Annotated in this window: 47 protein-coding genes and 1 riboswitch (2 of these 48 cut by a window edge); of the genes, 28 read left to right on the top strand and 19 right to left on the bottom strand. The window is 68.9% G+C overall.

Translation table 11 applies throughout. From position 1 onward, the window contains the following. From UAJ10_RS23580 to UAJ10_RS23550, 7 genes are all read left to right on the top strand, one after another. Positions 1–845, top strand: the 3' portion of a protein-coding gene (locus UAJ10_RS23580) for a Xaa-Pro dipeptidase (RefSeq protein ID WP_322917694.1). 478 nt of this gene lie to the left of the window's left edge; the window shows 845 of its 1,323 coding nt (coding positions 479–1,323); the start codon falls outside the window, past its left edge; the stop codon is at positions 843–845. Between the two features lie 203 nt (positions 846–1,048). After that, positions 1,049–1,480: a protein tyrosine phosphatase family protein gene (locus tag UAJ10_RS23575; RefSeq protein ID WP_322917693.1), complete on the top strand. Its 432-nt coding sequence runs from the start codon at positions 1,049–1,051 to the stop codon at positions 1,478–1,480. A gap of 49 nt (positions 1,481–1,529) precedes the next feature. Next, positions 1,530–1,835, top strand: a complete 306-nt coding sequence (locus tag UAJ10_RS23570) for a hypothetical protein (RefSeq protein WP_322917692.1) — start codon at positions 1,530–1,532, stop codon at positions 1,833–1,835. Between the two features lie 6 nt (positions 1,836–1,841). Next, a complete protein-coding gene (locus UAJ10_RS23565; protein WP_322917691.1) occupies positions 1,842–3,200 on the top strand; it encodes a lysozyme inhibitor LprI family protein in 1,359 nt (452 codons plus the stop codon). A gap of 70 nt (positions 3,201–3,270) precedes the next feature. Beyond that, complete coding sequence (locus tag UAJ10_RS23560; RefSeq protein ID WP_322917690.1) at positions 3,271–3,678, top strand: hypothetical protein; 408 nt, start codon at positions 3,271–3,273, stop codon at positions 3,676–3,678. Between the two features lie 76 nt (positions 3,679–3,754). Then, positions 3,755–3,865, top strand: a riboswitch (TPP riboswitch). Positions 3,866–4,033: 168 nt separating this feature from the next. After that, the gene (thiC, locus tag UAJ10_RS23555) at positions 4,034–5,887 is read left to right on the top strand and encodes a phosphomethylpyrimidine synthase ThiC (protein ID WP_322917689.1); all 1,854 of its coding nucleotides are present in this window, start codon (positions 4,034–4,036) and stop codon (positions 5,885–5,887) included. 203 nt (positions 5,888–6,090) lie between these two features. Beyond that, the gene (locus tag UAJ10_RS23550) at positions 6,091–6,735 is read left to right on the top strand and encodes a glutathione S-transferase family protein (RefSeq protein ID WP_322917688.1); all 645 of its coding nucleotides are present in this window, start codon (positions 6,091–6,093) and stop codon (positions 6,733–6,735) included. 19 nt (positions 6,736–6,754) lie between these two features. On the opposite strand, the gene UAJ10_RS23545 is transcribed toward UAJ10_RS23550, so the two are convergent. Beyond that, entirely contained in the window at positions 6,755–7,417 is a 663-nt protein-coding gene (locus UAJ10_RS23545) for a TetR/AcrR family transcriptional regulator (protein WP_322917687.1), read from the bottom strand. A 77-nt stretch (positions 7,418–7,494) separates the two neighbouring features. Between UAJ10_RS23545 and UAJ10_RS23540 the strand changes: the two genes are divergently transcribed. Continuing rightward, complete coding sequence (locus UAJ10_RS23540) at positions 7,495–8,655, top strand: FAD-dependent oxidoreductase (protein WP_322917686.1); 1,161 nt, start codon at positions 7,495–7,497, stop codon at positions 8,653–8,655. 132 nt (positions 8,656–8,787) lie between these two features. Here the strand turns inward: UAJ10_RS23540 and UAJ10_RS23535 are convergent, their stop codons facing one another. The 3 genes from UAJ10_RS23535 to UAJ10_RS23525 are packed head-to-tail and all read right to left on the bottom strand — an operon-like array spanning position 8,788 to position 12,986. Continuing rightward, complete coding sequence (locus tag UAJ10_RS23535; protein WP_322917685.1) at positions 8,788–9,957, bottom strand: glycoside hydrolase family 99-like domain-containing protein; 1,170 nt, start codon at positions 9,955–9,957, stop codon at positions 8,788–8,790. Continuing rightward, positions 9,954–11,450 (bottom strand): glycosyltransferase family 9 protein, encoded by a 1,497-nt coding sequence (locus UAJ10_RS23530; protein ID WP_322917684.1) that lies wholly within the window; start codon positions 11,448–11,450, stop codon positions 9,954–9,956. Before UAJ10_RS23530 ends, UAJ10_RS23535 begins: the two co-directional genes overlap by 4 nt. A gap of 12 nt (positions 11,451–11,462) precedes the next feature. Next, positions 11,463–12,986: a glycosyltransferase family 9 protein gene (locus UAJ10_RS23525; protein ID WP_322917683.1), complete on the bottom strand. Its 1,524-nt coding sequence runs from the start codon at positions 12,984–12,986 to the stop codon at positions 11,463–11,465. Positions 12,987–13,225: 239 nt separating this feature from the next. Between UAJ10_RS23525 and UAJ10_RS23520 the strand changes: the two genes are divergently transcribed. Beyond that, on the top strand, positions 13,226–15,187 hold the full coding sequence (locus UAJ10_RS23520; protein WP_322917682.1) for a tetratricopeptide repeat protein: 1,962 nt from the start codon (positions 13,226–13,228) through the stop codon (positions 15,185–15,187). A 105-nt stretch (positions 15,188–15,292) separates the two neighbouring features. On the opposite strand, the gene UAJ10_RS23515 is transcribed toward UAJ10_RS23520, so the two are convergent. After that, positions 15,293–15,799 carry a TIGR00645 family protein gene (locus UAJ10_RS23515; protein ID WP_322917681.1) on the bottom strand — a complete coding sequence of 169 codons (507 nt, stop codon included), beginning with the start codon at positions 15,797–15,799 and terminating at the stop codon, positions 15,293–15,295. A 115-nt stretch (positions 15,800–15,914) separates the two neighbouring features. Further along, positions 15,915–16,697 carry an EF-hand domain-containing protein gene (locus UAJ10_RS23510; RefSeq protein ID WP_322917680.1) on the bottom strand — a complete coding sequence of 261 codons (783 nt, stop codon included), beginning with the start codon at positions 16,695–16,697 and terminating at the stop codon, positions 15,915–15,917. A 438-nt stretch (positions 16,698–17,135) separates the two neighbouring features. On the opposite strand from UAJ10_RS23510, the gene UAJ10_RS23505 reads away from it, so the two are divergent. After that, positions 17,136–18,068 (top strand): MlaA family lipoprotein, encoded by a 933-nt coding sequence (locus UAJ10_RS23505; protein WP_322917679.1) that lies wholly within the window; start codon positions 17,136–17,138, stop codon positions 18,066–18,068. Positions 18,069–18,276: 208 nt separating this feature from the next. Next, the gene (locus tag UAJ10_RS23500) at positions 18,277–18,837 is read left to right on the top strand and encodes a MarR family winged helix-turn-helix transcriptional regulator (RefSeq protein WP_322917678.1); all 561 of its coding nucleotides are present in this window, start codon (positions 18,277–18,279) and stop codon (positions 18,835–18,837) included. 7 nt (positions 18,838–18,844) lie between these two features. On the opposite strand, the gene UAJ10_RS23495 is transcribed toward UAJ10_RS23500, so the two are convergent. After that, on the bottom strand, positions 18,845–20,164 hold the full coding sequence (locus UAJ10_RS23495) for an acetyl-CoA hydrolase/transferase family protein (protein ID WP_322917677.1): 1,320 nt from the start codon (positions 20,162–20,164) through the stop codon (positions 18,845–18,847). A 360-nt stretch (positions 20,165–20,524) separates the two neighbouring features. Between UAJ10_RS23495 and UAJ10_RS23490 the strand changes: the two genes are divergently transcribed. Then, a complete protein-coding gene (locus tag UAJ10_RS23490) occupies positions 20,525–21,106 on the top strand; it encodes a hypothetical protein (RefSeq protein WP_322917676.1) in 582 nt (193 codons plus the stop codon). Between the two features lie 58 nt (positions 21,107–21,164). Here the strand turns inward: UAJ10_RS23490 and dnaE are convergent, their stop codons facing one another. Continuing rightward, positions 21,165–24,659 (bottom strand): DNA polymerase III subunit alpha, encoded by a 3,495-nt coding sequence (dnaE, locus tag UAJ10_RS23485; RefSeq protein WP_322917675.1) that lies wholly within the window; start codon positions 24,657–24,659, stop codon positions 21,165–21,167. Positions 24,660–24,876: 217 nt separating this feature from the next. Here dnaE and UAJ10_RS23480 point away from each other — a divergent pair, with 217 nt between their 5' ends. Beyond that, positions 24,877–26,076: an AAA family ATPase gene (locus tag UAJ10_RS23480; protein WP_322917674.1), complete on the top strand. Its 1,200-nt coding sequence runs from the start codon at positions 24,877–24,879 to the stop codon at positions 26,074–26,076. Positions 26,077–26,162: 86 nt separating this feature from the next. Here UAJ10_RS23480 and ahpF read toward each other — a convergent pair whose 3' ends face one another. From ahpF to UAJ10_RS23460, 4 genes are all read right to left on the bottom strand, one after another. Then, positions 26,163–27,725 carry an alkyl hydroperoxide reductase subunit F gene (gene ahpF, locus UAJ10_RS23475; protein WP_322917673.1) on the bottom strand — a complete coding sequence of 521 codons (1,563 nt, stop codon included), beginning with the start codon at positions 27,723–27,725 and terminating at the stop codon, positions 26,163–26,165. Positions 27,726–28,029: 304 nt separating this feature from the next. Continuing rightward, positions 28,030–28,593, bottom strand: coding sequence for an alkyl hydroperoxide reductase subunit C (ahpC, locus tag UAJ10_RS23470; protein WP_145608432.1), 564 nt, complete (start codon positions 28,591–28,593; stop codon positions 28,030–28,032). A gap of 392 nt (positions 28,594–28,985) precedes the next feature. After that, positions 28,986–29,543, bottom strand: a complete 558-nt coding sequence (locus tag UAJ10_RS23465) for a DUF2059 domain-containing protein (RefSeq protein WP_322917672.1) — start codon at positions 29,541–29,543, stop codon at positions 28,986–28,988. Positions 29,544–29,710: 167 nt separating this feature from the next. Then, positions 29,711–30,718, bottom strand: a complete 1,008-nt coding sequence (locus UAJ10_RS23460; protein ID WP_322917671.1) for a sulfate ABC transporter substrate-binding protein — start codon at positions 30,716–30,718, stop codon at positions 29,711–29,713. Positions 30,719–31,308: 590 nt separating this feature from the next. Here UAJ10_RS23460 and cysG point away from each other — a divergent pair. Genes cysG through UAJ10_RS23435 form a run of 5 tightly spaced genes read left to right on the top strand, consistent with a single transcriptional unit; the run spans position 31,309 to position 36,031 of the window. Then, complete coding sequence (gene cysG / locus UAJ10_RS23455; RefSeq protein ID WP_322917670.1) at positions 31,309–32,727, top strand: siroheme synthase CysG; 1,419 nt, start codon at positions 31,309–31,311, stop codon at positions 32,725–32,727. 13 nt (positions 32,728–32,740) lie between these two features. After that, positions 32,741–33,043 (top strand): DUF2849 domain-containing protein, encoded by a 303-nt coding sequence (locus UAJ10_RS23450; RefSeq protein WP_322917669.1) that lies wholly within the window; start codon positions 32,741–32,743, stop codon positions 33,041–33,043. Positions 33,044–33,097: 54 nt separating this feature from the next. Further along, entirely contained in the window at positions 33,098–34,819 is a 1,722-nt protein-coding gene (locus UAJ10_RS23445) for a nitrite/sulfite reductase (RefSeq protein WP_322917668.1), read from the top strand. Beyond that, on the top strand, positions 34,806–35,318 hold the full coding sequence (locus UAJ10_RS23440) for a DUF934 domain-containing protein (RefSeq protein WP_322917667.1): 513 nt from the start codon (positions 34,806–34,808) through the stop codon (positions 35,316–35,318). The genes UAJ10_RS23445 and UAJ10_RS23440 overlap by 14 nt, the downstream gene beginning before the upstream one ends. Further along, positions 35,315–36,031: a phosphoadenylyl-sulfate reductase gene (locus UAJ10_RS23435; protein ID WP_322917666.1), complete on the top strand. Its 717-nt coding sequence runs from the start codon at positions 35,315–35,317 to the stop codon at positions 36,029–36,031. The genes UAJ10_RS23440 and UAJ10_RS23435 overlap by 4 nt, the downstream gene beginning before the upstream one ends. Before the next feature lie 7 nt (positions 36,032–36,038). On the opposite strand, the gene UAJ10_RS23430 is transcribed toward UAJ10_RS23435, so the two are convergent. Beyond that, the gene (locus tag UAJ10_RS23430) at positions 36,039–37,238 is read right to left on the bottom strand and encodes a hypothetical protein (RefSeq protein ID WP_322917665.1); all 1,200 of its coding nucleotides are present in this window, start codon (positions 37,236–37,238) and stop codon (positions 36,039–36,041) included. Positions 37,239–37,464: 226 nt separating this feature from the next. On the opposite strand from UAJ10_RS23430, the gene sugE reads away from it, so the two are divergent. After that, positions 37,465–37,782 carry a quaternary ammonium compound efflux SMR transporter SugE gene (sugE, locus tag UAJ10_RS23425; protein WP_322917664.1) on the top strand — a complete coding sequence of 106 codons (318 nt, stop codon included), beginning with the start codon at positions 37,465–37,467 and terminating at the stop codon, positions 37,780–37,782. Positions 37,783–37,786: 4 nt separating this feature from the next. On the opposite strand, the gene UAJ10_RS23420 is transcribed toward sugE, so the two are convergent. The 4 genes from UAJ10_RS23420 to UAJ10_RS23405 form a co-directional block, all read right to left on the bottom strand. Then, on the bottom strand, positions 37,787–39,142 hold the full coding sequence (locus tag UAJ10_RS23420) for an NRAMP family divalent metal transporter (protein ID WP_322917663.1): 1,356 nt from the start codon (positions 39,140–39,142) through the stop codon (positions 37,787–37,789). Positions 39,143–39,264: 122 nt separating this feature from the next. Next, positions 39,265–42,240 (bottom strand): hypothetical protein, encoded by a 2,976-nt coding sequence (locus tag UAJ10_RS23415; protein WP_322917662.1) that lies wholly within the window; start codon positions 42,238–42,240, stop codon positions 39,265–39,267. A 19-nt stretch (positions 42,241–42,259) separates the two neighbouring features. Beyond that, positions 42,260–44,230, bottom strand: a complete 1,971-nt coding sequence (locus UAJ10_RS23410) for a GMC family oxidoreductase (protein WP_322917661.1) — start codon at positions 44,228–44,230, stop codon at positions 42,260–42,262. A gap of 91 nt (positions 44,231–44,321) precedes the next feature. After that, a complete protein-coding gene (locus tag UAJ10_RS23405; protein WP_322917660.1) occupies positions 44,322–46,838 on the bottom strand; it encodes a hypothetical protein in 2,517 nt (838 codons plus the stop codon). A gap of 283 nt (positions 46,839–47,121) precedes the next feature. On the opposite strand from UAJ10_RS23405, the gene UAJ10_RS23400 reads away from it, so the two are divergent. From UAJ10_RS23400 to UAJ10_RS23360, 9 genes are all read left to right on the top strand, one after another. Next, positions 47,122–48,312: a hypothetical protein gene (locus tag UAJ10_RS23400; protein ID WP_322917659.1), complete on the top strand. Its 1,191-nt coding sequence runs from the start codon at positions 47,122–47,124 to the stop codon at positions 48,310–48,312. After that, positions 48,312–49,169: a DUF4198 domain-containing protein gene (locus UAJ10_RS23395; RefSeq protein WP_322917658.1), complete on the top strand. Its 858-nt coding sequence runs from the start codon at positions 48,312–48,314 to the stop codon at positions 49,167–49,169. Before UAJ10_RS23400 ends, UAJ10_RS23395 begins: the two co-directional genes overlap by 1 nt. After that, positions 49,166–50,284: a HupE/UreJ family protein gene (locus tag UAJ10_RS23390; protein WP_322917657.1), complete on the top strand. Its 1,119-nt coding sequence runs from the start codon at positions 49,166–49,168 to the stop codon at positions 50,282–50,284. Before UAJ10_RS23395 ends, UAJ10_RS23390 begins: the two co-directional genes overlap by 4 nt. A 154-nt stretch (positions 50,285–50,438) precedes the next feature. Next, positions 50,439–51,281 carry a transcriptional regulator HexR gene (hexR, locus tag UAJ10_RS23385; protein ID WP_322917656.1) on the top strand — a complete coding sequence of 281 codons (843 nt, stop codon included), beginning with the start codon at positions 50,439–50,441 and terminating at the stop codon, positions 51,279–51,281. 2 nt (positions 51,282–51,283) lie between these two features. Beyond that, positions 51,284–51,982, top strand: a complete 699-nt coding sequence (locus UAJ10_RS23380) for a YbhB/YbcL family Raf kinase inhibitor-like protein (RefSeq protein WP_322917655.1) — start codon at positions 51,284–51,286, stop codon at positions 51,980–51,982. Between the two features lie 67 nt (positions 51,983–52,049). Beyond that, positions 52,050–52,742 (top strand): molybdenum cofactor guanylyltransferase MobA, encoded by a 693-nt coding sequence (gene mobA, locus UAJ10_RS23375; protein ID WP_322917654.1) that lies wholly within the window; start codon positions 52,050–52,052, stop codon positions 52,740–52,742. 98 nt (positions 52,743–52,840) lie between these two features. Then, positions 52,841–53,884, top strand: coding sequence for a M4 family metallopeptidase (locus tag UAJ10_RS23370; RefSeq protein ID WP_322917653.1), 1,044 nt, complete (start codon positions 52,841–52,843; stop codon positions 53,882–53,884). Positions 53,885–53,898: 14 nt separating this feature from the next. Further along, the gene (locus UAJ10_RS23365; protein ID WP_322917652.1) at positions 53,899–54,246 is read left to right on the top strand and encodes a protealysin inhibitor emfourin; all 348 of its coding nucleotides are present in this window, start codon (positions 53,899–53,901) and stop codon (positions 54,244–54,246) included. Positions 54,247–54,535: 289 nt separating this feature from the next. Next, positions 54,536–55,645 (top strand): hypothetical protein, encoded by a 1,110-nt coding sequence (locus tag UAJ10_RS23360; protein ID WP_322917651.1) that lies wholly within the window; start codon positions 54,536–54,538, stop codon positions 55,643–55,645. 192 nt (positions 55,646–55,837) lie between these two features. Here the strand turns inward: UAJ10_RS23360 and UAJ10_RS23355 are convergent, their stop codons facing one another. Together UAJ10_RS23355 and UAJ10_RS23350 are read right to left on the bottom strand one after the other, a co-directional pair. Continuing rightward, the gene (locus UAJ10_RS23355; RefSeq protein WP_322917650.1) at positions 55,838–56,929 is read right to left on the bottom strand and encodes an alpha/beta hydrolase; all 1,092 of its coding nucleotides are present in this window, start codon (positions 56,927–56,929) and stop codon (positions 55,838–55,840) included. A 76-nt stretch (positions 56,930–57,005) separates the two neighbouring features. Further along, on the bottom strand, positions 57,006–57,108 hold the final stretch of the coding sequence (locus UAJ10_RS23350) for a molybdopterin molybdotransferase MoeA (protein WP_322917649.1). 1,133 nt of this gene lie beyond the right edge of the window; the window shows 103 of its 1,236 coding nt (coding positions 1,134–1,236); its start codon lies off the right edge, out of view; it ends in the stop codon at positions 57,006–57,008.

The following is a 57,108-nucleotide window of genomic DNA, read 5'->3' as shown; positions in this document are numbered from 1 at the left end:
GCGGCCTGGTGCCCGGCCCCCGCATGAAGGTCTCCGGTCCCCTGCTGGGCGCCACCGGCGGCCATTGCGACGAGAACCTGCTGCCCGCCGACTATGGCCGCGTGGGCGAGGGCGTGGCCGACAGCCCCTGGGGCATGGTGCAGAAGGTGCGCTGGGTGAAGAAGTTCGGCGCCGACCTGGTGAAGGTCTGCGCCACCGGCGGCGTGCTGTCCAAGGGCGACAGCCCCGGCGCGCAGCAGCTGTCGCAGGAGGAGCTGGACGCCATCGCCAAGGAGGCCCACGCCCTGGGCATGAAGGTGGCCGCCCACGCCCATGGCACCGACGGCATCAAGGCCGCCATCCGCGCCGGCATCGACACCATCGAGCATGCCAGCCTGATCGATGACGAGGGCATCGAGATGGCCAAGAAGCGCGGCACCTGGCTGGGCATGGACATCTACAACGACGACTACATCCTGGCGGAGGGCGCCAAGGTCGGCATGCTGCCGGAAAGCCTGGAGAAGGAGCGCAAGATCGGCCGGGTGCAGCGCGAAAACTTCGCCAAGGCGGTGAAGGCCGGCGCCAAGATGATCTACAGCACCGACGCCGGCGTCTACCCGCACGGCGACAACGGCAAGCAGTTCGCCAAGATGGTGCAGTGGGGCATGACCCCGCTGGAGGCAATCCGCGCCGCCACCCGCAACGCCGCCGAAGCCATGGGCACCGACAAGGACATCGGCGCCGTGGCCGTGGGCCGCTATGGCGACCTGGTGGCGGTGAAGGGCGACCCGCTGGCCGACGTCACCCTGCTGGAACACATCCCCGTGGTGATCAAGGGCGGCGAGGTGGTGAAGGATCAGCGCTAACGCGCTGAATCTTCCAGTTCCCTCAGGCGGCGGGCGCGGGCATCCGCCCGCTGGCCTCACGGGCCTGGCCGGCCCGAGCCGGCGGTCGCCGGCCTGTGAAACCCGCGCCGGCCTGTGAAAGATGTAACGCATGCTGGAACCGGGCGGGGGAATGGGGGTAGTTTCTTCACCCGTTCCCGTCCGCTTTCCGGAGCCACGAGCCCATGCTGACCCCCCGCCCCCTGACCGACAGCCTCAGCGTCGCCCCGCAGATCGAGGAGGCGGATTTCGCCCAGGCCAAGGCGCTGGGCTTCCGCACCATCATCAACAACCGCCCCGACGGGGAAGAGCCGGGGCAGCTGACCTCCGCCCGGGGTGCCGAGCTGGCCAAGGAGGCCGGCCTGGACTACGTCTACCTGCCGGTGAACCAGTCCAACCTGGGGCCGCAGACGGCCGCCGCCTTCGCCGAGGCCCTGGCCAAGCTGCCGGGCCCCGTGCTGGCGCACTGCCGGTCCGGCACGCGCAGCACCATCCTGTGGTCGCTGGGCGCCGCCGCCAACGGCACGCCGGTGACCGAGATCATCGAGGCCGCCGGCCGCCAGGGCTATGATCTGAGCCCCTACGCCGGCGCCCTGGAAAGCCTGGCGCGCGGCTGAGCGTGATTCCATCCGCCGACTAATCGTCAACATTGATCAATATATCGACATGACCCGCCGCATCACCCTGGCGCTGGCGGCCCTAATGGCCGCCGCCCCCGTCGTCGCCACCGCCCTGCCGGCGGCGGCGGACTCCGCCTGCACCCGGCCCGACCGCCCCAAGCTGCCCCCCGGCAAGAAGTCCAAGGGCCCGGAGATGGAGGCGGCGGAGAAGAAGGTGGCCGACTACACCACCAAGATGACCGCCTACCTGAAGTGCCTGGACAAGGCCAAGACCGACGCCATGACCGAGCACAAGGGCGTGATCGAGGAATGGAACGGCGTCATCGACGCCTACAAGAAGAACCCCGGCTGACCGTCCTTGCGGTTACGCCCCCATGGCATCGTCGCCGCCCTTCTGTTGATCCCCGTCTTAGGCTCCGCCGCCGCCACGCGGGCGGCGGCGTCCCAGGCCGACTGTGCCGCCCTGCCCCGGCGGACGGACCGCATGATCTGCGCCAACCCGGCCTTGCGGGCCGAGGATGCCGAGATCGCGCGCCTGTACCGGCAGGCCGTGGCCAAGGCGGGCGCGCATGCCGCCCTGGTGATCGCCGAACAGGCGCGCTGGCTGGCGACGCGCGACCGGCTGTGCGGCGACCTGGCCCCGGCGGATGACGAGCGGGCGCGCACCTGCCTGGTCCGCGCCCTGCCCTTGCGGCGCGCCGCCCTGGCCGTGCAGGCGGCCAAGCCGGACCAGCCCTTCTGCGCGCGCGCCGCCACCACCCTGGCCGCCGCGCGGGGCCTGGATGGCGGCCCGCCCGTGGGCGACCTGGACGAGCAGCTCATCGGCGCCGGCCTGCTGACCCCGGCGCCGGAACAGGAACTGACCCAGGCATGGCGCGACCGCCTGCCGCCGGAGGCGACGCAGGACGCCGGCGACCAGATGGCCGTGGTGCCCTTCGGCCGCGCCCATGTGGCGGTGACGACGCTGGACGACGCCGCCGCCTGCACCAGCTTCAGCGTCCATTGGCTGGACACGGCTGGCAACGGCGGCCCCGCCCTGCCGCCGCCCGAGGCCCGGCCGGTGGGCAAGCCCGCCTATTGCTGGTCGGAAAGCGCCGGCTTTGGCCTGGATGCCACCGGCGTCCCGGTCTTCTTCGCCCAGGATTCCGGTCCCAGCCGGCCCATGGCGCTTCCCACCCGGGCCGAGATCCGCATCCACCAAGTGCACCGCGACCGCTGGGTCGCGGCCTGCCGCGTCGAGGCGACCTACCAGACCGAGTTCCGCCTGGGCGACGGTCGCTGCGCCGCCGACGCCGCCACCTGCAAGGCGCTGACCGAGGCGGCCCCGCGCTGGGCCACCGCCCTGGCCGCCAGCCCGTGGTCCATCAGCGCCGACCATCCGCCGGGCCGCCCCGACTATCCCGCCCTGGAGGGCCTGGCCCCTTACACCGGCCCGTTCACGCCCGCCTTCCTGGCCATCCCCAGCGTCAAGGGCTGGACCTACACCGGCCTGCCCAACTTCGAGGAGGAGGCGCCCCTGCTGGAGTGGCACAGCCCCGGCGGCCCCCTGATCCTGCGCCTGTCGCCCGGCATGCTGAACTGGCGCCCCGGCCCCATCATCCTGGGCGCCTGGCGGCGCGAAGGCGGCACCCTGGTCCCGGTGGCGGCCTACACCATCAACCAGGTGCGGGTGGGGGTGCCGGCGGTGACGGTGGGGCCACCCCCGGCCAAGTCCTGAGGAGCGACCGTCAATCGACTTTGCCTTCACCGGCTTGCGCGCTATGGTTCTTTCAACCAGAAGAAATCGGGTGAGGCGCGCGGTGGATCGACCCAAATACATCAATCTTCCCGTCATTGCCGAGCAAGCGGCAGTGACGGAGCGTGTCATCCGGCCGGTGAAAACCGGGGAAACGGTTGAGAAGGTCCGAAAGCACCTCCTCAGCAGCGAATTCGAAGATGTCGTCAAACCGATCTTCGAGGATCGCGTCATCGATGTCCCAACGGGCGAGATATCGTCCTACGTCGCCGACTATGTCGGCCTGTGCGGGTCCATGAACAAAATCATGAATGACCTGGACGCCGACGGGTATGAGGTTGTCCAAGTCACGCCCATCACCATCGCCGGCCATGGTCATGACGTTCATTCAACCGGCCACACCGACTGGGGATACAGCTTTACCAAAGGCGCCATCATCACCGCCAAGCGGCGGGGTTGACCGACGCCCAACCATTCCCCCACCTCCCCATTTTCCCGCCCATTGACACCCGTGCCCTCGGGCGCGCACAGTGCGGCCTTCGTTCCAGGGGTGCGCCGGAGGGCGCTGAGATCCGCGGAGAGACGCGGGGACCCTTTGAACCTGATCCGGATCGTACCGGCGTAGGGATGGGAACAGGGGCCTTCGCGTATTACCCGTCATTGGGGGCACACGCGCATCCGCCCTGTAGGCCGCGACCGCAGCGGCCGCCTTCCCCCTCCCCATCGCCGTTGCCCCGGGTTGGCGACATGTGACGTGCCGGACGCATCAGCGGCCAGAGAGCCAAGGGCGCCGGACTACGGAGGAGCACGACCCTATGCCCGATACCCTGACCCCGGCCGCGATTCCGGGAAGCGACGGTTTCGCCGTCACCACCGGGCCCCTGCCCGCCTCTCGCAAGGTCCACATCCCCGGCACCCTGCACCCCGACCTGCGCGTGGCCATGCGCGAGATCGACCTGTCGCCCAGCGCCAATGAGCCGCCGGTGCGCGTCTACGACCCGTCCGGCCCCTACACCGACCCGGCCGTGACCACCGACATCCGCCAGGGCCTGGCCGAGCTGCGCAGCACCTGGGTCGAGGCCCGGGGCGATGTGGAACGCTATGACGGCCGCGCCATCAAGGCGGTGGACAACGGGTTGAAGGAGGGTGAGAGCAGCCCCGTGCCGGTGTTCGACCGCGCCGGCCGCCTGCCCCTGCGCGCCAAAGGGGGGAAGGCCGTCACCCAGCTGGCCTACGCCCGCGCCGGCATCGTGACGCCGGAGATGGAATACGTCGCCATCCGCGAGAACCTGGGCCGCCAGGCGCTGAAGGAACAGCTGGAGCGCGACGGTGAGAGCTTCGGCGCCGCCATCCCGGACTTCGTGACCCCGGAGTTCGTGCGGGATGAGATCGCGCGCGGCCGCGCCATCATCCCCAACAACATCAACCACCCGGAATCGGAGCCGATGGCCATCGGCCGCAACTTCCTGGTCAAGATCAACGCCAACATCGGCAATTCCGCCGTCACCTCATCGGTGGCGGAAGAGGTGGACAAGCTGGTGTGGGCCATCCGCTGGGGTGCCGACACGGTCATGGACCTGTCCACCGGCCGCAACATCCACACCATCCGCGAATGGATCATCCGCAACAGCCCCGTGCCCATCGGCACCGTGCCCATCTACCAGGCGCTGGAGAAGGTGAACGGCAAGGCCGAGGACCTGACGTGGGAGGTGTTCCGCGACACCCTGGTGGAGCAGTGCGAACAGGGCGTGGACTACTTCACCATCCATGCCGGCGTGCGCCTGGCCCACATCCCCCTGACGGCCAAGCGCGTGACCGGCATCGTCTCGCGCGGCGGGTCCATCATGGCCAAGTGGTGCCTGGCGCATCACAAGGAGAATTTCCTCTACACCCGCTTTGAGGAAATCTGCCAGATCATGAAGGCCTATGATGTGGCCTTCTCCCTGGGCGACGGCCTGCGGCCCGGCAGCATCGCCGACGCCAACGACGCCGCCCAGTTCGCCGAGCTGAAGACCCTGGGCGAGCTGACGCAGATCGCCTGGAAGCACGACGTGCAGGTGATGATCGAGGGCCCGGGCCATGTGCCCATGCACAAGATCAAGGAGAACATGGACCTGCAGCTGAAGTGGTGCGGCGAGGCGCCGTTCTACACGCTGGGGCCCCTGACCACCGACATCGCGCCGGGCTACGACCACATCACCAGCGCCATCGGCGCCGCCCAGATCGGCTGGTTCGGCACCGCCATGCTCTGCTATGTCACGCCCAAGGAGCATCTGGGCCTGCCCGACCGCGACGACGTGAAGGTGGGTGTCGTCACCTACAAGATCGCGGCGCATGCGGCGGATCTCGCCAAGGGCCACCCCGCCGCGCGGCTGCGCGACGACGCCCTGTCGCGCGCCCGGTTCGAGTTCCGCTGGCGGGACCAGTTCAACCTGTCGCTGGACCCGGAAACGGCGGAGAAGTTCCACGACCAGACCCTGCCCGCCGACGGCGCCAAGCTGGCGCACTTCTGCAGCATGTGCGGGCCGAAGTTCTGCTCCATGAAGATCAGCCAGGAGGTGCGCGACCTGGCCGGCGTGGAGGGTGGCTTCGCCGAGGCGGAGAAGGGCATGGCCGAGATGTCGGAGGCCTTCCTGGCGCAAGGGGCGGAGATCTACCACACGCCCTGAGGCACACGCCCTGAGGCACACGCCCTGAGGCACACGCCCTGAGGCACACGCCCTGAGGCACGCCCCCTCAGCCGCGTACCCTGAAGTCCGTTCAATCCCCGCCGGTGCCATGCCGGCGGGGCCAAACGGCGGGGATTGTCCTTTGTGCCGGGCCGTGCCCTGATGCGGCGGGTCACGGCTTCGGACAGGGAGGATCGCGGACGATGATCACCGTCTTCGGCGAAGGAAGGGGATTCCGCGTCGTCTGGCTGCTGGAGGAAATGGGGCTGCCCTACCGGCTGAGGCCGGTGGATCTGCTCGCCGGCGTCGAGAATGATCCGGACTACCTGGCCATCAACCCGGCCGGCTTCATCCCCGCCCTTCAGGACGGCGAGGCCACCCTGGTCGAGTCCATCGCGATCATGGAGTATCTGATCGCGCGGTACGGGCCCACGCCGCTGGCGCCGGCCGCGCATGATCCTGCCTTCCCCGGCTATCAGCAATTCCTGCACCTGGGCGAAGCCGGCCTTGCCGCCTCGATGTACTTCGTCGTCGTCAGCCGCAACTTGGCGCCCGAGGCCGAGCGCCGGAACTGGGGCGCCCTCAAGGCGCTGGAGGTGTTCGAGAGCCGGCTGGGATTGGTGACGCGCCAGTTGGCCCGCGCGCCCTATATGGCCGGCGAGACGTTCACGGCGGCCGACATTTCCGTGACCTACGCGCTGGAGTTCGCCCAACGGGCCGGCGGCTACACCTTCACCGCGGCGGAACGGGCCTACATCGCCCGCACCAGCGGCCGCGACGCCTATCGGCGGGCCATGGACACCTGCCAGGCGACCAAGGCCTGGGCCGCCGCCGCGACGGCGTCGTGATCCTTCGCCCGGGGATCAACTATCGCACTGTCCCGATGCCGGCCAGGATCAGGTCGAGGCCGGCCAGGAACTGGTCGCGGTCGTCATGGTCCCGCAGGGGGACGGCCAGCTGGCGCAGGAAGGGATAGTCGACGGGGTCCAGCCGCGCCCAGCGCGCGGCGATGGCGGCCAGGGCGGCCGACCGGTCGGTATCGGGCGCCTGCAGGCGGGCGTTGGCCGCGTTCTGCCCGGCGGCACCGAAGATGTAGTTGACCAGCACGGACCAGGCGTCGAACCAGGCGCGCCGCGGCACGCCCAGCGCCATCAGCCGGCCGCCTATCTCCTCGAATATCCGCAGCATCGCCGGCTGCCACGGCTCACGCGAGACCTGGGCGCCCACCCAGGGGTGCGCGTCGATGGCGTCGAACAGCCTCAGCGCCAGGGTCCGGATGCCCTGCCGGGGGTCCAGGTCCAGGGCCACACCGGCCAGGGCCTGGGTGATGATGCTGTCCGTGGCCGCCGCCAACAGGTCGCCCTTGTCGGCGATATGCCAGTAGATCGCCCCGCTGCCCGTCGCCAGCCGGGCGGCCAGCGCCCGGAAGGTCAGCCCCCCTTCCCCCTCCGCATCGAGGAGGAGGATCGCCGCCGCCACGATCCTTTCCTTGGAAAGCGCGTCCGCGCGCCGCTCGGTCCGTTTGGTCATGGTCCCAGCTTGACATTCATGGAACGCCGTTCCAATTAATATTCATGGAACGCTGTTCCAATCCCTGAAAGGAACCCATGATGACGCCACCCGTCACGATCGTCGGCGCCGGCCTGGGCGGCCTTACCCTCGCCCGCGTGCTGCATGTCCACGGCATCCCCGCCATCGTCTATGAGGCGGAGGCGTCGGCCGGCGCCCGCGCGCAGGGCGGCATGCTGGACATCCATGAGCGGGACGGGCAGCTGGCGCTGAAGGCCGCCGGCCTGTTCGACCCGTTCCGCGCCCTGATCCATCCCGGCGGGGAGGCGTCGCGGGTGCTGGACCCCCAGGGCGCGGTGCTGATGGACCAGCCGGACGACGGCAGGGGCGGCCGGCCCGAGGTGCTGCGGGGGGAATTGCGGCGCCTGCTGCTGGACAGCCTGCCGGCGGGGACCGTCCGGTGGGGACGGAAGCTCACCGGCGTGGCGGCGCTGGGCGACGGCCGGCATACGCTGACCTTCACGGACGGGTCCGCCGCGACCACCCGGTTGCTGGTGGGGGCGGACGGCGCCTGGTCCAAGGTTCGGCCGCTGCTGTCGGACGCCACGCCCGCCTATGTCGGGGCGAACTTCATCGAGACCTATCTGTTCGACGCCGACACGCGCCACCCGGCGACGGCGCGGGCCGTGGGCGGCGGGGCGCTGTTCGCCATGACGCCGGGCCGGGGCATCTTCGCCCACCGCGAACCGGGCGGCACCCTGCACGCCTATATCGGCCTGAAGCGGCCGGCCGACTGGATCGCCGCCGTCGACTTCGGCGACGCGGCCGCCGCCAAGGCCCGCATCGCGGCCGAGTTCGACGGCTGGGCGCCGGCGCTGACCGCGCTGATCACCGACAGCGACACGCCGCCGGTGCCGCGCCCCCTGCACACCCTGCCCAGCGGCCACCGGTGGCCCCGCGTGCCGGGCGTCACGCTGCTGGGCGACGCCGCCCACCTGGCCCCGCCGGCCGGTGAAGGCGCCAACCTGGCCATGCTGGACGGTGCCGAGCTGGCGCAGGCCATCGCGGCGCACCCGGGCGATGTCGAGGCGGCCCTGGCCGCCCATGAGGCGGCGATGTTTCCGCGCGGCGCGGCGGCGGCCGTGCAGGCGCATCACATCCTGGATCTGTGCCTGGGCGACAGCGCGCCCTTCGGCCTGCTCGACTTCTTCACCGGCCGCTTCTCACGCGGGAATGACACCAGCGGCACGAGGCTTTGACTCGTGCCGCCATAGGACGCGACCGCGTCCGCCGGAGCATTCTGGGGAGCACCAGCGGACTGAAATGCGAGGAAGCCAAGCCGCCGGATGGCGGCGCCCGGCGGCGACTGAGGGGCCTTTGATCAGGTGCGATCAAAGGCCGCTGTCATGAGACAGCTCCTCCTCGATCTGGCGGCACAGGGCGGCGATGGCGTCGTAATCCACCCCGGGCGCGCGGCCAGGGGTGGGTTCGCCCACCCGGGTCAGGGCGACGTAGCCGCCCTGGCGGATGCCGTTGGCGGTCTCGTCCAGCACGGTGCTGCCGAACTGGGTGGTGGGTTCGATCTGGCTGCGCTGGCGCCAATGGTTCCAGCTGTCGATGAAGACCAGCCGCTCCGCCTCCGGGAAATGCTGGGCGACGTGGACCAGGGCCCCGGCCAGGAAGCGGCGGTACAGCACGGAACTGGTGCTGGCCAGCAGGGTGGCGCCGCCCCCGGGATGGTCGGGCCAATCGGCGAAGTCTAGCACCACGCGGGGAAAGACCTTGCCGCGGCTGGGGCGGTCCACCATGCGGCTGTTCACGAACTGCGGATAGCTCATGATGGTGTCGTCGAACATGCCGCCGTCGGCGTGCCCCGCCTCCGCCTGCAAAAACGTGTAGCCGTTCAGCAGCTCCGCCGGCTTGCAGGAGCGCCACTGCGCCGGGCCGGGGTCCAGCAGGGCGTCGAAGCCGGCCGCCAGCAGGCCGCCGCGCGCCTCCGCCGCCGTGGCGACCAGGTACAGGCCGCCCAGGCCGGCGGTGTCGGCCGCCTGGCGCAGCAGGGCCACCGCGCCCGCCGGATCGGGCAGCCGGTAAGGCTCGTTCACCACCAGCACCTGGCGGCCGTCGGCGGCCAGGGGGCTGAAGCCGGCGACGGCCGCCATCAGCGCCGCCGCGTCCGCCGCCGCCACGTCGCCTCCGGCGGCCACCGGCTCCGGCGTCCAGCGGAAGGCCAGGCCGAAATCGTCGTCGCACCAGGCGTCCAGGCATTCCGCGCCGGTCAGGTATTGGCCGCCGACACGGTGGCAGTCCAGGACGAATCCACCGATGCCCGTGGCCCGCGCCACCGCCACCACGCGGCCCGCGCTGGCGGCGTCCGCCAAGTCGTAACGGCCCAGGGCCTTGCCCGGCTGCAGCAGGGGACTGTGGTGGCGACGGGCGGGATAGGCGTCCAGCGCCCGGGTCCAGGGGTCGCCGCCGCCCAATGCCTCGGCCAGCGGGCCGGACGACTGGAAGCGGGCGTCGAAGAAGGCCAGGACGCGCAGGTTCAGGGGCGGGATCATGCCGCGTCTCCTCTTTGAATGATGGCGGGTCCGTAGGCCTCCGCCGCCACGTCCAGGATGGCGGCCACCAGGTCGGCGGGCTGGGGATGGTTGTGGCAGTCCGGCCCCCCGTCCAGCGGGCAGGCCTTGTAGCCGCCGCAGGGGGCGCAGGGCAGCGCCGGCGGCGGCAGGCGGTAGCCAGCGCGCCGGGGCGCGTCGGAATTGCCGGGAAAGGTGGGGCCGAACACCGCCACCGTGGGATGGCCCAGAACCTGGCTGGCGAAATGCAGGGGGAAGCTGTCGACACTGAGGACGACGTGATGGTCGCGGATCAGGGCGGCCAGCCGGTCGGTGCTGCCCGCCGTGGCCGGGGTGGCGCCGTCCGCCGCCAGGTCCGGCGCGTCCAGCACGGTGACGGCGCAGCCCAGGTGTGCCAGGGCGCGGACCAGCACGCGGGCGTGCCGCGCGGGATAGGCCTTCAGCGGCCAGCCGCCCGACAGCTGCATCAGCACCCGCAAGGGGGCCGGCGGCCGGGCGCAGCGGCGGACCGTTACGGGCGCGCGGCGGTAGAGGGTGTCGTCCAGCGTCGCCACCGGATCGCCCAGGGCGAAGCGCGCCTGGTCCACCAGGTTGAAGGGTGCGCGGGAATAGGATTTGGAGAAGCGGCAATAGACCATGAAGGTGCCGGCCCGCACCGCCGGGTCGATGTGCGCCAGGCTGTCCAGGTAATAGCGCCCGTCCGACACCTCGCCCGTGCGGCTGACCGGCGGGATGTCCAGCACGATGGGGTCCAGCCGGTTGCCGCAGTCATGGAAAATATCGAGGTAGTCGCGGCAGACCACCTGGCGCTGAAAGATCAGGTGGCCCGCCGGCACCAGGCGCGACGCCAGGCTGAAGAACAGCACGTCGCCGGCATGGCCCGGGTGGTGGGCGGCGAAGGGCAACCCGCGCCAGTCCGCCCGCGTCCGGATCAGCCGCACGGCATCGGCGCATTGCGCGCGCCAGGCGGCCAGGTTGTCGCCCAGGATGTAGCCCTGGGCGGTGATCTTGGGCAAAGGCGCCAGCGGCTTCAGCGGCGTCTGGCGCCGGGGCACGATCTGGCCGGTCAACTGCGACAGCAGCTGGGCGTCCGTCGCCGCCCGGTTGGCTGAAAGCAGGCACAGGAAGCGGCCCAGGCCCTGGTCGAACAGGGCGCGCGGCAGGACGTAGGCGACGGGAAAGGTCTCCGCATCCGTCAGCACGCAGGGGCAGCGCAAGGGTTCGCCGCCCCGCAGCAAATCCGCCAGCCGCGCGCCGCGCGTGGCCAGCAGCGGGTTGCTGACCACCACCGCGTCGGCCCCGCGCACGCGCGCCAGGGTGCGACGCGCCACCTCCCACACCGTACGGCCGGGAGGCGAGGTGGCGCTGTCCAGCAGGTCGCCCGGGGACAGCGGCCCCAGGGAGAAGCGGAAGTCGAACGCCTCCATCCGTCCAGCCCCAAACTGTCCCTGGGTGATCGCGACGCCGCCCAGCATGATCCCCGCCCCTTATGCGGCGTCGCCCAGGCCCAGCACGGAGGCTGGGCTGGCGCCGTAGACCTCGGCCGCCACCTCCAGGATGGCGGCCACCAACTGGGCGGGGCGGGGCTGGTTGGTGCAATCGCGGGTCATCAGCAGGGGGCAATAGTCCAGGCACCCGCAGGGGCCGCAGGGCAAGGCGGGGGCCGGCAGGCGATAGCCCGGGCGCCGGGGCGCGTCGGAATTGCCGGGCGCGGTGCAGCCGAAGATGGCCACGGTGGGGTGCCCCAGGACCTGGCTGGCGAAATGCAGGGGAAAGCTGTCGACGCTGAGAAAGACGTGATGGTCGGCCAGCAAGGCCTTCAAGGTGTTGGTACTGCCGGCCGTGACCACGCGGGCCCCATCGGCCGCGGCGTCGGGCAGGTCGATGACGGTGACGGCGCAGCCCAGGTCGACCAGGGCGCGGATCAGGACGCGACGGTCCCTGGCCGGATAGGTCTTGAGGTCCCAGCCGCCCGTCAGCTGCATCAGCACCCGCAGGGGGGTGCCGGGCGGGGTGCTGGGCGGGGTGCCGGGCGGCGGGAGGGCCGGGCGCGCCTGGACCGCGGGCGCGCTGGCATAAAGCGTGTCGGCGAAGGTGGCCACCGGGTCGCCCAGGCTGAACCGCGCGTGGTCGATCAGGTTGAAGGGCGACTTGGCGTAGGCCTTGGAATAGCGGGAGAAGACCATGAAGGTTTCCTCCGCCACGCCCGGCGGCAGGTGGGCCAGGCTGTCGATGAAATAGCGGCCGTCGCCCACGTCGGTGTTGCGCGGCGCCGGCGGGATGTCCAGCACGATGGGCGCCAGCCGGTTGCCGCAGTCCTGGAAGATGTCCAGGTAGGCCCGGCACACCACCTGGGACTGGAAGGCCAGATGATGGTCGGGCACCAGGCGCGACGCCAGGCTGAAGAACAGCACGTCGCCGGCATGGCCGGGATGATGGGCGGCGAAGGGCAGGCCGCGCCAATCATCCCGGGCCCGCATCAGTTTCACCGCGTTGACGCACTGGACCAGCCAAGCCTCCAGATTGTCGCCCAGGATGAAGCCCTGGGGCGTGCTGTCCGGCAGGGACCCGATGGCCCGCAGGGGGGTGGCCCGCCGGGGCACGAAACCGCCCCCCGTCAGGCGCGACAGCAGCTGGGCGTCGGCGGCGGAGCGGCTGACCGACAGCAGGCAGAGGAAGCGGCCCAGGCCCTCAGCCAGCAGTCGGCGGGGCAGGATGTAGGCGATGGGGAAGGTGCCCTCATCCGTCACCACCGCCGGGGCCGGCAACGGCCCGCCCGCCAGCACCAGCTTGGCCAGGCGGCTGGCGCGGATCGGCAGGATGGGGTTGCTGACCACCACGGCGTCGGCGGCGGGACAGGCGGCCAGGGTGCGGCGCGCCACCTCCCACACATATCGCCCGGGGGGCGTGGTGGCGCTGTCCAGGATGTCGTTGGGCGTGAGGGCGCCGGTGGAAAAGCGGAAGTCGAAGGACTCCACCCCGCCGGCCGTTATCGCCAGACTGCTCAGCATCGCCGCCCCCAAGGGATGAGCCGGCGCCCCGCCCCCGGTGGTGTCCCCGGTGGTGCCGACAAAAATAGATTCAATTTTAGCTACACGGACGAGACCGCCAAAACAGGCGCGGTATTTGCGCAAAGGGCGGCCGCCGACCCGCCGGTGGTGGGCCGCCCGACTTGCCGCCACAGTGCGAGGATCGGGGGACCCGGGAACGCGGGGGACTTGGGGCCAGGGGATTTGGGGCGGGGGGCGACGTGACGGCGGTATCCAAGGAACGGTTGATGGTGTCGCCGGAACTGGCGGCCCTGTTCGGCCAGGCGCAGCACCACGACCGCGCCGGCCGCCTGGACGAGGCGGAGGCGCTGTGCCGCGCCATCCTGCGCCGCCTGCCCAACGAGACCGCCGTGCTGCACCTGCTGGGCGTCATCCTCTGCCGCACCGGGCGCCTGGTGGAGGGGGCGGAGATGCTGGCCGGCGTGACGGCGGCCCAGCCGGGCAACATCGCGGCCCTACGCGCCCTGGGCGACGCCTTCCACGCCCTGGGCCATATGGCCGAGAGCGTCATCGCCTATCAGCGCATCCTGTTCCTGCAACCGGGCGACGCCGACGCGCACCTGCGCCTGGGCCTGTCGCGCCAGGCACTGGGCCAGGGGACGGGGGCCATCGCCGCCTTCCGCATGGCCGCCGCCCTGGACCCCGCCAACGCCGACATCCGCGTCACCCTGGGCATGGCGCTGGAGGCGGCCGGCGACAAGGCCGCCGCCCTGACCGCCTATGCCGACGCCATCCGCCGCGACGCCGACAACGCCCCCGCTTTCCTGGGCTTGGGCAACGTGCTGGCCGACCAGGGCCGCGCGGCGGAGGCCATGGCCGCCTACGCCCGCGCCCTGCACCTGGCACCCGACTGGCCGGACGCCCTGACCAACCTGGGTCTGGCCCTGCAAGCCGACGGGCAGGTGGACCAGGCGCTGGCCCTGCACCGCCGCGCGGCGCGGCTGGCGCCCGACGCCGCCAACGTCCACCTCAACCTGGGCACCGCCCTGCAACTGGCGGGACAGGGTGCCGCGGCAGTCGACAGCTATCGCCGCGCCGTGGCCCTGGCCCCGGACAACGCCGCCCACCTGTCCAACCTGGGCCAGGCGCTGGCGGAGCTGGGGGCCGAGCCGTGCCGCATGGACGAGGCGCTGGCCGTTCACGACCGAGCGGCGGCCCTGGCCCCCGACAACGGCGTGGTGCGCTTCAACCAGGCGCTGGCCTGGCTGCTGGCCGGCGACGACGCGCGGGGCTGGCCGGCCTATGCCTGGCGCTGGCGCGGCGGTGTCGACGAATTGGCGGATCGCGGCTTCACCGTGCCCGAATGGCGGGGGGAGGATCTCGCCGGCCGCACCCTGCTGGTGCATGCCGAGCAGGGCCTGGGTGACACCCTGCAATTCGCCCGCTTCCTGGGCCGCCTGCCCGCCGACGGCCGCGTGGTGGCAGAGGTGCAGCCGCCCCTGCTGGCCCTGATGCGCGACGGCCTGGTCCAGGACGGGGGTGCCGTCGTGGAGGTCATGGCGCGGGGGCGCCCCCTGCCCGCCTTCGACCTGCACGCGCCGCTGATGAGCCTACCGGCCGCCCTGGGGGTTCGCGACGCCGCCGGGCTGGCGACGCCGGCGCCCTATCTTACCGCCGACCCCGACCGGACCCGCGCCTGGCGGGAGCGGCGGGCCCCCGGAACCCTCACCATCGGCATCGCCTGGTCGGGCAATCCCAAGCACCGGGCCGACCGGCTGCGCAGCGTGCCCCTGGCCGATCTGGCCGGGCCCCTGGCGGCCCTGCCGGGCGTGACGCTGGTGCCGGTGCAGACCGACCGTCGGCGCGGCGATGAGGAGATGCTGTCCGCCCTGGGTATCGCCGACATCGCGCTGGACGGCTTCACCGACACCGCCGCCCTGGTGGCCGGGCTGGACCTGGTGATCACCGTGGACACGGCGGTGGCGCATCTGGCGGGGGCGCTGGGCCGGCCCGTCTGGCTGCTGCTGCCCTACGCCCCCGACTGGCGCTGGCGCCTGGGCGGTCAGGACACGCCCTGGTACCCGGCCACCCGCCTGTTACGCCAGGAACGGCAAGGCGACTGGGCCCCCGTCATCCGCCAGGTGGCGGCGGCGCTGAAGGCGCACCGATCGGCACCCACTGTTACCCAGCTCACCAGCGGCATGATTCCCATGCCGCTGTAGGCCCCAAGCGGGGCCGCCGGAGATTTGTGGGGAGCCGAAGGCGAACTGGAAATCGAGGACAAGCCAAAGGCCCGGATGGGCCTGCCGGCGTCTGAGGAACCCGCCTCAATGCCCCAGCTTGTGGGCCTTTTCCGTCAGGTAGTCCATCAGGGCCAGCAACACGCCGGACATGACGAACACCACATGGATGACGGTGGACCACATCAGGTCGCGATCGCTGTAGTCGCTGACGCTCATGAAGGCGCGCAGCAGCTGGATGCCGGAGATGGCGACGATGGAGGCGATGAGGCGCAGCTTCAGCCCGCCGAAGTCGACCTCGCCCATCCATTCCAGGCGGTCGTGATGGCTGGCCACGCTGATCTTGGAGACGAAATTCTCATAGCCGGCGAAGATCACCATCAGCACCAGGTTGGCGATCAGCGACAGGTCGATGAGCGACAGCAGGCCCAGGATGATCTCATGCGAGGTGGCGCTGGCCAGATGGTTGATCAGCTCCCACAGCTCATGGACGAAGCCCGCCAGGGGCAGCAACAGGGCGACCACCAGGCCGATGTAAAGGGGGGCGAGCAGCCAGCGGCTGGCGAACAGCACGCTTTCGATCCACCGGTCCATGGGCGTCCTTCCGAAGGGCGACCGCCGGGCGGGCGGCCAAATGCTTGATCGGCGACGACATTACCCGATTCCGGCGGCCGATTTCGACCGCCTTCATCGCCCACGGCCTTGGGAATTACATGCCCCCGGGACCACCGCCGCCCATGCCGCCGCCCATGCCGCCGCGACCGCCGCCATGCCGGCCGCCACCGCCCATGCCGCCACCGCCGCCCCGGCCGCCCGGCTCCTGGGTGCTGAGGTCGACCTTCTCGATCTCCTCGATGGTCAGCTGGCCGTCGTGGTTGGCGTCGATGACCTCGAACAGGGCGCGGGCATAGGCCCGGAACTCATCCCGAGTCACGCGGAAGTCCAGGTTGGTGTCGGCCGCCATGATGGGGTCGACCCCGCCCCGGCCACCGCCCATGCCCCCGCCCATGCCGCCGGGCCCGCGACCCCCGCTGGGGGGGGCACCGCCGGGAGGGGCGCCATCAGGCGGGGCGCCCTCGGGACCGGCACCCGGCGCGCCATCGGGTCCCCCCTCGGGGCCGCCCCGGGAGCCGCCATGCCCCATCAGGGCCATGCGATCCGCCTGGCGCACCTTCTCCAGCTCGGTCACGTTCAGGGCGCCATCACCGTTCAGGTCGTAATGCGCGAAGACGGCGTCGGCCTCCGCCTGGAATTCCTCCCGCGAGAGCTTGCCGTCCTGGTTCGTGTCCACACGGTTGAACCAGGCGCGCAGCGACACCTTGGCCGCGTCCTCCGACGTGGTGCGGCCCAGCGTCTGCCCCAGGGGGGTGGTGACGGTGTAGAAGGTCTTGTGGCTGGAACATGCCGCCGTCAGCGCCAGGACGCCCAGAAGAGCCGGGCGAAGAAGGGCCGGGCGGACCGAGGGGTGGCGGCGGGCGGAAGGACGGTGCATCGGGTGTTCCTTCATGTTGCGCGGAACGCGCTGTCTTGACACGGCCTGAACCGCCGTCCGGCCCCCCGGGCGACGCGGGATTCCAGCACTGGCGCGGCGCGGGTAACCGGCCCTTGCACGCGCGAAGCCCCGCGAACTGTCGGGCTTCACGCGGCAACGCCGACCGTCCGCAGCATGATTTGGCCTGCCCCGTTGGTAAACAACGCTTTTACAACGCCCCCTAAATGGCAAAGCCGCCATGCGCACGCGGCAACAGGGCGCCTGATTTTCCCATTTTGACCGGGCGGGCGCACCGTTATGGTTAAGTCGGTGGCGGCGAGACACGATCGCGCCGTCCCCTCCGTATTGAGCGGGGCCCCCATGCCCCTGCCCAGTCGGCGTCCCACCCCTCCGGCCGGTTCCGGCCGTTCCTATCCCGCTGCTGGAGGCATCCCCCCGATGCTGCGTCCCGGTTCCCCCGTCGCGTCCACCACCGTTCCCGCCCGGTCGCACCGGCGCCTGGGCCTGAAGGCCGCCGCCCTGCTGGGCATGCTGGCCCTGCCCATGCCGCTGTCCACCGGCGCCCACGCCCAGGAAACCCTGCCGCAGCCGCCGCAGGCGGCGGCTACGCCCGACGCCCCGGCGCCAGACGGCGACGGCGCCCGCACCGAGGTGGCCGAGGCCAAGACGGCGGAAGCGCGCGCCGCCATCGCCTCCGCCCAGGAGGAGGACGCCAACGACCCGCTGGAGGGCATGAACCGCGCCATCTTCTGGTTCAACGAGGGCGTGGACACGGTGCTGCTGCGCCCGGCCGCCAAGGTCTACCGCACGGTGATGCCGGACTTCGCCCAGACGGGCATCCGCAACGTGCTGTGGAACCTGCGCTCCCCCCTGACGCTGGCCAACAAGCTGTTGCAGGGCGACTGGGACGGGGCCGAGGTCGCCACCGAGCGCTTCCTCATCAATTCCACCATCGGACTGGGTGGCCTGATCGACGTGGCGGGCGACCATGGCCTGACCTACGAGTATGAGAGCTTCGACCAGACGCTGGCGGTCTGGGGCGTGCCCGAGGGCTTCTACCTGGTGCTGCCCGTCCTGGGCTCCTCCACCCTGCGTGACGCCGTGGGCTTCGGTATCGAGGCCTATGGCGACCCCGTGTCGCGCTACCTCAGCAATACCCACGACGATTGGGCCAGCTACACCCGCGCCGGCGTCTACGCCGTCGACCTGCGCGCCCAGTACCTGGACGTGCTGGACGACGTGAAGCGCAACAGCGTGGACTATTACGCCACCATGCGCTCGCTGTACCGCCAGCGACAGAACAACTACATCCGCAACGGCAAGACGGACCCGGACCAGTTCCCGTCCATTCCGGATTACGACGCCAAGTGAGCCCCCTGACGTTCGGATTAGAAGCGTAACCCTCAAGGCCTGGTGAATGGTTCGGTCCGTTCACCAGGCCTTGTGCATTCCGGGCCATGGTGCCAAGGTCATTGTGATCACAAGCTTGGAAACGGGGCCGCAGATGCCGCCGCGCCCAGGCGTTAGTGGGAACAAGACCCCCCGAAGACGGGGTCACGCATGAGGAACAGGACCCACCATGCCCCTTCCCCGCCCGCAGCCGGTGGCGCTGCCGGTCAGCGACCTGACCCTGGACATGGGCCCCAAGCTGGATATGGAACGCTATGTCCCGGCCTTCCTGAATTCCATCGCCAACAAGCTGTCCAGCGGCGCCTCGCGCCTATACTTCAAGCACTTCGGCATCGGGGTGGTGGAGTGGCGCATCATCGTCCACCTGGTGGCGGAGCCGTGGTGCACCGCCGCCCGCATCTGCCAGATCATCGGCATGGACAAGGCCGCCGTCAGCCGCAGCTATGCCCTGATGGAGGATCGCGGCCTGATCCAGTTCCGCCCAGCGGAGCCGAGGGGCCGCGAGGCCGCCCTGACCGTGGCCGGCCGCGACCTGCACGACCGCATCCTGGTCATGGCGCTGGAGCGGGAGCGGCGCCTGCTGGCCGATCTCAGCCCGCGCGAGGTTGACACCCTGATCAACCTGCTGGGCCGCTTGCAGGCCCGCATCCCCCACGTCAACGCCTACGACCCCACGCCGGAGGAGATCGGCCTGCCGGCCCGGGCTGCGGAACCGGCCAAAGCCTCGTAAGCGCCTGCTAGCACCCCCGGGCGGCGGCATGCGCCGCCCGTTCCAGCCCTTCCCGGAAGTCGGGATGGGCGATGCCGATCAGCGCCCGGGCCCGCTCCGCCAGCGTCAGGCCGCGCAGGTTCACCACCCCGTACTCGGTGGCGACGTACTGGACGTCGTTGCGCGGCGTGGTCACCGGCCCCGAAAGACGGGGAACGATGCGCGAGGCCGTGCCCTCGGCGGCGGTGGAATGGCAGGCGATGATGGATTTGCCCCCTGTCGACGCCGAGGCGCCGCGCACGAAATCCAGTTGCCCGCCTGCGGCGCTGTACTGCCAGCCGGCCAGGCATTCGGAATTGCAGGCGCCCTGCAGGTCGACCTCCAGCGTGGCGTTGACGGAGACCACGCCGTCGTTCCGGGCGATCACCGCCGGGTTGTTCACATAGTCCACCGGCTGCGCCTCGCAGTCCGGGTTGCCGTCCAGGAAGTCGTACAGCGCCCGGTCCCCCATGGCGAAGGTGAACACCGTCCGCCCGGCATGGATGGCCTTGCGGCTGTTGTCGACCGCGCCCCGGCGCATCAGCTCCGCCAGGCCGGGGGTCATCAGTTCGGTGTGGATGCCCATGTGCCGGCGGTCGTGCAGGGCGGCGCACACGGCGTCGGGCAGGGCGCCGATGCCCATCTGCAGGCAGGCGCCATCCTCCACCAGGTCCGCGATCAGGCGGCCTATGGCCCTGTCGTTCTCCCTGATCTTGGCGGGCGGCACCTCCAGCAGGGGTACCGGGTTCTCCACCAGCGCCGTCACCCGGTCCAGGGGGATACGGCAGTTCCCCAGGGCGCGCGGCATGGCCGGGTTCACCTCCAGGATCACCTGCCGGGCGCTCTGTGATACCGCCAGGGCATAGTCGGTGTTGGTGCCCAGGCTGAAGCAGCCGTCCGCATCCATAGGCGCCACGGTGGTCAGCAGCACATCCACGTCCACCTGCCGGCTGAGGACATGCGGCGCCTGGCTGAAGGCGGTGGGGATGAAATCCACCACCGGCAGGCCGTGCGGCCCCGCCTCCTTGTCCAGCGCGCGCTCCAGCCCGCCGTGGAACAGGCTGACCGGCCGGACGCGGTGGCGCAGGTCGGACCGCAGCAGCGGGGCCGCGTTGGCGAAGGCCAGCAGGTAGTAAAGCGACAGGTCGCCCACCTGCCCCGCCTCCGCCCGCCGGGCCAGGGCGCGCAACAGGGCGGGCGGCTGCGACACGCCCAGGCCCATCGTGATGCGGGACCCGGAGGGAATCAGGCCCGCCGCCGCCTCCGCCGACCGGACGCGCGCGGCGTAGGCCTCGGCATGTGGTCGCATTTCATCCTCCCCTCTTATCCGGACCATCCTGGCATGAGGCCCGGCCGGCGCCCCAGAGGTTTTCGCCGGTGGCCGCCACCCGCCCCGCCGCTTGTAACAAACAAGCCCCATCACCATCCAGATTCGGCCCAATCACGGACACAATCCGGCGGCACAAGTAACCGCAGGGCACACTTGAGTATTATCCCCGCCCGCGTAGCGAACCACTAAGTTTCACCGAGACCGGACCCTGATCCCGGTTGATGGCGCCGCCCTCCCGCCGCCCTGGGCATTGCGGGAACCTTCCCCTGGTCTTTGGGGTTTAGGCACACGCGGCGCGCCCCATGCGGGTCCGGCTGATCGAAGACGAAGGAGATGGACATGCGGATGCATTTGCTTGCGGCCACGCTGTTGGCCACCGGTCTGATCGGCGGCACGGCCCTGGCCCAGACCGCCATGAACCCGGGCGACACCCCGAACGACACGATTTCCCCGCCGGAGGCCAATTCGCCGCCGCCCGCCCCCATGGGTGACGAGGGCATGATCGGCCCGGCGACCACCACCACGACCTCCAGCCAGTCCTACAGCACCGAAAGCCACACCTACATCGTGCGGCCCAAGGGCATGATCTCCACCGGCACCGGCAAGGTGAACACCGCCATGAAGCCGGGCGACACCGTGCCCAAGCCCACCTGCCTGGAAGGCACGGAGCCGCGCGTGTGGACCGCCCCGGTGGTGTTCGGCATGCCGCAGGGCAAGGGCCGGGTGGAAGGCATCGACACCTGGGTCGAGAACCAGGGCGGCCAGTGGGTGATCAAGTCGGCCCTACGCGCCGGCGAGGGCGACGCCCCGGTCAGCGACAAGGGCCAGGGCGGCTGGGTCGAGGTCAGCACCATGTGCGCCCTGCCCGGCGTGACCGACAGCCAGCGTGAGGCCGGCGCCATGCAGGGCGCCATGAACTAAGCGCCGGACCTGAAGGGGCGGCCCCGATAACGGGGGCCGCCCTTTTCATTTGGGGAAATCAGATGTCCTGGACGTCGATGACGCCGGGGATGGAGCGCAGGGCGGACCGGCTGGCGCTGCTGATCTGGTAGGCCTGGGGCAGCACCAGTTCCACCTCCAGCCGGTCGACCTCCACCATCAGGTGGATTTTGCCCCGGCCGGAGGGCAGGCGCTTCAGCACCGTCTGCAGGCCCTCCACCGGCGCCTGGTCCTTCAGCGTCACCCGCAGACCGGACGCCACCTTGGCGACCTCATCCTCCAGCAGCTGCACGCCGCTGCCGGTCAGGCGCAGCTCCTCCCCGTTCTGCTGCACGTCCACCGTCATCAGCACGGCCTTGCCCGGCTCCAGATGCTCGCGCGCCGGTGCCAGCGCCTCGGAGAACAGCGTCACCTCATAGACGCCAGAGGCATCCGACATGCCGATGAAGGCGAAGCGGTTGCCACTCTTGGCCGTGCGCTCCTGCCGGGCCACGACGATGCCGGCCATGCGGAAGCGGGTGGACCCGCCGCCGCGCGCCACGATGCCCGGCAGATCGGCGAAGCGCACCACCTTCAGCTTGGCCAAGGGGGCCGCGAAGGCGTCCAGCGGATGGGCCGACAGGTAGAAGCCGATGGCCTCGAACTCGTGCCGCAGCTTTTCCAGCGGCTCCCAATCCACCACGCGCGGCAGCTCCGGCGCCTTCAGCGGGGCGGAGGCGCCGAACAGGCTGTTCATGCCGCTCTCGCGCTCCGCCGCCTCGGCCTGGGCGTAGCGCAGCATTATTTCGATGGCGGAATGAACCTGGTGGCGGTTGGGCACCAGGCTGTCGAAGGCGCCGGCGGCGGCCAAATTCTCCAGCTGGCGCTTGTTGATGACCTTGTTGTCCAGGCGGCGGGCGAAGTCGAACAGGTCGCGATAAGGGCCGTTGGCATCGCGCTCCGCCACCACCGCCGCCATGGCCGGTCCGCCCACGCCCTTCACCGCCGCCAGGGCGTAGCGCACGGCGCGCTCACCGCTGGGCAGGTTCTCCACCCGGAAGATGTCGCCCGACCGGTTGATGTCCGGCGGCAGCAGCTTGATCTTCAGCCGATCCAGTTCCTGGCGGAACTGGTTCAGCTTGTCGGTGTTGCCCAAATCCAGCGTCATTGACGCGGCCATGAACTCCACCGGGTAATTGGCCTTGAGGTAGGCCGTCTGGTAGGCGACCAGGGCGTAGGCGGCGGCGTGCGACTTGTTGAAGCCATAGCCCGCGAACTTGTTCACCTGGTCGAAGATCAGGCCCGCCTGGTCCGCGTCCACCCCGCGCGCCGTGGCGCCCTCGATGAATTTGGAGCGTTCCTTCTCCATCTCCTCTTTAATTTTCTTGCCCATGGCGCGGCGCAGCAGGTCGGCGCCGCCCAGGCTGTACCCGGCCAGCACCTGGGCGATCTGCATCACCTGTTCCTGGTACACCATGATCCCGAAGGTCTCCTTCAGGATGGGCTCCAGCGAGGGATGCATGTAGTCGGGCTCTTCCTGCCCGTCCTTGACCTTGATGTACTTGGGGATGTTGTCCATCGGGCCCGGCCGGTACAGCGACACGAGCGCGATGATGTCCTCGATGCGGTTGGGCTTCATGCGGCGCAGCACGTCGCGCATGCCCGAGCTTTCCAGCTGGAACACGCCCGAGGCCTCGGCCCGGCCCAGCAGCCTGTAGGTCTTCTCGTCGTAGAGGTCGAGGTTCAGCAGGTCCAGGTCGGGATTGAGCGGCCGGATCAACTCCACCGCCTTCTGCAGCACGGTCAGGGTCTTCAGGCCCAGGAAGTCGAACTTCACCAGGCCGGCCAGTTCCACATACTTCATGTTGAACTGGGTGACCGGCATGTCCGACCGGGGATCGCGGTACAGTGGCACCAGCTGGTCCAGCGGGCGGTCGCCGATCACCACGCCGGCGGCGTGGGTGGAGGCGTGGCGGTACAGGCCTTCCAGCTTCAGCGCCACGCCGATCAGGCGGTCCACCGTCTCATCCTGGCGGCGCATCTCCTGCAACAGCGGCTCGCCATCCAGCGCCTCTTGCAGGGTGACAGGGTTGGCCGGGTTGTTGGGCACCATCTTGCAGATGCGGTCCACCTGGCCATAGGGCATCTGCAGCACGCGCCCGACATCACGCAGCACGGCGCGGGCCTGCAGCTTACCGAAGGTGATGATCTGGGCCACGCGGTCGTGGCCGTACTTGGCCTGGACGTAGCGGATGACCTCGTCACGGCGGTCCTGGCAGAAGTCCACGTCGAAGTCGGGCATGGACACGCGTTCGGGGTTCAGGAAACGCTCGAACAGCAGGCCAAAGCGGATGGGGTCCAAGTCGGTGATGAGCAGCGACCACGCGACCAGCGAGCCGGCGCCCGAGCCACGGCCCGGCCCCACGGGGATGCCGTTGTCCTTGGCCCACTTGATGAAGTCCGACACGATCAGGAAGTAGCCGGGGAACTTCATCCGCTCGATGACGGAAAGCTCGTAATCCAAACGCTCGCGGTAGCGCTTCTCCGTGTCCGCCTTCTCATCATCCCCCATCTCCGCCGTGAAGACATAGCGGTTCAGGCGGAAGGTCAGGCCGTCGTGGGCCTGGGCGCGCAGCTCCTCCGCCTCCGTCCGGCCTTCCTCGGTGGGGAAGTTGGGCAGGATGGGGTTGATCTTGCGCGGCATGTAGGCGCAGCGCTGGGCCACCACCACCGTGTTGTCCACCGCCTCCGGCAGATCGGCGAACAGCGCCCGCATCTCCTGGGCACTCTTGAAGTAGTGGTCGGGCGTCAGGCGGCGGCGGTCGTCCTGCATGATGAAGGCGCCGTCGGCGATGCACAGCAGGGCGTCGTGCGCCTCGTACATGTCGGCGGTGGCGAAGTAGCAGTCGTTGGTGGCGACCAGCGGCAGGTCGTGGGCATAGGCCAGGTCGACCAGCGCGCCCTCGATGCGCTGCTCCGCCCGGCCGATGGCCGTATCCTTGTCATGCCGCATCAGCTCGACATAGAGCCGCCCGGGGAACAGGCGCTTCAGTTCCAGCAGCAACTCGGTCGCGGCCGGCGCCTGGCCCTCCAGCAACAGGCGCCCCACCCCGCCGTGGATGCCGCCGGTGAGCGCGATCAGCCCGTCGCTGTGGCCGTCCAGCGCCGCCATGGACACCTGGGGCTCCAACCCCGGCTCCGTCTCCATGTACGCCTTGCTGATCAGCTCCATCAGGTTGGCGTAGCCCGTGGCGTTCTGGGCCAGCAGCACCAGCTGGTCGGCGCCGAAGGTGCCGGGGCGCTGCGGCCCGCGCGTGGTGGCGGCGGGGCCCCAGCGGCCGATCCACATCTGGCAGCCGACGATGGGCTGCACGCCCGCGTCCGACGCCGCCATGGCGAATTCCAGGCTGCCGAACAGGTTGCCGGTGTCCGTCACCGCCACCGCCGGCATGGCGTTCTTGGTGCACAGCTTCACCAGCTCCTTCACCTTGATCGCCCCCTCGGACAGCGAATAGGCGGAGTGGGTGCGCAGGTGGATGAAGCCGGGATGGGACATGGGGGCGAAAGGTCCGGGACAGGGGTCAGGGCGCCAGTTTACGAAGGAGGCAAAGGGCGAGTCATCTATTCTGATGCCCCGACGCGGTCCTTGAACCGAACCATAGGGAGTTTAGGCCTTTATAGAAGAATCTCACTATAAATACCTAAACTCCCTTGAAATGCGCCCTTAGGGAGTTATAGTGGAATCTCGCTATAAATGGCTAAGGTCGCTCAGAATGGACCTCGTGCGGAATCCCTATGCCCCAGGCGCTGGCACGCCGCCGCCGGAACTCGCCGGTCGTGCGGATGTCATTTCAAGCGGCTTGGTCGCCTTACAGCGCACGGCTTCCGGTCGGCCTGCTCAGAGCGTGATTCTGGTTGGACTACGGGGCGTCGGCAAAACGGTACTCCTCAACAAGCTCAACGAAGAAGCTGAAAACCTCAAATTCAAGACAGCCTTCATTGAAGCTCATGAGGGAAAGTCATTACCTGAATTATTGGCCCCCAGTTTACGCTCCATCCTTTATTCTCTGAGCCTGGTTGAGGGCGCCATTGAGAAAGCGAGGCGGGGTCTGCATGGACTGAAAGGTTTCCTGAACGGTCTTAAAGTTAGCATAAGCGACATCGATTTCGGCCTAACGATTGGCCCCGAGCCCGGGCTTGCCGATAGTGGAAATATCGAAGCCGATCTTCCTGACCTTATCGCCGCGATTGGTGAAGCGGCCAAGGCTGCGAATTGTCCTGTAGTCCTTTTCATGGATGAGATGCAGTACCTGGATCCGCGTGAATTCAGCGCCTTGATCATGTCCATGCACCGCACCACTCAACGGCAATTGCCAATCTTGCTGGTGGGTGCCGGCTTGCCCCAAATCGTCGCGCTGGCTGGAAACTCCAAGTCCTATGCGGAGCGTCTGTTCCGCTTTCCAGAAATAGGGGCGCTGGCTGCGGATGAAGCCGCCCTGGCTATCCAAAAACCAGCTCATGATGAGGGGGCAGTCTTCACTTCTGCGGCAATAGAGATCATCCTAAAAGATACCGAACGGTATCCGTACTTTCTGCAGCAATGGGCCTATGAAGCCTGGAACGTCGCCCACGGCGATACGATCACCGAGTCTGATGCGCGCAAGGCTAAGGACCTGGCCATTGCTGAACTGGATCAAAGCTTCTTCAAAGTTCGTTTTGATCGTTGCACGCCAGCTGAGCGGCGCTACATGCGGGCGCTGGCCGATTTCGGGCATGGTAAACATCGGTCAGGCGACATAGCGGAAAAGCTGGGTGTCAAGGTCACCTCCGTAGCGCCGACGCGCAGCGCGTTAATCCGCAAAGGCATGATCTATTCCCCATCCCATGGGGATACCGCCTTCACCGTCCCGTTGTTCGATGACTACATGCGGCGCGTGATGCCAGACCTGAAAGCCGCCCTATCAGACAACTGACCCCAATGAAAACGCCCACCTGGGAGGGGGTGCCGGCGTCGGCCGACGCCACCACAGGTGGGCGCTGTACTTTATACTGTCGCGACTCAGGCGGCCTGGACGGAACTGCGGATCAGGTGGTCGAAGGCGCCCAGCGACGCCTTGGCCCCTTCGCCCATGGCGATGATGATCTGCTTGTAGGGCACGGTGGTGACGTCGCCGGCGGCGAAGATGCCGGGAACGGACGTCTCACCATGGTGGCCCACGATCACCTCGCCCCGCTGGGTCAGCTCGACACTGCCGCGCAGCCAGTCGGTGTTGGGCAGCAGGCCGATCTGCACGAAGATGCCCTCCAACGCCAGGCGATGCGTCTCGCCCGAGGCGCGATCCTTGTAGACCAGGCCGTTCACCTTGTTGCCGTCGCCCGTGACCTCGGTGGTCTGGGCCTGGGTCAGGATGGTGACGTTGGCCAGGCTCTTCAGCTTGGTCACCAGCACGGCGTCGGCGCGCAGCTGGCTGTCGAACTCCAGCAGGGTGACGTGGGCGACGATGCCGGCCAGGTCGATGGCCGCCTCGACGCCGGAGTTGCCGCCGCCGATCACCGCCACGCGCTTGCCCTTGAACAGGGGGCCGTCGCAGTGCGGGCAGAAGGCCACGCCCTTGGTCTTGTACTGTTCCTCGCCCGGCACCTTCATTTCGCGCCAGCGGGCGCCGGTGGCCAGGATCAGGGCCTTGGCCTTCAGCTTGGCGCCGCTTTCCAGCGTCACCTCGTGCAGCCCGCCGACCGTGGCCAGGGCCTTGGCGCGCTGTTGGTTCATGATGTCCACCTCATAGGTGCGGACATGCTCTTCCAGGCTGCGGACCAGCTTGGGCCCCTCCGTCGCGGTGACGGAGATGAAGTTCTCGATGCCCAGCGTGTCCATGACCTGGCCGCCGAAGCGCTCCGCCACGATGCCGGTGCGGATGCCCTTGCGGGCGGCGTAGATGGCGGCCGCGGCGCCGGCGGGGCCACCGCCCACCACCAGCACGTCGAACGGATCCTTGGCGTCGATCTTGGCGGCCTCGCGGGCGACGGAGCTGGTATCCAGCTTCGCCAGGATTTCCTCCAGGTCCATGCGGCCCTGGCCGAAGGGTTCGCCGTTCAGGAAGATGGCCGGCACGCCCATGATCTGGCGCTTGGTCACCTCATCCTGGAAGACGCCGCCGTCGATCATCTCATGACGGATGCGGGGGTTCAGCACCGCCATCAGGTTCAGCGCCTGCACCACGTCCGGGCAGTTGTGGCAGGTCAGCGAGATGAAGGTTTCGAAGTGGTAGTCGCCCTCGATGGCCTTGATCTGCGCGATGACCTCGTCGCTGACCTTGGGCGGATAGCCGCCGGCCTGCAGCAGCGCCAGCACCAGCGAGGTGAACTCGTGGCCCATGGGCAGGCCGCTGAAGCGGATGCCAATGTCGCCGGCCGGGCGGTTGACGGTGAAGGACGGGCGGCGGCCGGCGCCGTCCACGTTCTCGTTGATGTTCACCAGGGGGGAGGCTTCGGCGATATCGGCCAGCAGCTCCATCATCTGGCGGGAGGTGGCGCTATCGTCCGGGTAAGCAACAATCTCGATCGGCTGCTTCACCCGTTCCAGATAGGCCTTCAATTGGGTCTTGAGATTGGCGTCCAACATCGGGGCGGGCTTTCTGGCGGAGATTGGGGGAAAGGGCGATTGGGGGAAAGGGCGGGCAAAGAGGGGGCGGTCACCGGCGCCGGGATGCGGCGGCCAGGTGCGATTTGAAACGTAATGTCACAGGCGGGCTGTTCAAGCGGGCGCGCCTCTCGCGGAGTCGCGGGCCCCGGCGTTAAGGCCCCAGGCAACAGGCCCGGGGCGTCCGGGGGCGGATGAGGCCCCCGGACAGGGCCGGGACGTCACCGTCCCGGTCCCGGCATCAACGGATGCAAACCAGAATCTGGGCAGATCAAATCCCGGGGGATCAGATCTTGCCGACCAGGTCCAGGGACGGCTTCAGGGTCTCGGCACCCTCGGTCCACTTGGCCGGGCACACTTCGCCGGGGTGGCTGGCCACGTACTGGGCGGCCTTCACCTTGCGCAGCAGTTCCGACGCGTCACGGCCGATGCCGTTGTCGTGGATCTCGCACAGCTTGATCTGGCCTTCGGGGTTGATCACGAAGGTGCCGCGCAGGGCCAGGCCCTCTTCCTCGATCAGGACGTCGAAGTTGCGGGCCAGGGTGGCGGTCGGGTCGCCGACCAGCGGGTACTGCACCTTGGCGATGGTGTCGGAGGTGTCGTGCCAGGCCTTGTGGGTGAAGTGGGTGTCGGTCGACACGCCGTAGATCTCCACACCCAGCTTCTGGAACTCGGCGTAGTTGTCAGCCAGGTCGCCCAGCTCGGTCGGGCACACGAAGGTGAAGTCGGCCGGGTAGAACACCACCACGGACCACTTGCCCTTCAGGTCGGCTTCGGTCACGGGCACGAACTTGCCGTTGTGGTAAGCGGTCGCCTTGAAGGGCTTCACTTCGGTATTGATGAGGGACATCGTTAATTCCTTGGCTGGTTGAAATCAGTCAGTTACGGATTGGCAATCGCGTTCGGCGGGGCGCCCGGGCCGGGGCTCCGTCCGGAGCCCTGCGGCGTTCGCCCTACCGACGAACAGGACCATACCGGCATCTTAGAATAATTCCAATTATAAAAATTGAGAGCCGTTTGCAGTCGCAGCATGCCAGCGTCGCGATGGGCGACGGGGCCCACCCTCTTGGCAGGGGCGGCGGGCGGGGCCACCGGAGTCCGGCTCAAAGGGGCGCGAGGCCGGAACCCGGACCAACCGGCGCGGGCTGGCCGGGTTCCATCTTAAAAGCAGCGGCGGTGTAGCGCCACCGCCAAGACGGCCTGGAAAAAAACTCTTGCGTGACCCCGCGAGGGGCAGCCACCTCACCCCTGGGGGATGGTCAGGCCCTTGCCCTTGCAGGCGGTGATGAAGTCGCCCAGGACGGGACCCAATGCCTGGGGCAGCACGGCCTGCGCCCGGGCCCGGCCCCGCTGCTGCACGCCGGGCATCTCCTTCAGCATCTTGGCTCCCACCGGCAAGTCGTAGAAGGCCAGGATGGCCGCCAGCTCCGCCTCGGTGAAGCGCGCGGCGTAGGCCTGGGCGTAGCCGTCGATGACCGGCGCCATGGCCTTGCGGAACTCCGGCAGCAGCGTGTGCTCGAACAGCGCGTCGACATCGGCCTCGCGTCCCGGGTTGGCGGCCTTCAGGTTGAAGGTCAACGGCTGCACCGTGGCGCCCAGGACCTGCTGCATCAGGTCGTCGGCGTTGACCCTGTCCGCCAGTGCGCCGGCCAGTTCCAAGGCCTTGGGCGTGGGCGCCGTCTGGGTCGCCGCCATCTGGGTCGCCGCTGTCTGGGCCGCCACTTGGGCCACGGCGGGCGCCGCCGCCATCATGATCGCCAGCCACAGTCCGGCCCCGCCGGCGAAGACTCCCTTGCGCATTCCCGTCCCTCCCCTTCACGGCCCCGGGGGCCTTATGTCCGGTGACCTTAGCGCCAGGGTGGTGGGTCCGGAAGACGGGGGCGGCCCTCTACGCCTAAATGCCAAGCGCCGCCGCCCGGCATCCCGGACGGCGGCGTCGCTGATCAGTGCCGCGATGGCGCGGCGCCTCAGCCCGGCTGGTACAGCTGGTCGAAGGTGCCGCCGTCGGCGAAGTGGGCCTTGTGCGCGTCGTGCCAGCCGCCGAAGGTCGAAATATCGAACAGCTCCACCTTGGCGAACTTGTTCACCACCTCCTGCAGGACCACCGGGTCGCGCGGGCGGTAGAAGTGCTTGGTGGCCAGGATCTGCGCCGGCTGGGTGTACAGCGTCTGCAGGTAGGCCTCCGCCACCCGGCGGGTGCCATGGCGGTCCACCACCTTGTCCACCACGGCCACCGGCGGCTCCGCCAGGACGGAAACGGACGGGGTCACCAGCTCGAACTCGCCCGGGCCCAGTTCCTGGATGGCCAGATAGGCCTCATTCTCCCAGGCGAGCAGCACGTCGCCCAGGCCGCGCTGCACGAAGGTGGTGGTGGCGCCGCGCGCCCCGGTGTCCAGCACCGGGACCTTCTTGAACAGCGCCTTGATGAAGTCGCGGGCCGCGGCGTCACCGCCCTTGGCGCGGGCGTAGCCCCAGGCCGCCAGGTAGTTCCAGCGGGCGCCGCCGGACGTCTTGGGATTGGGGGTGATGACCTCCACCCCCGGCTTCAGCAGGTCCGGCCAGTCCTTGATGCCCTTGGGGTTGCCCTTGCGCACCAGGAACACGATGGTGCTGGTGTAGGGCGTGGAGTTGAAAGGCAGGCGCTTCTGCCAGTCCTTGTCGATCAGGCCGCCATTCTCGACGATGGCGTCGATGTCGTAGGCCAGCGCCAGGGTGACCACGTCGGCCTCCAGCCCGTCGATGACGGCACGGGCCTGCTTGCCCGACCCGCCGTGCGAGGTGTTGACGCTCACCTGGTCGCCGCCCGAGGCCTTGGCCCATTCCTTGGCGAACAGGTCGGCGTATTCCTTGTAGAATTCGCGCGTCGGGTCATAGGAAACGTTCAGCAGCTGCGAGGCGGAGCGCGCGCGCACCGATCCCAGCATGGCCACGCCGGCGGCACCCGCCATAGCGGTCAACAGTGTTCTGCGATGCATTCGGATTCCCCCTAGTAGTTCTAGCCCCGGCCCGGCGGCCGATCCGGCGGAGGAGGATGCATTCCCTGTGACAGGACACCGCACCCCCATCCGCGCTGTTGACGCCCATGACAAACGACACCGCAATCTGTGTCAACCGAAACATTAATAACATTTAATTGATGTTATTATGAGGCGCGCTGGTTCCTTGGCGCCCGAATGTCCCGCCAAGCCAAGGCTTTGCCTGGATCGCCGCCAATTAACCAAATTGCCCATGTGGAATCGGAGGCGGATTACACCATGCCAGCGCATGGCAGTGTTGCGGGACCCGTCCTGCCCGCGCGCCGTCTCCGTCGCCCTTCCCCGCAATTTTGTCACAGACGCTTGAAGGGAAATGGTTTTCCATAACCCGAGGCTGAGAGCACCACGGTGGAGCGCGGCCTAGGGCTATCCCGATGCCAGGATGCTTGAACCTCGACAAACATGCCGTTTACGAACACATTATGAGGGAACATTGACGCTTTCACAGGAATATTTCGTACAATGCCCGCCGCCTTCCCCCTGTTCCTGACGCTGTCCGGCCAGACGGTGCTGATCGTCGGTGGGGGGAATTGGCCCTGCGCAAGGCGCGCCTGGTGGCGGGGTCCGGCGCGGATGGCCGGGGCGCCCGCCTGGTGGTGGTGGCGCCCGAGGTCCACCCCGACTTGGGCGCGCTGGCCGCCGAGGTGCGCCGCCGCCCCTTCGCCGCCCATGACCTGGATGGCGTCACCCTGGTGTTCGCCGCCGGCGAGAATGAGAACGAGGCGGCGGCGGTGGCGGAGCTGGCGCGGGCCAGAGGCTTGCTGGTGAACGTGCCGGATCGCCCGGCCCTGTCCACCTTCATCATGCCGGCCATCGTGGACCGGAGCCCCATCACGGTCGCCATTTCCACCGGCGGCACCTCCCCCGTCCTGGCGCGCCGCCTGCGCGCCCGCATCGAGGCGGCGCTGGAGCCGGGCCTGGGCCGGCTGGCCACCTTCCTCGATGGCTTCCGTACCGCCGTCCGCTCCGTGAAATCCGACGAGACCGCGCGCCGCCGGTTTTGGGAACGGGTAATCGACGGCCCCATCGCCCAGCGGTTCCTGGCCGGGGACGAGGCCGGGGCGCACGAGCAGCTGGTGAAGACCCTGAACAGCGACGCCGCGGCCGCCGCCATCGAGGGCGGCTCCGTCGCCCTGGTGGGCGCCGGCCCGGGCGACCCGGATTTGCTGACCCTGCGCGCCCTGCGCGTGCTGCAGAACGCCGACGTGGTGGTGCATGACAAGCTGGTGGACGACCGCATCCTGGACTACGTCCGCCGCGACGCCCGCCGCGTCTATGTCGGCAAGTCCAAGTCCTGCCACACCGTCAGCCAGGATGAGATCAACGCCATCCTGGTGCGCGAGGCCCAGGCCGGCCACCGCGTCGTGCGGCTGAAGGGCGGCGACCCCTTCATCTTCGGCCGGGGTGGTGAGGAGATGGCCGTGCTGCGCGCCGCCGGCGTGGCGGTGGAGCTGGTGCCCGGCATCACCGCCGCCGTGGGCTGCGCCGCCGCGACCGGCATTCCCCTGACCCATCGCGGCCTGGCCCAGGGCATCACGCTGGTGACCGCGCATGGCGCCGCGCACGGCGGGCGGGGCGATGGAACGCCGTCGGAACCCGCCATCGACTGGACAGCGCTGGCGCGCCTGGACCACACCCTGGCCATCTACATGGGCCTGAGCAAGGCCGGCCTGGTGGCCGATCGCCTGATCGCCGCCGGCAAGGCGCCAGGCACCCCGGTCGCGTTGGTCGAAAATGGCACCCGGCCGGACCAGACCCTGATCGTCGGGACGCTGGCCCGGCTGGGGGCCCTGGCCGCCGGCCTGACCGGCCCCGCCCTGATCCTGGTGGGGGAGGTCGTGACACTGGCCGATCCGGCCAAGGTCGCGACCGACATCCTGACCACCCTTCCCGTTCCGGGCCGCGATGCGGACACGACCCCGGGCACGGGTTTCAAAGCCGCCGTCTGAGAGGAACCGCACCATGGCCCGCGTTACCGACGCCCCCAAGGTCGTCACCGCCAACCGCCTGCAGGACGGCGCCGTCGTCTGGCTGACCGCCGCCGGCGACTGGTCGACCGGCGTGGCCGACGCCCAGGTGCAGGCCGACGCGTCGTCGGTGGAGGCGGCCCTGGGCATCGCCCGCGCGTCCGCCGCCCGTCAGGAGGTGGTGGAACCCTACGCCGTGGACGTGGCGGTGGAAGCCGCCGGCCCCCGCCCCCTGAAGACGCGGGAATGGATCCGCGCCGCCGGCCCCAGCATCGACGCCGTGCCCGCCGCCGCCTGAACAGTCCCGCGCGCCCGTTCCCGCATGAATGAAGACCATATCGAGCTTGCCGTCATGAGCCCCTCCGCCGCCGCCCGCCAGATCGACCCGCCCGCCAACGGCCTGCCCAGCCATGCCGGCATCTACCACTACGACCAGGTGGACCGCGATTTCCTGAAGGAGCGGGTGGAGCAGTTCCGCCGCCAGGTGGCCCGCCGCCTGGCCGGTGAGCTGACGGAGGACGAGTTCAAGCCGCTGCGCCTGATGAACGGCCTGTACCTGCAGTTGCACGCATACATGCTGCGCATCGCCGTGCCCTACGGCATCCTGACCAGCCGCCAGGTGCGCCAGTTCGGCCGCATCGCCCGGCAGTACGACAAGGGCTTCGGCCACTTCACCACCCGCCAGAACCTGCAGTTCAACTGGATCAAGCTGGTGGACGTGCCGGCCATCCTGGACCTGTTGGCCGAGGTGGACATGCACGCCATCCAGACCAGCGGCAACTGCATCCGCAACGTGACCTCGGACCAGTTCGCCGGTGTCGCCAGCGATGAGGTGGTGGACCCCCGCCACTATGCCGAGGTGCTGCGCCAGTGGTCGACGCTGCACCCGGAATTCTCGTTCCTGCCGCGCAAGTTCAAGATCGCCATCACCGGCAGCAGCGCCGACCGCGCCGCCATCTGCATCCACGACGTGGGCCTGATCGCCAAGCGCGACGCCGATGGTACCGTCGGCTTCGAGGTCTATGTCGGCGGCGGCCTGGGCCGCACCCCCTTCATCGCCAAGAAGCTGCGCGACTTCCTGCCCGAGGATGAGCTGATCGCCTATCTGGAGGCGGTCCTGCGCGTCTACAACGCCTATGGCCGGCGCGACAACATCTACAAGGCGCGCATCAAGATCCTGGTGCACGAGCTGGGCATCGACGCCTTCCGCGACGAGGTGGAGGCCGAGTTCGCCCGCATGCCGGTGGCCCAGTACCGGCTGGAGCCGGCCATCCTGGACGGCATCCGCGCCCGTTTCGCCAGCCAGCCCTATGAGGCGCTGGAGCCCATCTCCGGCATCCTGGCCCGGGCGCGGCTGGAGGACCAGGCCTTCAACCGCTGGGTCCGCACCAACGTCGCCGTCCATCGCCAGCCCGGCTACGCCATCGCCACCATCACCCTGAAGCCCGCGGGCGGCATCCCGGGCGACGTCTCGGCGGACCAGATGGACGTCATCGCCGACCTGGCCGACCGCTACAGCTTCGGCGAAATCCGGGTGACGCACGAGCAGAACCTGGTGCTGGCCCATGTCCGCCAGGACGACCTGCCGGCCCTGTGGAAGGCGCTGGCCGACATCGGTTTCGGCGAGGCCAATTCCGGCCTGATCACCGACATCATCGCCTGCCCCGGCCTGGACTATTGCGCCCTGGCCAACGCCCGCTCCATCCCGCTGGCCCAGCGCATTTCCGAGCGCTTCGCGGATCTGGACCGGCAGCACGACATCGGTGAGTTGAAGATCAAGATCAGCGGCTGCATCAACGCCTGCGGCCATCACCACGTCGGCCACATCGGCATCCTGGGCGTCGACAAGAAGGGGGTCGAGGCCTACCAGCTGACGCTGGGCGGCTCAGCCGCCGAGGTGGGCGCCATCGGCGACATCATGGGCCCGGCCCTGTCGGCGGATGAGACGCTTGACGCCATCGACGCCGTGGTCGGCGTCTATCTGGACCGGCGTCAGGACGGGGAACGCTTCCTCGACACCCTGGCCCGCATCGGTCATACCCCGTTCAAGGACAAGGTCTATGCCGCTCATTGACTCCGGAATGCTGGTCGACGACGCCTGGGTGCGCCTGGGTGATGACGACGCCCTGCCGGCGGCGGACGTGCCGGTCATCGTCAGCCTGGCCCGATTCCTCAAGGACCGCGCCAGCCTGGTGGGCCGCAATGGTGGCCTGGGCATTTTCCTGGCCAGCAGCCAGCACCCCAAGGACATCGCCGACCACCTGGCGGACTTCGCCCTGGTGGCGCTGGACTTCCCCAAGTTCCGCGACGGCCGCGGCTTCACCATCGCCCGCGAGTTGCGCGAGCACCTGGGCTATCGCGGGGTCATCCGCGCCGTGGGCCACACCCTGCCTGACCAGTACCTGGCCCTGGTCCGCTGCGGCGTGACCCAGGTGGAAATCCCCGAGGGCCGCGACCCGGCCCTGTGGGCCCACGCCCTGACCGAGATCAGCACCGCCTACCAGGTCTCGGTGGCGGGCCCCCTGTCCATGGCGCGCCTGTCGCGCCACAAGACGACGGAGCACGCGGCGTGACCGGGGTGGGCGACCGGGCGGCCGACCTGGCCCGGACCTACGCCGGCCTGACGGGCCCGGCGCTGCTGGAACCCCTGTTGACCCGGGACCTGAAGGGCGAGATCGCGCTGGTCTCCTCCTTCGGGGCGGAATCCGCCGTGCTGCTGCACATGGTGGCGGAGATCGATCCGGCGACGCCGGTCCTATTCCTGAACACCGGCAAGCTGTTCGGCGAGACCCTGCGCTATCGCCGCGAGTTGGTGGCGCGCCTGGGCCTGACCGACGCCCGCGAGATCAAGCCGCTGCCCGAGGATGTGGCCACCCGCGACGCCGACGGCCTGCTGTGGCGCACCAACCCCGACGCCTGCTGCCGCTTCCGCAAGGTGGAACCGCTGAACCGCGCGTTGGAGGGCTTCAACGGCTGGATCACCGGCCGCAAGCGCTTCCAGGCGGCCACCCGCGCCGACCTGGTGACCATCGAGGCGGCCGAGGGCCGGTTGAAGATCAACCCGCTGGCCGACTGGGACCGCGACGACCTGGTGGCCTATCTGGACCACCACGACCTGCCGCGCCATCCGCTGGAGGCCGACGGCTACCTCTCCATCGGCTGCATGCCCTGCACCGACCGCGTCGCCCCGGGCGAGGATGGGCGGTCCGGCCGCTGGGCCGGCATGGGCAAGACCGAATGCGGCATCCACCTGCCGCTGTCCGCCGTGGCGGCCCCGTCCACCTGAGCCCCCCTCAGCCCTCCGCTCCCTTGGGCGCGACCTGCGGGGCGGCGGCGGGATGGGCGGCGGCAGGATGGGGGACGGTGTCGCGCGGCTTGAACACCTCGCGCAGTTTGTCCACGGCGGAATCGAACATGGTGAACACCGCCTCCACGCTGTAGCCGGCCAGGAAGGCGGCGCCCAACAGGGAGATCTGGGCGGTGGCCGTGGGTTCTATCGTCGCCATGACGCTTTTGTAGAACAGGCCGGTGGCGAGCCCCAGGGTCAGGCCCAGGGCCCGCCGCAGCACCATGCGGAAGCCCAACTGCGGCATGAAGGAGGCGTTGACCACTGCCTCCGTCAACACCCGCGCGATGTAGGCGCAGGCCCCCAGCAGGCCGAACAGGGCCGGAAGCACGTACAGCGTCAGGGCCGTGCAGGCGTTCCACGCCAGCTCCACCGTATGCATCAGGATGATGTTCGGCTCCTCCTGCGGGGGGTCCGTGTCCGTATGGGGCTCGCGCGCGCGGCAGTATCCGTGGGCGTCGAAGCTGAGCGTCACGGCGCGGGACAACAGGCTGCAAATCCAGGGTCGCAGCAGCTTGGCCGCCGCCTGCTGGCGCAGTTGCACCAGCGGTTCCTCCGCCGTCTGGTCCACGGCCGTGGCCGCGCCGCCGGGGGAGGACGGGCCGGATGCGGATTGGGCGGCGGCCGGGCCGCCGGCCAAGGGCCGCTCCGCCGCCACCCCCTCGATGAACAGCAGCTTGCGCACCCCGGTCTGGGCCAGCAGGTTGGTGCCGTTGGCGGCATGGATCTGGATGATGGCCGTCACCAGCGCCACCCCCACCAGCCAGACGACACCACTGCGGATGGTCCGTTGCACCAGGCCGGCGCGGGTCAGCGACCGCCACCATCCCAGCAGGCCCAATTCGCGGCGGAATTCGCGGATATGGCGCAGGCTGGCGCTGGTGGCCGGGGCGATCACCACCGACAACGCCTGGTAGGTCCCCCACAACGCCTGCTTGTCCTCCAGGCTCAGCCGGTCGGGCGGGGTGGCGGTGACGCGCACCGCCGCGTCGATCACCGCCCGCTCCAGCGCCAGGCCCCGGCCGGCGGCGTAGCCCAGCATGATGCGCACGTCATCCTGCCATTCGTCCCACCGCTGGTGGTCGCGCGTGTCGCCCACTGCGGCCGGTGCCGCGGCGCTCTCGTCCACGTTCGTCCCATCCGTCATGGCCCGCCCCTCCCCGCTTCACCCCTTCAATTAAAGAGATATGCGGCTTCAAAGTCTTTCTCTTTTTTATGATCTTGGCATCCTGCGGGCGGACCGCCATGCTTTCCCCGTCGGGGACGACCCCGGCCCGCCACCGCCCGTCGGCTCACCCACCCCAGGGGGCCAGGTGGCCGGCGCCCTTTCGGCGGGGACGGCCCCGCCCCTTCACACACACCGGAGATCCACCATGGCTTGGCTATGGTTGCTGCTGGCCGGCCTGTCCGAAGTGGGCTGGGCCGTGGGCCTGAAATACACCGACGGCTTCACCCGCCTGGTGCCGTCCATCCTCACCATCACCGCCATGGGCGTCAGCTTGGGCCTTCTGGGCCTGGCCCTGCGCGCCCTGCCCCTGGGCACGGCCTACGCGGTGTGGACGGGCATCGGCACGCTGGGCACCGTCATCGCCGGCATCATCCTGTTCAACGAGCCGGCGACGGCCCTGCGCCTGGCGTGCATCGGCCTGATCGTGGCCGGCATCGCCGGGCTGAAGCTGGCGCACGGGTGAAGCGTCATACCACCCAGGTGACCACCATGGCGGTGTCCACCACCGCCATGGCGGCCATGCAGGCCCAGCCCAGGGCGCGCAGGGCCGGCGGCAGCACGAAGTCGCCCATGATTTCGCGCTTGGTCGCCATGCGCATCATCATGACGATGACCGGCACGGCCACCAGGCCGTTGACCACGGCGCTCCAGAACAGGGCCTTCACCGGATCCATGTCGATGACGTTCATGACCGAGCCCACGGCCATGGCCGCCAGGATGGCGCCGTAGAAGGCCTTGGCCTTGTGCCAGGGCCGCGCCAGGCCCACGGGCCAGCGCCGCGCCTCGCCCAGCGCATAGGCCGCCGACCCCGCCAGCACCGGCAGGGCCAGCAGGCCGGTGCCGATGATGCCCAGGGCGAAAACGGCGAAGGCGAAGGTGCCGGCGATGGGGCGCAGCGCCTCCGCCGCCTGCGACGACGTCTGGATGTCGGTGACGCCGTGGACGTGCAGGGTGGCGGCGGTGGTGATGATGATGAACAGCGCCACGCCGTTGGACAGCAGCATGCCGATGTAGGTGTCCAGGCGGATGCGCCGCAGTTCCTCCGGCGCCTGTTCCGGCGCCTTTTTCAGGGGCTGGGCCTCGGGGTCGCCCTTTTCCTCCTCCACCTCCTGGTCGGCTTGCCAGAAGAAGAGGTAGGGGCTGATGGTGGTGCCGAAGACGGCGACGACGGCCACCAGATACTCGGATTTCAACGAGCCGGGCGGGTGGATCACCGCACGGCCCAGCTCAGCCCACGGGATGGGCACCACCAGCACGGTGGCGACATAGGCGAACAGCGACAGCGTCAGCCACTTCAGGATAGAGACGTAGCGGCAGTACGGCACCAGGATCTGCAGGGCGGCCGAGGCGCCCCCGAACAGCAGGACGTACAACCATTGCGGCCCGCCGATCAGCAGGCCCAGCGCCGCCGCCATGGCCCCCAGGTCGGCGCCGATGTTGATGACGTTGGCCGCCACCAGCAGGAAAACGATGGCGTTGATGGTCAGCGGCGGGTAATGGCGGCGCAGGTTGCCGGCGATGCCGTGGCCCGTCACCCGGCCGATGCGGGCGCTGATCTCCTGGATCGCCGCCATAAGCGGATAGGTCAGGATCAGGGTCCAGGCCAGGCCGTAGCCGAACTGGGCCCCCACCTGGGAATATGTGGCGATGCCGCTGGGATCGTCGTCGGATGCCCCGGTCACCAGGCCGGGGCCCAGGCATTGCCAGATGGTGCGGGGCTTTTTCGGCCCCCCGTCGCCAGTTTCGCAATCCCGCCCCGCCGGAGCGGGCGCGGGCACGGGCGTCGTTTCGGATGGCGCCGATCCCGGCTCCAGGGTGTCCAAGGCTATCCTCCCCGCTGTCCCTTTGAAAGGTGGGGCGAGCCGCACCCCGCGTGCGCCCTCGCCCCACCTCTTTAAGATGCAGAACGGATGCCTTGTTCCTTCCCGCTTCCCGGCTAGGCCGGTCAGGCGCCTGGGATCGTCGGCGGGTCACACTCCTCACACTCTTCCTTCAGCGCCGGCGCCGCCAGGCGGTCCAGGATCTGCTTCAGGGTGGCCAGGTCCGTGGCGCAGCCCTGGGCCTCCGCCAGGATGCTGTCCATGATTTCGAAGCCCAGCGACCGGTAGCTCTCGAACTGACTTTCGGAGAACCACTGGTCGGTGGTGGACTCGTGCGGGAAGGTGGGGTGGCTGTTGGCGTAGGCCTTCACGCCCGCGCTTTCATCGCAGTTATGGAAGCTGGCCTTGACGTACAGGATGATGCCCGGCTTGGCCGTGGGCCCGTCGACGATGGCGTAGTCGATGACGCCCATGGCGTGATAGGGCACATCGGTCAGCGTCACCCCCGGCGCCGGTCGCGGCTGCATCTTCTGCAGATCGTGGAAGCGGATGGGGATGCCGAAATCGATGCCGATCTTGCGCACCGCCATGCCGAGGTCGGAATAGGTGAAGTCCGGATCCTCGCCCGCGTCGCTGACCACGATGTAACGGCAGCGGCGGCGCACCATCTCGTACAGGCCCAGGTCCTCGAAATGGCCGCCATCCGACAGGGCGACATAGGGCTGGTCGTCCGTCGTCAGGCCGAAGGCGTCCTTGACCAGGGGTGCCGCCGCCGTGGGCGGACCGTTGCGGTACCAGGTTTTGTCGCCCACCGGCGCCGGGTTGCCCAGCCACCAGCCCAGCCGCATGTTCAGCAGGGTCAGCAGCAAGGACACGGTGGGCGAGGAGTGATAGCCCGCGTTGGGGTCCACCGCCGCGCCGGAGATGGCCATGGCCGTGCCCAGGGAGATGCCGGGGTTCTTCGGATCATCCTCCGGGCGGGGCGGGCATTTCGGCTGACGCGTGAAGGGCCACAGGCGGAACCGCCGGCCGCTGTGCGACGACCCGCCATACTTGGACGACGGACGGAAGGCGCCGCGATAAGCCACCAGCGTGCCGCCCGGCTGGTCCAGCAGGGGGCACAGCGACGCCGCCCCGCTGTGCAGCGGCGTGATGGTGAAGGACATGCCCTTGCGCTGCTGCCACGCCAGGTTGCGGGTGGAGATGACGTTCAGGGTCGTGTTCAGGACATGGAAGGGCCGCCAGTTGTCGCCCGTCCGATCCTCTCGCTTCGCCGGCCACAGCGACTGCATGGTCGGATTGTCGTCCATGTCGAAGCCGGTGAAGCGGTCCGGCTTGCGGCCAATGTGCGAGGCCCCCAGAAAGGCCCGGACCAGGCGGTTGCGGTAGAGGCCGTGCAGGGAGAAGCGGTTGATGTTGATATACTTGGACGCGAAGAAGGCGATGATGCCCAGAATTACCCCCGCGGTCAGCAGCAGCGGCACCACCATGCCACGCTCCTGCGCCTCCACCATGCCGCTCTGGAACACCACCGACCCGGCGCTGTCCGGCAGGATGAGGTAGTTGCCGTAGGAGATCAGGTAGGCGAACAGGGAGTCGCGCAGCACCACCAGGTCGATCACGGCCGACCCCAGCACCAGCAGCAGGGCGAAGAACAAGGGTGCCGACAGGCTGGCCGCCACATTGTAGGCGATGGCGACGGGGCTGCGGTTGGGGGTCTGGTTGGACGGCTGGGCCGAGGTGCGGCCGCTGCCGCCGGTCAGCCAGCCGACCATGGCGGTGGCGCCGCCGCCGGCCACCAGCCAGTCGAACAGGGCCTGCGTGCCCAGTTCCACCTGCCCGGCCGTCCACGACCCCAGCAGCGCCAGGGCCACGCCAGCGATCCAGGCGACACAGGTCGCAAGGTACCAGCCGGCCGATCGCGCGAACCACTCGCGCTGCTCATCCGAGCGGGGGGTGTTGCTGGTCAGCGCCACATAGCAGGTCTCCGCCATCAACTGCGACAGCAACAGCCACGGCGGCGCGAACAGCAGCAGCAGCAACAGGCGCACGGCCGGGTCACCGCCGGAGCCGATGATATGGGCGCCCAAGCCCAGGAAGGCGCCGTAGGCGATGCCCGCCACCAGCCAGCCCCAAGTGGTGCGGTGCTTCAGCCGCGCCCAGCGCTTGAGATCGAGCAACGCGGTGAACAGCTCCCCCGTCGTGAGCAGGGTGATGAGCTGGGCCGCGCCATAGACGACGAAGCCGAGGATGCCGCCGAAGACCAGCAGGTCGGCCAGCGGCGTGACGATCAGCAACTGATAGCCGATGGTGGTGTCCAGCGCCCCGGTCCAGGCGACGCCGCCCAGGAACATGGGCAGCAGATTTCCCTTCAGGAACTGGCCCTGTGTTGGACTGGCCGTGCCGCTGAGCCTCATGGCACGTAGTGTGAACCGTAGTCCTATGAGGACCAGCACCAGGGAGATGGCCGCCAGGATGAACAGGGCCAGGCCGTACTTCTGGTCGCCGAAGGGATGCGACAGCCAGGCCACGCCCACGGCCGCCAGCTTCACCACCACCAGGCTGAGCAGGAACAGCGGGATCAGCAGCACCCAGTTCAGCAGCAGGTTGCGCAGGATCATGGCCGCCGCCGCCCAGGTGTCGGCGGAAACCAGGCCCACCTTGGGCGTCAGGTAGTTGCTGTCGCGGCGTAGGTCGCCGATGGCCGTCGGCTCAACGGCGCTGACGTCGTGGCTGCGGGTGTTCAGCTGCGGCAGCACGTCGGCATAGGGCTGGCGCGAAAGCCAGGCCGACAGCCAACTGCCGATATAGCCGCCGCCGGAAACGGTGGAGAGGTAGTTGAACTGCCCCAACAGCGCCTTGTCGGGCGGCGGCAGGCGGAAGTCCTTGCAGGGCCGGGGCCGGGCGGCCAGCGCCTGGATGATCCCGAGGCCGAAGGTGGCGCTGCGGATGCCGCCGCCCGACAGGCAGAGGGCGGTGGATTCCAGATTGTTGAGCGCCAGGGTCAGGTCCTGGTCCTGCACCCCGTCGAGCACGTGGTCGCCGTGGATGCTCTCGGCCTCGGCCCGCAGAACCTCGATGGTGCTGAGCGGATTGGTCATTGGTCTAGCCCCCTGATTCTCACGCCCGCGCCTGATGGCGGCGGTTCGGCTGGCAACGGGTCTGCTCGATGATCACCTCGGCCGCCTTCTCGCCGATCATGTAGACGGCGCTGACGATGAAGTAGCCGGGGATGCGCGGGAAAACGGAGGCGTCCACCACCCGCAAACCCTTGACCCCGTGGACGCGGAAATCGCTGGACAGCACGCCACCCCCCGTGGCGCTGCCGATGGCGCAGGTGCAGGAGGCGTGGTGGCCCCAGGCATGGGTCCGCACGAAGCGCTTCAGCTCCTCATCCGTCTGCACAGCGGGCCCCGGCAGCAGTTCCTGCTTGGCGATGCCCTGGTCGTACAGTTGCTTGGTGACGGCGCGCACGAAGCGGATGCCCTCCACCACGCTGTCCAGGTCCTCGCCCGACTTGTCGGTCCCTTCCTCGAAGTAATGGAAATTGATGTAGGGGGTGTCGCGCGGGTCGGCCGACCGCAGGGTCACCTCGCCGCCGCGGTTCAGCGTGTGGGCCTTCAGCACCGCCCAGGTCAGCATGTTCAGGTGCTCCGGGAACAGGCTGGAATAGCCGGGGAAGTAGCCGCGGAATTCACCCAGCAGGCCGAAGCAGAACAGGTCGGGCATGGGCCGCTCGGGTGCTGAGCGCTTGGTGACGGCCAGCACGGCGCCGTTGGTGGTGTAGACGCCCTCGCGCTTTTCCTTCCATTGCTGGTACTGGGGATCGCCGGCGGCGAACTTGGCGCCTTTCAGCACCTCCCAGTCCGTGGTCATCTCGTTGACGACGCCGACCTCGTACCGGTCCTGCAGGTTGCGGCCCACGCCGGGGCTGTCGACCCGCACCGGGATGTTGAATTTCGCCAGTGTTTCTTTGGGCCCGATGCCCGACAGCATCAGCAGTTGCGGCGTGTTGAAGGCGCCGCCGGACAGGATGACCTCATGCTTGGCGTAGACGGCGCGTTTTTCCCCACCCGTACCCTGGGCGAAGGAGGCGGAATACAGCTTCTCCCCCTTCTCGTATTCCACGCCGATGGCGCGCGGCTCGCCCCCCAGCGGCCCGTCTGTGGACTCATCGAACAGGACGCGGGTGACCAGGGCGTCAAGTTCGATATGCAGCCGGTCGGGATGCTTCTCGGCCACCTCCAGCAGGCGCTCGCGCGTGCCGGTGCGGGCATGGTTGCGGTTGGACAGGGGGACGTACCGCAGGCCGAATGCGTCCGCGTCCACCAGACGAACGTCGTTCGCGTCCCCCTCCCCCTCCAGCAGCCATTCGAAACCCTGGTCGGGATTGGGGTCGCGTTGCAGCACGGCCTTGGCGCAATCCAGCAAGCCCTGGATCAGGGGCTTGTCGCCTAGCGCCTGCAGCGGGATGGCCTTCTGGGTGTGCAGCCAGCCACGGAAGCCGTGGCCCGACGGATTGATCAGGCCGAGGCTCAGCCAGTACAGCAGGCGGTAGAACCAACGGTAGTGACAGTTCTCCAGCTTGCGGAACAGCCGCCGCATGGCCTTTGGGTGCCAGCTGATATCGCCCGTCAGGTCGGCGATGAACTGCCAGTCCTCGTTGTTGGGATAGATGATGATCTGGGCGTTGTGCGCCGTGCAGCCGCCCAGCGTGCCAGCGCGGGGGTAGAGGACGCCATCGACCGGCCGCCCGTTAGGCGGTGGATATACCGGCACATACTTGGGATCGGAAGTCTGCACCGCCTGGTCGCTGTAGTGGCGCACGAAAAAATCCCAGCGCATGCCTGTGTTTTCCGAGGCGAAGGCATGGAGTACCGGTACGTCGTAATCGTCCGGCAAACGGTTCTCGTTCGGATAATAGGGATCGCCGCCATGGGATTTGCGCGGGTCCCCGCCCGCCTCCAGCACCAGCACCGTGTACCCGGCCTCCGCCAGGCGCGCCGCCACCGTGCCGCCGCCGGCGCCGGAACCGACGACAATGAAATCGTAGTGAGCGGATTGGGCGGATGCCCCATTTATGTCTGCCATAGCCTATCCCCCGTGCCTGGCCCGTGGAAATGCCGCCCCCTCGCCGCCGGCCGCGCGGCTGCGCGGCGGGCGGTCGACAGGGGGACGGTGGTCAGAAGGTCTTCAGGAACTCGATCAGCGCGTTCTTGTCGTCATCGTTGAGCGCCGTCGTCTCGGTCGTGAAGCTGGTGCCGAAGTAGTGGCCGCGGTTGACCTCGAAATCCGGGCACTTGCTGAAGTCCAGCAGCGGCTTCCGCAGGTTGGCGAAGGCCTTGCGCGCCTCTTCGTCCGTGGCGTTCTTGGGCAGCCGCGCCAAGTCATGGGTCGCCTGCTTCAGGAATTGCAGCAGCTGGACGTAGCGGGGCAGGTTTTCCGCCAGGGTCGCGTCGTCCTTGTACAGCTCGGTGTTGGACAGGATGTTGACCGGCGTATCCTTGGGGATGGGACCGACCATCAGGTCGCCATCGCCGAAGATGCTGGGCAGCCAGCGGTGCAGCGGACTGAGCAGCGGCTTGAGGAAGCCGGGCAGGAAGCCGCCGGGCACCACCAGGTAGCTGCCAACGCTGGTGCGGTCGATGAAGAATACGCCCTTGTCGCCCAGCAGCTTGTCGTGCGGACGGGTCTCGGGCCACAGCATCTGCTTGATCGAAACCTTGAAGGACTGCACGCGCCCGTCGACCGACGGGTCCAGCAGGTAGGCCGGATAGGGCTTCTTGCCGTTCAGATAATCCTCGGAGTAGGCGGAGCCCTCCGGCCAGCCCACCGAGTTGTTCACCAAGTAGGGCGCCGTGGACCACAGGGCCACCAGCGAGGGCACACGGGTGTAGCCGCGGCCGCCAGCCGGCATGACGTAGTCCTTCTCCTCACCGGTGAAGGGGTCATGGATCTTGATGGTGCCGACGGACGGCAGTTGCTTGTACGAGGTGGAGGAGAAGTTGTCCCAGATGTTGCCGGCAATGGCGTTGGTGGCCAGCGGGCTGCAGGCGTTGGTCTGCAACAGGGTCACCGGGACGCGCATGTCGGTGGACAGGTAGTTCCCTTCCAGGAAATCCGGGGCCTTCACCAGCGCCTTCATCTGTTCCTTGAACTCGGGCGTGTTCACCCACGCCCAGTACTTGTCCCAGCAGACCAGATAGTTGGGACCGTTGCAGGTCTTGAAGTCGATATCCTTGGGCACCGGCGGCTGCTTGCTGGAATGGCAGCCGGCGCAGGTTTCGGCGAACACCTCCTTGCCCCGGTCCAGCTGGGCATCGGTCGCGGTCATGTACTTCTTGCCGCCCGGCGCGTCGGCCAGCTTGTGGCCCTTCTGGATATCCTTGTTCAGGAAGTATTTGGCCAGGTCGAGGGTCTGCGCCTCCGTCGCTTGCCAGTAGCTGGAGTTCTTGCGGCCCACCTCGATCTGGATGGCCGTGTTGGGCACGCCGCCGAACAGCGGATTGAAGTGGCGCAGCCATTCCTCGCTGAACAGGCCGATGTTGATGTAGACGCGGTTCAGCGCCCCCTGAACGCCCACGCTGTCGGAACCGTCCTTCAGGACGTGCGGCGTGGCGACGGTGGTGCCGTTGAGGTCGCCCTTGAGGAACTCGTTGTTCAGCTCAGGCCCGCTCAGCGTCTCCAGTCCCCGCTCCTTGCCCAGGTTCATACGGGCCGACAGCTCATAGACGGCGTTCATGGTGCGGGGGTTGTTGATGTAGTCGGTGGAAACCAGCGAGGTGTCCAGCGCGCCGGGGCGCGAGGTGTGCACCAGCTGGATCAGGTAGTTCTGCTCGTTCTTCTTCCACTGGGCCGAACCCAGCTTGCCGTAGTTCCAGCCGAAGATGCGGTCGATCCAGAAGTATTGGGCGCCGACCACGGCGCTCATGTTTTCCCACTTCGGGTTTTCCGGGTCGGCCGGGGGATTGGTCGGGCTGGGACCCACATGGCAGAAACCGCAGGCCATGCCCACGCGGTAGGGGCGGACCAGGTTCTTGTCGTTATAGTAATCCGGATCCTCGTAATACTTCTTGGCGTCCCAATGCTTCTTCGCCTTTTCGTCGAAGTCGGGGTTGGGGAACAGACGCAAGCCGACGATGCCCGTGGGATAACCGTAGTAGGAGCCCACGGGGAACTTCTCGCCGTCCAGCAGGGTGCCACGCGCGCCAATCTTGACGCCGGGGTATTTCTTCTCATTGGCGAAGGGGTCGTCGGGGCAGTTGGGATCGTTCTTCACCCGCTGGTCCAACCACAGGCCGAACTGATCCTTCGACGGCTCCGTGGGCTCCACGAAGCAGGGCTCGTTCATCAGGCCCAGCTGCTCGAACCGGTTGTGGCGGCCGAAGGGCAGGGTCTTGTGGCTGGAGATGGTCTTCAGCAGATCGAAGTTGCCGAAGGCGCTGTTGGTGATGATGTCCCAGAAGCGGTCGTTGCCGCCGGTCCACACGATCCAGTTGTTGCGGCCGATGACCTCGTCCTGGGTCAGCTTGGCGCCGCCGTCCATGTCCTTGAAGTAATCCTCGTCCGCGGCCGGGAAGGTGTCGGCGGCCCGGCCGGCCTTCATGGCCTCATCCTTCACCTGCTTGTCACCGCAGCCAGACAGCAGCAGCCCCACCGTCAACAGGGTCGCAATGACCCCAAAGCCGATCCGCGCCATACCCCACCTCGCGCCCTGAAAGGTTGTTCGTTGGTCTGGACATTATATCTCAAGCGAACTAGTCTCAAGCCAAAGATACAACCTACAGGAAATATATCTCGCGTTATTAAGCCGTTTATCTCGAATTGAGAACAAGGCATCCACCCCTTAAGTGTAATGGATGCACCTAGTACGAGATATGCCTTTCGGCCAAGCGCGACCTGTGGACCGGCTTCATTACCTGTTTCCAATCAATGGGTTATGGCGCAGCACACGAACCTGACGGGGCTGACGGAGGAAGACGATGGGGCGCATCTTCAACAGGGCCACGGGCCTGAACACATTTGGAAAAGCGCTGTCGCTGGCGCGGATGGCGGGGCTCGCGCTGGTTGTGGGCCTGGGGCTCGCGACGCCACAACCGTCGCGCGCATCGGACCATGCCGACCCCACGAACCTGACCGATCCGACGGCCAACATCACGGATCTGTTCTTCTACCCCGACGGGGACGACATGATCCTGATCTTCGACGTCAACCGCGCCCTGCTGGCGCCCAAGCCGTACGACCTGGCGCCCTATGACTATGAGATCCACATGGACCTCACCACGCCGCTGTCCTTCCAGGACCCGGTCATCCGCGCCCGCTACGGCGGCACGGTGCTGGTGCCCGACCAGATCCATCCCGACGTCACCATCAAGGTGAAGCTGCAGAACGACGTGACGGTGGAGAGCGTCACCTACACGGGGCTGAAGGACACCGACAAGATCAAGACCTACTTCGGCGTGCGCGATGATCCCTTCGTCTTCCCGCGCTTCTTCAAGAAGAACGTCATCGCCATGGTGATGCGCATTCCCAAGAGCGCGTTCCCGGCGGACCAGCACGATTTCATCCTGTGGGGCACCACGGCCAAGGACGGGAAGGAGATCGACCACGTCGGGCGGTCCATCCGCACCCAGCTGCCACGCTTCGGTTTCATCAACACGATGCCGCCCAAGGACCAGCTGAAGGCGCTGATGGCGCGCAAGGCCAAGCTGGACAACGTCTACAACTACCTGCACAGCGCCAAGGAATGGTGGGCGATCGCGGCGGCCGACTTCCTGCAGTTCACCCTGCAGCTGCGGCCCTACGACCTGCAGCCCGACGTCATGATCTATACCGACCGCTTCCCGGTCGGTTACCCCAACGGCCGCCTGCTGACCGACGACGTGGTGGCCCAGACCTGCGCCTTCGGCGACTGCCTGCTGCAGGAGATTTCCTTCATCGAGGGGCCCTGGCCGCGCGCCACGGTGAACGACAAGCCCTTCTCCGCCGAGTGGCCCTATCTGGCGCCGCAATGGCCGGACCAGACGCCCGCGCCATCCAACGCCCACAGCGTCCTGCCCTGGGTCATCCTGGGCGTGATCGTGCTGCTGCTGGTCAGCTGGGGGATCGTGGAGATCATCCGCCTGCTGCTCCGGCACCTGCTGCGCTGGTGGTGGCGCCGGGTCGATGCCTGATGCTCGCGTTGCGCGGGGCGCTGATCGGCCTGGCGGCCGCGTGCTGGGCCGCCGGCGCCCTGGTTGCCGCCTGCGGCTCCGCCTGGGCGCATGATTTCTGGATCGAGCCGTCCACCTTCCGCCCCGGTCCCGGCACCGCCGTGGCCGTGGGCCTGCGGGTGGGGGAGAATTTCATCGGCGATCCCGTGCCCCGCACCGCCAGCCTGATCGACCGCTTCTTCGTCCGCCAAGCGGGGGAGGAACAGGCGGTGGGCGGCGCCGACAACATCGACCCGGCCGGCTTCCTGCGCGCCGACGGCCGGGCCACCGCCCTGGTCGGCTACACCGGCGGCGGCAGCTATATCGAGCTGCCGGCCGACCGCTTCACCGCCTACCTGCGCCAGTACGGTTTGGACGGCATCGTGGCGGAGCGGGAACGGCTGGGGGAAAGCGCCCAGCCGGGGCGGGAATGCTTCTACCGCTATGCCAAGTCCCTGCTGGCGGGGGCGAGGGCCGACCCGGCCGTCACCCGGCCCCTGGGCTTCACCTATGAGGTCGTGCCCGATGCCGACCCCACGACGGGCGGCCCCGGCCCGGTGCGAGGCCACGTGCTGTTCCAGGGCCGGCCGGTGGCGGGGGCGGTGGTCACGGCGCACCTGCAGGGCCAGCCGGCCATGCGCCTGGCCACCCGCAGCGATGCCCAGGGCGCCTTCGCCTTTCCCCTGCCCCAGGGGGGCGTCTGGCTGATCCGCTCGGTGCACATGGTGCGGGCGGGGACGCTGGCCCATTGGCTGCACCATCGCGACTGGGAAAGCCACTGGGCCTCGCTGACCTTCGACTGGCCGGGCCCCGCCGGCCTGGCCGGCGCGCAGCCATGAGGGCCTGGCTGCGCATCCTGGCGCTGTGCCTGGGTGCCATGACGGGCGCGCCGGGCGCCCGGGCGCACGAGATCGGCACCACCCAGGTGCAACTGACGCTCGGGCCGGGCGACACCTGGTCCGCCACCATCACCACCGCCCCCACCGCCCTGGTGAACAAGCTGGAGGCGGCGGCCGGCCAGGCGCTGAGCCGCGACCTGACGGCGGAGCGGGTGCTGGCCGCACTGCCCGCCTACACCGCCGCCATCGCCGCCCAGGTGGATCTCAGGGCCGACGGCGCCGCCCAACCCGCCACGGTGGCGGTGGAGCGGGTGGAGATGCCCAGCGACGTCACCCTGCCGGCCTTCGTCGTGCTGCGCGCCGACGGCCCCCTGCCGCCCGGAACCCACGCCGTCACCTGGCGTTACGGCCTGGTCTACAGCACCTATGGCGTGGTCTTCACCGATGCCGCCGGCGGCGCCCCGCAAACCCGGTGGCTTGAAGGCGACGCCGCCAGCCCGCCCTTCGCCCTGGCCGCCAACGCCGCCGCCGTTTCCCTGCCGCAACTGGCGGCGCAGTACCTGCAGCTGGGCTTCCTGCACATCCTGCCCGAGGGGCTGGACCACATCCTGTTCGTCCTGGGCATCTTCCTGCTGACCACGCGCCTGCGGTCCATCCTGGTGCAGGTCACGGCCTTCACCCTGGCCCATTCCGTCACCCTGGGCCTGACCATGTATGGCGTGATCAGCCTGCCCTCGCGCGTGGTGGAGCCGCTGATCGCCCTGTCGGTCGCCTACGTGGCGGTGGAGAACATCATGACGGCGCGGCTGACGCCCTGGCGCCCGCTGGTGGTGTTCGCCTTCGGCCTGCTGCACGGCATGGGCTTCGCCGGGGCCCTGGCCGACCTGCACCTGGCCCGGCGCGACGTCATCCCGGCCCTGGTCAGCTTCAACGTCGGCATCGAGCTGGCGCAGCTGTCCATCATCGCCGCCGCCTATGCCGCCGTTGCCCTCGTGTGCGCTTCAGGGGGGCGCAAGGACAAGCCCTGGTACCGCCGCCGCGTGGTCATCCCCGCCTCCTCCCTCATCGCCGCCACCGGCCTGTTCTGGACGGTGCAGCGCGTGGCGGGATTTTAGCCCTTATGGAACCCCCTTATGGAACCGGTGCCACGGCGCGCGTGACACGGCCGCATAATTTCCGGTAATTTCACTACAAACGGGGAGGAACGGCGCCGCCCGTGGCGCGCCCGGTTCCTTCACCACGTCATCGGCAGGGTCGGGGGTTAGCTTCATGCTGGGTCGCATACGCGGGATGATGGACGGTCTGCGTCCGTCGGAACGCAAGATCGCGGAAATCGTCCTGAAGCGGCCGCACGCCGTCGTCACCGCCTCGGTGGCGGAGGTGGCGCGCGAGGCCGACGTCAGCCAGCCCACGGTGGTGCGCTTCTGCCGGTCCATCGGCTGCAGCGGCTATCAGGATTTCAAGCTGCGCCTGGCGCAGGACCTGGCCACGGGCACGCCCTTCGTCGACGCCGACCTGATGCCCGACGACCCGGTGGCGGAGGTGGCGGCCAAGGTCATCGGCCGCGCCATCAGCGCCTTTTCCCGCATGCGCAACCAGCTGAACGCGGAAAACCTGAGCCGGGCCGTGGACATCCTGGCCGCCGCCCGGCGCATCGAGATCTACGGCTTCGGCGCCTCCGGCATCGTGGCGCAAGACGCGCAGAACAAGTTCTTCCGCCTGGGCGTGCCCGTCATCGCCCACAGCGACGTGCATGTGCAGGCCATGGCGGCCAGCATCCTGGGGCCCGACGGCGCCGTCATCGCCATATCCCACACCGGCCGCACGCGCGAACTGCTGCGCTCCGTCGACCTGGCGCTGGACGGCGGCGCGCCGGTGGTGGCCATCACCTCGGGCGGGTCGCCGCTGGCGGAGCGGGCCACCGTGCCCCTGCTGGTGGACGTGGATGAGGACACCAGCATCTACACCCCGCGCACCTCGCGCCTGTCGCACCTGGCCGTCATCGACGTGCTGCAGGTGGCGGTGGCCCTGCGCCAGGGCACGGCCCTGGGTGAGAACCTGGCCCGGGTGAAGCGCCCCTTGCGCGAACGGCGCATGACGGAGCGGGTGTGAGCATGGGGCGCCGGCGGGTCCTGGGCATCACCCTGGCCACGGGCTTGGCCGCCGGGCTGGCGGCGGGGACCGCGCAGGCCGGCATGTGGCTGAGCAGCCCGGACCTGGCGGCCGACGGCACGCTGACCGCCCCCCAAGCCTGGGATCGCGACGGCTGTGGTGGCAAGAACATCTCCCCCGCCCTGCGCTGGGGCGGGGAGGCGCCGACGACCAAGAGCTTCGCCCTGATCATCATGGACGCGGACGTCAAGAAGGGCTTCCGCCACTGGATGGTGTTCAACATCCCGGCCGGCGTGCACAGCCTGGCCGCCGGCGCCGGGGCGGCCGATGGCAAGGCCCTGCCCAAGGGCGCGGTGCAGGCGCTGAACGACTTCGGCCCCAAGGGCTATGGCGGCCCCTGCCCGCCACCGGGCCAAACCCACCGCTATGTCTTCACCCTTTACGCCCTGAACAAGGACACGCTGGACCTGAACCCGGACCAGCCGGCGGGCGCCCTGGAATCGCTGGTCCTGACCCACGCGCTGGACAAGGGCCGCCTGCTGGCCAAGTCCCCCCGCTTCGAGGCGGCGCCGGAAAAGGCGGCGGAAAAGGCCAAGCCGGTGGACGCGAAACCGGCGCCCAAGGCGGAACCGGCGAAGCCCGAGGCCAAACCCGAGCCGGGAAAGGCGCCGGAGCCGGCACCGGGAGACACCCCGAAATGAGCCCGGCCCTGGACGACCCGATGGGGACGGCTGCCACCGCCACCGGCTTCCGCGCGCCTTACATTCCGTGAGCGGAACGATCCACATCCTGGGCCTGATCCTGGCCGGCGGCGTGGCCCGCCGCTTCGGCGGCGATGAGGTCCGGGTGGTGGACAAGGCGCGCCTGACGCTGGCCGGCCGCCCGCTGCTGGCCCATGTGCGCGAGCGCCTGGCCCCCCAGGTGTCGGCCCTGGCGCTGAACGCCAATGGCGACCCCGACCGCTATCGCGACACCGGCCTGCCCATCCTGGCCGACAGCGTGGCGGGACATCCCGGGCCGCTGGCGGGCGTGTTGGCGGGGCTGGACCACGCCGGCGCCCAACGCGGCTACACCCACGTGCTGAGCGTGCCGGCCGACTGCCCCTTCCTGCCCCTGGATTTGGCCGCGCGCCTGGCGGACGCGGTGGCGCCAAATGGGGCGGCGCCAAACGTGGGGGCGCCAAACGGGGGGGCGCCAGGCGGGGTGGCCTGCGCCACCTCGGGCGGGCGGCGGCACCCGGTGGTGGCGCTGTGGCCCGTGGGCCTGGCCGCCCGCCTGCGCCAGGCGCTGGTGAGGGAGGATCTGCGCAAGGTCGACGCCTTCCTGGCGCGCCAGCCCTTGGCCCTGGTGGACTTCCCGGCCCAGCCGGTCGACCCCTTCTTCAACGTCAACACCCCCGCCGACCTGGACGCGGCGGCGGCCTTTCTCTCCAAGGGATTAGCCCCCCCGATGCAGGCATAGGGCCGATCCCGGCGTGGATATGTCCTTGGCGGCTATTCCGGCATCGCGCGCGCGGTGCCACGCTGGTGCCCCCGATCCCGCGCTGAAAGGCCCGCCCCATGTGCCAGCACGCCGGCTGCCCCCCGCATGTCTGCTTCATCATCCCGCCGCACATGATGGAGCATGTGGCGACCAACGCCAGCGATCCGACGATGCGCAAGCGGGCCCTGCACAACCTCTATCACCAGGGGCAGCTGCGCGGCATGCGCGCCAGCATGAACCAGTTCGCCTTCGCGGGCCTGGGCACCGGCACCAAGCAGCGCACCGTCTATGACGCCCAGCACGGCGGCGACCTGCCCGGCGCCCTGGTGCGGTCGGAGGGGCAGCCGGACGGCCAGGACGTGGCCGTCAACGAGGCCTACGCCTACGCCGGCCAGACCTATGATTTCTATCTGGAGGTGATGAAGCGCAATTCCGTGGACGACAAGGGCATGCGCCTGGATTCCACGGTGCACTACAGCACCGACTACGACAACGCCTTCTGGAACGGCCAGCAGATGGTCTATGGCGACGGGGATGGTGAGATCTTCGACCGTTTCACCAAGTGCCTGGACGTCATCGGCCATGAGCTGACCCATGGCGTCACCCAGTTCACCGCCGGGCTGACCTATTCCAGCCAGTCGGGCGCCCTGAACGAATCCTTTTCCGACGTCTTCGGATCGCTGATCAAGCAGTACGCCGCCGGCGACACGGCGGATACGGCCGACTGGCTGATCGGCGAGGGCCTGCTGATCCCCAAGGCCGGCACCAACCGCACGGCCCTGCGGTCCCTGAAGGCGCCCGGCACCGCCTATGACGACCCCACCCTGGGCAAGGACCCGCAGCCGGCCACCATGAAGGACTATTACAGCGGCTCCGACGACAACTACGGCGTCCACATCAATTCCGGCATTCCCAACCACGCCTTCTACCTGGCCGCCACCGCCCTGGGCGGCAAGGCCTGGGAAACGGCGGGCCTGATCTGGTACGAGGCCCTGACCACCCGCCTGCAGCTGTGGTCGGAGTTCAAGGACGCCGCCGCCGCGACGCGCGAGGTGGCGGGAAAATACGGCGCCGCCGCCACCAAGGCGGTGGACGACGCATGGACGGCCGTGGGCCTTTGACCCATGCTGACGCCATGAGCACCGACCAGGCCGCAGCCCCACCCGTCCTCATCGAATGCCAGCGCCAGGGCGGCGTGGCCTTCCCCCTGCGCCGGCCCAAGATCAGCGTGGAGGTGGCGGGCCTGGACGCGGCCGACCGCCAGGCCCTGCTGCGCCTGGTGCAGGCGGCCGAGCTCGCGTCCCAGCCCACCGCCTTCCCCGGCCCCGGCCACCCCGACGCCCTGGAAACCCAGCTGACCGTGGCCTGGCCCAGCCACAGCGCCACCATCCGCTTCCGCGACGGCGACGGCCATCCCGCCCCACTGGACGATCTGGCGGCCTGGGTGCTGCGACATAATCGGACAGGGCAGGAGAAGAAATAGCTGCGACACACGCCATAGGTTGCGCCACCCTCCCCGTTAACCATACCCTATCCGCAACCAAGGGAAACGGGGGGTGAGCATGGGTCGGTGGCAGCGGCACTTGGCGATTTTGGCAGCGGCTTGGGCCGCAGGCGTTTCGTCGGCGATGGCACAGCAGTCCGCACCAAAAGAAAGCGCCCCCGCTGCTGTTGATCTGCCCTTTGAACGGCAAGATCGCCTGGCAGCTGGCGACTTCGTCGGCGAAATCCATGTCTATGAGGCGGCTGCCGCGCAGGAGACAAACTCCGACATGATAAACCAGGGCCTGGCAACCCAATATGCCCAGTTGGGCCGGCCCGATTTGGCCTGGGTCGCCTGGAAGCGCCGGGGCCGCAAAGACTGTGACGAAGCCGCCCAGGGCATTGCCGCCGATCCGTTGGAGACCCTGCTGTCCCGGGCGCGGGAGCGCCGGGTGGTGATGATCAATGAAAACCATATCGCCCCCGCCTCGCGCGCCTTTTGGCTGGCGGCGCTGCCCCGACTGCGCCAGATGGGCTTCACCCATGTGGCCATGGAGGCGCTTTCCATGGACGGGGGCGACGTGAAGGCCGGGGAGGTGCGCGAGCACTGGATCCTTGAAGGGAAGCCCGTCTTCGCCCCCTATCTCAGCGAACCGACCTTCGCCGCCGTCGTCCGCACGACCATGGCCCTGGGCTTCGACCTTGTTCCCTATGACGATATGGACGTCATGAGCAACGACCCTGATTTGGGAACGGCGTCGCGGGAGCGGGTGGAGGCGGCGCGCCTGGCGGACAGCTTGGCCCGCATGCCGCCGGATGGCAAGCTGGTGGTGCTCGCCGGCTGGGCGCATGTCGACAAGGGTCTGCACGAGGGCGTTCCCTGGATGGCGGAAGCTTTCAAGCAGCGGACTGGCATCGACCCGCTGACGGTGGACACGACCGCCTGCCAGCGCCCGGACGCGGCCTCCCCCGCCACCACCTATCTCAATCCGGACGGCAGTGCCCGCATCACCTCATCCCATGTCGGCCGCGTCGATCTGCAGGTTCACATGCCCCAGGCGATGGGCACCGATCCGGTGGCCGCCGCCAGCGTGTCCCGCCGCGCCCTGGGCCAGCCCGTGGCCATCCCACCGGCCCTAGTGCCCAAGGACGGCGACGGCGTGGTGGAGGCGCGCAAACCCGGTCAAGCCGCCGACACCGCCCCCTATGACCGCCTGTTCCTGCGGCCGGGCGAGGTGCTGCCCCTGTACCTGCCGCCGGGCCGTTATGTCCTGACCCTTCGTGGTGACGGCGGCGGCATCCTGGCCACCGCCCCCATCACCGTGCCCGGGCCGTCCGGGCGGCAGGTGTCCGCCACCGAATTATCACAGGCAACCAACAGGGTAGCGCGCACGCGGTAGGTTGCCGCCGCCGCCGTTCCCCGGCATGCTCGGCGCCATCACCAAGGGTGGTGGACTGGGGCCCAGCCACTTACCCGTAGGGTGCACGACGAAGGCCCGAGCCGGACGAAAGACACCCGCGATGCTGCGCAAGACCCTGTTCCTGCTGCTGGCCCTGCTGGCCCTGGTCGCCTGAGCCCTTTCGCCCCCGTGTTATCTGTCGTTCGGCCGGCCCAGTTCCCGCGTGAAGAAGCGGGCCATGACGTCGTAGGCGGCCCGCGCCTCGGGCAATTCGGGATCGGAGAAGAAGGAATGGACCATGCCGTCCCAGACGTGCAGCTCCGTCCGCGCGCCGGCCCGCTCCAGCAGGTCTTGGCTGCGCAGCGTGTCGCTGAGCATGAAGTCGCGCGTGCCGGTGATCAGCAGGGTGGGCGGGAACTTGGCCAGCACCGCCGGCGCCACGCCGGGCAGCACCAGCGGATCCTGGGCGTTGGCCCCCTGGAAATAGGGCAGGTCGACCAGGCGCAGGCCGGGGCCCGGCAGCTGGCCGCCGTACAGGGCCGACCAAGCCTGGGAGTCGCCGCCGCCGTCCAGCACGCCGGCGCAGAAGATGCCGATGGCGCCGGGCCGGGGCAGGCCATGGGTCTGGAACCAGGCCACCGCCTCCCCCGTCAGGATGCCGCCGGCGGAACAGCCGTAGATGCCGATGTTCCACGGCTTGTAGGTCTTCAGCAAATCCTTGTAGACGGCGGCCACATCCTCGCTGGCGGCGGGAAAGCGATGCTCCGGCCCCTGGCGGTAATCGACCGTCACCACCTTGATCTTGGACAGGGCCGCCACCGGCACGGCCTCCACCAGCCCGCCGGCCCCCGCCCCCCAGAGGAAGGCGCCGCCGTGCAGGTTGATCAGCACCCGGTCCGCCACCGCCACCCCTTGGGCCGGCACCACCACCTGGGTGGGCACGCCGCCCATGGTCTGGTCGGTCACGGTGACGGGGTAGAGCGCCCGCAGCCGGTCGGCGCGGTCGGTGTTCATGCGGTCGTAGAAGGCGCGGCTGGCCGGCACGTCGGTGATGGGCGGGGCGTGCACGTCGGCGTAGCGCTTGAACCAGTCCCGCGCCTCCGGCGAGGCGTAGGAGGAGAAGGGCAGGACCAGGCTGCCGGGCGCCAGCGGCAGGGTGACGCTGCCATCCGCGCCCACGGGTGAGGGCGGGGCATCGGCCGCCTGGGCCGCCCCGCTGAACAGCAATGCCGCCGCCATAAGGCCGGCGCGTGCGATGGCATGGATGGATGTCGTCTTGGTCATGTCCCCTCCCTGGGTTTATTTTGCCACAGGATAGGGGAAATGACATCGATACCATAGCGCTTACTTGGCGCCGCCCTCAGAACAGCCCGTGCAGGGGGATGACGGTCAGCGGGTCGCCGGTACGAAGGCTGTCGCGCGCCTCCTCCACCTCCGCCACGGCGTCGGCCACGGCCAGGGAG

It is taken from the genome of Nitrospirillum guaranorum (assembly GCF_034653275.1).
In the GTDB taxonomy this organism is placed as follows: domain Bacteria; phylum Pseudomonadota; class Alphaproteobacteria; order Azospirillales; family Azospirillaceae; genus Nitrospirillum.
This window is presented reverse-complemented; position numbering and strand designations above follow the sequence as displayed.

What these genes read in the sequence shown, in the direction of transcription:
- UAJ10_RS23575 (WP_322917693.1), top strand. Translation starts at nt 1,049, where the DNA reads ATGCTGACCCCCCGCCCCCTGACCGACAGCCTCAGCGTCGCCCCGCAG.
- UAJ10_RS23570 (WP_322917692.1), top strand. Translation starts at nt 1,530, where the DNA reads ATGACCCGCCGCATCACCCTGGCGCTGGCGGCCCTAATGGCCGCCGCC.
- thiC (WP_322917689.1), top strand. Translation starts at nt 4,034, where the DNA reads ATGCCCGATACCCTGACCCCGGCCGCGATTCCGGGAAGCGACGGTTTC.
- UAJ10_RS23550 (WP_322917688.1), top strand. Translation starts at nt 6,091, where the DNA reads ATGATCACCGTCTTCGGCGAAGGAAGGGGATTCCGCGTCGTCTGGCTG.
- UAJ10_RS23545 (WP_322917687.1), bottom strand. Translation starts at nt 7,417, where the DNA reads ATGACCAAACGGACCGAGCGGCGCGCGGACGCGCTTTCCAAGGAAAGG.
- UAJ10_RS23540 (WP_322917686.1), top strand. Translation starts at nt 7,495, where the DNA reads ATGATGACGCCACCCGTCACGATCGTCGGCGCCGGCCTGGGCGGCCTT.
- UAJ10_RS23535 (WP_322917685.1), bottom strand. Translation starts at nt 9,957, where the DNA reads ATGATCCCGCCCCTGAACCTGCGCGTCCTGGCCTTCTTCGACGCCCGC.
- UAJ10_RS23530 (WP_322917684.1), bottom strand. Translation starts at nt 11,450, where the DNA reads ATGCTGGGCGGCGTCGCGATCACCCAGGGACAGTTTGGGGCTGGACGG.
- UAJ10_RS23525 (WP_322917683.1), bottom strand. Translation starts at nt 12,986, where the DNA reads ATGCTGAGCAGTCTGGCGATAACGGCCGGCGGGGTGGAGTCCTTCGAC.
- UAJ10_RS23515 (WP_322917681.1), bottom strand. Translation starts at nt 15,799, where the DNA reads ATGGACCGGTGGATCGAAAGCGTGCTGTTCGCCAGCCGCTGGCTGCTC.
- UAJ10_RS23510 (WP_322917680.1), bottom strand. Translation starts at nt 16,697, where the DNA reads ATGCACCGTCCTTCCGCCCGCCGCCACCCCTCGGTCCGCCCGGCCCTT.
- UAJ10_RS23505 (WP_322917679.1), top strand. Translation starts at nt 17,136, where the DNA reads ATGCTGCGTCCCGGTTCCCCCGTCGCGTCCACCACCGTTCCCGCCCGG.
- UAJ10_RS23500 (WP_322917678.1), top strand. Translation starts at nt 18,277, where the DNA reads ATGCCCCTTCCCCGCCCGCAGCCGGTGGCGCTGCCGGTCAGCGACCTG.
- UAJ10_RS23495 (WP_322917677.1), bottom strand. Translation starts at nt 20,164, where the DNA reads ATGCGACCACATGCCGAGGCCTACGCCGCGCGCGTCCGGTCGGCGGAG.
- UAJ10_RS23490 (WP_322917676.1), top strand. Translation starts at nt 20,525, where the DNA reads ATGCGGATGCATTTGCTTGCGGCCACGCTGTTGGCCACCGGTCTGATC.
- dnaE (WP_322917675.1), bottom strand. Translation starts at nt 24,659, where the DNA reads ATGTCCCATCCCGGCTTCATCCACCTGCGCACCCACTCCGCCTATTCG.
- UAJ10_RS23480 (WP_322917674.1), top strand. Translation starts at nt 24,877, where the DNA reads ATGGACCTCGTGCGGAATCCCTATGCCCCAGGCGCTGGCACGCCGCCG.
- ahpF (WP_322917673.1), bottom strand. Translation starts at nt 27,725, where the DNA reads ATGTTGGACGCCAATCTCAAGACCCAATTGAAGGCCTATCTGGAACGG.
- ahpC (WP_145608432.1), bottom strand. Translation starts at nt 28,593, where the DNA reads ATGTCCCTCATCAATACCGAAGTGAAGCCCTTCAAGGCGACCGCTTAC.
- UAJ10_RS23465 (WP_322917672.1), bottom strand. Translation starts at nt 29,543, where the DNA reads ATGCGCAAGGGAGTCTTCGCCGGCGGGGCCGGACTGTGGCTGGCGATC.
- UAJ10_RS23460 (WP_322917671.1), bottom strand. Translation starts at nt 30,718, where the DNA reads ATGCATCGCAGAACACTGTTGACCGCTATGGCGGGTGCCGCCGGCGTG.
- UAJ10_RS23450 (WP_322917669.1), top strand. Translation starts at nt 32,741, where the DNA reads ATGGCCCGCGTTACCGACGCCCCCAAGGTCGTCACCGCCAACCGCCTG.
- UAJ10_RS23445 (WP_322917668.1), top strand. Translation starts at nt 33,098, where the DNA reads ATGAGCCCCTCCGCCGCCGCCCGCCAGATCGACCCGCCCGCCAACGGC.
- UAJ10_RS23440 (WP_322917667.1), top strand. Translation starts at nt 34,806, where the DNA reads ATGCCGCTCATTGACTCCGGAATGCTGGTCGACGACGCCTGGGTGCGC.
- UAJ10_RS23430 (WP_322917665.1), bottom strand. Translation starts at nt 37,238, where the DNA reads ATGACGGATGGGACGAACGTGGACGAGAGCGCCGCGGCACCGGCCGCA.
- sugE (WP_322917664.1), top strand. Translation starts at nt 37,465, where the DNA reads ATGGCTTGGCTATGGTTGCTGCTGGCCGGCCTGTCCGAAGTGGGCTGG.
- UAJ10_RS23415 (WP_322917662.1), bottom strand. Translation starts at nt 42,240, where the DNA reads ATGACCAATCCGCTCAGCACCATCGAGGTTCTGCGGGCCGAGGCCGAG.
- UAJ10_RS23410 (WP_322917661.1), bottom strand. Translation starts at nt 44,230, where the DNA reads ATGGCAGACATAAATGGGGCATCCGCCCAATCCGCTCACTACGATTTC.
- UAJ10_RS23405 (WP_322917660.1), bottom strand. Translation starts at nt 46,838, where the DNA reads ATGGCGCGGATCGGCTTTGGGGTCATTGCGACCCTGTTGACGGTGGGG.
- UAJ10_RS23400 (WP_322917659.1), top strand. Translation starts at nt 47,122, where the DNA reads ATGGGGCGCATCTTCAACAGGGCCACGGGCCTGAACACATTTGGAAAA.
- UAJ10_RS23395 (WP_322917658.1), top strand. Translation starts at nt 48,312, where the DNA reads ATGCTCGCGTTGCGCGGGGCGCTGATCGGCCTGGCGGCCGCGTGCTGG.
- UAJ10_RS23390 (WP_322917657.1), top strand. Translation starts at nt 49,166, where the DNA reads ATGAGGGCCTGGCTGCGCATCCTGGCGCTGTGCCTGGGTGCCATGACG.
- hexR (WP_322917656.1), top strand. Translation starts at nt 50,439, where the DNA reads ATGCTGGGTCGCATACGCGGGATGATGGACGGTCTGCGTCCGTCGGAA.
- UAJ10_RS23380 (WP_322917655.1), top strand. Translation starts at nt 51,284, where the DNA reads ATGGGGCGCCGGCGGGTCCTGGGCATCACCCTGGCCACGGGCTTGGCC.
- UAJ10_RS23370 (WP_322917653.1), top strand. Translation starts at nt 52,841, where the DNA reads ATGTGCCAGCACGCCGGCTGCCCCCCGCATGTCTGCTTCATCATCCCG.
- UAJ10_RS23365 (WP_322917652.1), top strand. Translation starts at nt 53,899, where the DNA reads ATGAGCACCGACCAGGCCGCAGCCCCACCCGTCCTCATCGAATGCCAG.
- UAJ10_RS23360 (WP_322917651.1), top strand. Translation starts at nt 54,536, where the DNA reads ATGATAAACCAGGGCCTGGCAACCCAATATGCCCAGTTGGGCCGGCCC.
- UAJ10_RS23355 (WP_322917650.1), bottom strand. Translation starts at nt 56,929, where the DNA reads ATGACCAAGACGACATCCATCCATGCCATCGCACGCGCCGGCCTTATG.